Source organism: Shewanella sp. NKUCC05_KAH (assembly GCF_019345585.1).
Lineage (GTDB): Bacteria > Pseudomonadota > Gammaproteobacteria > Enterobacterales > Shewanellaceae > Shewanella > Shewanella oncorhynchi.
In genome coordinates this window covers 57672-115342 of record NZ_JAHKQZ010000005.1, presented here as the reverse complement: position 1 = coordinate 115342, position 57671 = coordinate 57672, and the positions used below count along the sequence as shown (strand labels likewise).

Annotated in this window: 51 protein-coding genes and 1 pseudogene (1 of these 52 only partly in view); 34 read left to right on the top strand and 18 right to left on the bottom strand. The window is 41.7% G+C overall.

Going from position 1 to position 57671, the window contains the following annotated elements:
- Positions 1–46 precede the first annotated feature (46 nt).
- From cheY to KO533_RS06665, 9 genes are all read left to right on the top strand, one after another.
- Positions 47–430 (top strand): chemotaxis response regulator CheY, encoded by a 384-nt coding sequence (gene cheY / locus KO533_RS06705; RefSeq protein WP_007649667.1) that lies wholly within the window; start codon positions 47–49, stop codon positions 428–430.
- Between the two features lie 13 nt (positions 431–443).
- Positions 444–1181: a protein phosphatase CheZ gene (locus tag KO533_RS06700; RefSeq protein ID WP_028761174.1), complete on the top strand. Its 738-nt coding sequence runs from the start codon at positions 444–446 to the stop codon at positions 1179–1181.
- Between the two features lie 15 nt (positions 1182–1196).
- Positions 1197–3446, top strand: coding sequence for a chemotaxis protein CheA (locus KO533_RS06695; protein WP_219253400.1), 2250 nt, complete (start codon positions 1197–1199; stop codon positions 3444–3446).
- A 20-nt stretch (positions 3447–3466) separates the two neighbouring features.
- Positions 3467–4594 (top strand): chemotaxis response regulator protein-glutamate methylesterase, encoded by a 1128-nt coding sequence (locus KO533_RS06690; RefSeq protein WP_219253397.1) that lies wholly within the window; start codon positions 3467–3469, stop codon positions 4592–4594.
- Positions 4595–4607: 13 nt separating this feature from the next.
- Complete coding sequence (locus KO533_RS06685) at positions 4608–5129, top strand: membrane anchored protein in chemotaxis locus (protein ID WP_219253481.1); 522 nt, start codon at positions 4608–4610, stop codon at positions 5127–5129.
- A 71-nt stretch (positions 5130–5200) separates the two neighbouring features.
- Entirely contained in the window at positions 5201–5992 is a 792-nt protein-coding gene (locus KO533_RS06680) for a ParA family protein (RefSeq protein ID WP_028761170.1), read from the top strand.
- On the top strand, positions 5976–6971 hold the full coding sequence (locus KO533_RS06675; RefSeq protein WP_168824448.1) for a chemotaxis protein CheW: 996 nt from the start codon (positions 5976–5978) through the stop codon (positions 6969–6971). The genes KO533_RS06680 and KO533_RS06675 overlap by 17 nt, the downstream gene beginning before the upstream one ends.
- 7 nt (positions 6972–6978) lie before the next feature.
- Positions 6979–7473: a chemotaxis protein CheW gene (locus KO533_RS06670; protein WP_006082380.1), complete on the top strand. Its 495-nt coding sequence runs from the start codon at positions 6979–6981 to the stop codon at positions 7471–7473.
- A 230-nt stretch (positions 7474–7703) separates the two neighbouring features.
- On the top strand, positions 7704–8102 hold the full coding sequence (locus KO533_RS06665; RefSeq protein WP_028761168.1) for a DUF2802 domain-containing protein: 399 nt from the start codon (positions 7704–7706) through the stop codon (positions 8100–8102).
- 53 nt (positions 8103–8155) lie between these two features.
- Here the strand turns inward: KO533_RS06665 and KO533_RS06660 are convergent, their stop codons facing one another.
- Positions 8156–8464 carry an EscU/YscU/HrcU family type III secretion system export apparatus switch protein gene (locus tag KO533_RS06660; protein WP_219253395.1) on the bottom strand — a complete coding sequence of 103 codons (309 nt, stop codon included), beginning with the start codon at positions 8462–8464 and terminating at the stop codon, positions 8156–8158.
- A 61-nt stretch (positions 8465–8525) separates the two neighbouring features.
- Positions 8526–10433: a hypothetical protein gene (locus KO533_RS06655; protein ID WP_219253394.1), complete on the bottom strand. Its 1908-nt coding sequence runs from the start codon at positions 10431–10433 to the stop codon at positions 8526–8528.
- A gap of 219 nt (positions 10434–10652) precedes the next feature.
- Between KO533_RS06655 and KO533_RS06650 the strand changes: the two genes are divergently transcribed.
- Entirely contained in the window at positions 10653–11438 is a 786-nt protein-coding gene (locus tag KO533_RS06650; protein ID WP_219233968.1) for a VacJ family lipoprotein, read from the top strand.
- 121 nt (positions 11439–11559) lie between these two features.
- Positions 11560–12663: a response regulator gene (locus tag KO533_RS06645; protein WP_219253393.1), complete on the top strand. Its 1104-nt coding sequence runs from the start codon at positions 11560–11562 to the stop codon at positions 12661–12663.
- 114 nt (positions 12664–12777) lie between these two features.
- Here KO533_RS06645 and KO533_RS06640 read toward each other — a convergent pair whose 3' ends face one another.
- Entirely contained in the window at positions 12778–14283 is a 1506-nt protein-coding gene (locus KO533_RS06640; RefSeq protein WP_219253392.1) for a peptide MFS transporter, read from the bottom strand.
- 472 nt (positions 14284–14755) lie between these two features.
- Between KO533_RS06640 and rfaH the strand changes: the two genes are divergently transcribed.
- From rfaH to KO533_RS06555, 17 genes are all read left to right on the top strand, one after another.
- On the top strand, positions 14756–15262 hold the full coding sequence (gene rfaH / locus KO533_RS06635; RefSeq protein WP_219253391.1) for a transcription/translation regulatory transformer protein RfaH: 507 nt from the start codon (positions 14756–14758) through the stop codon (positions 15260–15262).
- Between the two features lie 1068 nt (positions 15263–16330).
- Positions 16331–19069: an SLBB domain-containing protein gene (locus KO533_RS06630; protein ID WP_219253390.1), complete on the top strand. Its 2739-nt coding sequence runs from the start codon at positions 16331–16333 to the stop codon at positions 19067–19069.
- 168 nt (positions 19070–19237) lie between these two features.
- Positions 19238–20215 (top strand): Wzz/FepE/Etk N-terminal domain-containing protein, encoded by a 978-nt coding sequence (locus KO533_RS06625; protein ID WP_219253388.1) that lies wholly within the window; start codon positions 19238–19240, stop codon positions 20213–20215.
- 79 nt (positions 20216–20294) lie between these two features.
- The gene (locus tag KO533_RS06620) at positions 20295–21284 is read left to right on the top strand and encodes an exopolysaccharide biosynthesis polyprenyl glycosylphosphotransferase (RefSeq protein WP_219253386.1); all 990 of its coding nucleotides are present in this window, start codon (positions 20295–20297) and stop codon (positions 21282–21284) included.
- A 37-nt stretch (positions 21285–21321) separates the two neighbouring features.
- A complete protein-coding gene (rfbB, locus tag KO533_RS06615) occupies positions 21322–22410 on the top strand; it encodes a dTDP-glucose 4,6-dehydratase (protein ID WP_219253384.1) in 1089 nt (362 codons plus the stop codon).
- 76 nt (positions 22411–22486) lie between these two features.
- Positions 22487–23350, top strand: coding sequence for a glucose-1-phosphate thymidylyltransferase RfbA (gene rfbA, locus KO533_RS06610; protein WP_219253382.1), 864 nt, complete (start codon positions 22487–22489; stop codon positions 23348–23350).
- Between the two features lie 7 nt (positions 23351–23357).
- Positions 23358–24035, top strand: coding sequence for a hypothetical protein (locus tag KO533_RS06605; protein ID WP_219253380.1), 678 nt, complete (start codon positions 23358–23360; stop codon positions 24033–24035).
- Positions 24032–25180, top strand: a complete 1149-nt coding sequence (locus KO533_RS06600; RefSeq protein ID WP_219253379.1) for an ATP-grasp domain-containing protein — start codon at positions 24032–24034, stop codon at positions 25178–25180. Before KO533_RS06605 ends, KO533_RS06600 begins: the two co-directional genes overlap by 4 nt.
- A 3-nt stretch (positions 25181–25183) precedes the next feature.
- Positions 25184–26317 carry a dTDP-4-amino-4,6-dideoxygalactose transaminase gene (gene rffA / locus KO533_RS06595; RefSeq protein ID WP_219253378.1) on the top strand — a complete coding sequence of 378 codons (1134 nt, stop codon included), beginning with the start codon at positions 25184–25186 and terminating at the stop codon, positions 26315–26317.
- Positions 26310–27377, top strand: coding sequence for a TDP-N-acetylfucosamine:lipid II N-acetylfucosaminyltransferase (locus tag KO533_RS06590; protein ID WP_219253377.1), 1068 nt, complete (start codon positions 26310–26312; stop codon positions 27375–27377). The genes rffA and KO533_RS06590 overlap by 8 nt, the downstream gene beginning before the upstream one ends.
- Before the next feature lie 42 nt (positions 27378–27419).
- Positions 27420–28847, top strand: a complete 1428-nt coding sequence (locus KO533_RS06585; RefSeq protein ID WP_219253376.1) for a lipopolysaccharide biosynthesis protein — start codon at positions 27420–27422, stop codon at positions 28845–28847.
- Between the two features lie 431 nt (positions 28848–29278).
- Positions 29279–30478, top strand: a complete 1200-nt coding sequence (locus KO533_RS06580; RefSeq protein ID WP_219253375.1) for a hypothetical protein — start codon at positions 29279–29281, stop codon at positions 30476–30478.
- The gene (locus KO533_RS06575; protein WP_219253374.1) at positions 30456–31565 is read left to right on the top strand and encodes a glycosyltransferase family 4 protein; all 1110 of its coding nucleotides are present in this window, start codon (positions 30456–30458) and stop codon (positions 31563–31565) included. The genes KO533_RS06580 and KO533_RS06575 overlap by 23 nt, the downstream gene beginning before the upstream one ends.
- 1 nt (position 31566) lies before the next feature.
- Positions 31567–32349 carry a glycosyltransferase family A protein gene (locus tag KO533_RS06570; protein WP_219253373.1) on the top strand — a complete coding sequence of 261 codons (783 nt, stop codon included), beginning with the start codon at positions 31567–31569 and terminating at the stop codon, positions 32347–32349.
- A 15-nt stretch (positions 32350–32364) separates the two neighbouring features.
- Positions 32365–33120, top strand: a complete 756-nt coding sequence (locus KO533_RS06565) for a glycosyltransferase (RefSeq protein ID WP_168824397.1) — start codon at positions 32365–32367, stop codon at positions 33118–33120.
- A 19-nt stretch (positions 33121–33139) separates the two neighbouring features.
- A complete protein-coding gene (locus tag KO533_RS06560; RefSeq protein WP_168824395.1) occupies positions 33140–34306 on the top strand; it encodes a nucleotide sugar dehydrogenase in 1167 nt (388 codons plus the stop codon).
- Positions 34307–34342: 36 nt separating this feature from the next.
- Positions 34343–35353: an NAD-dependent epimerase gene (locus tag KO533_RS06555; RefSeq protein ID WP_219253372.1), complete on the top strand. Its 1011-nt coding sequence runs from the start codon at positions 34343–34345 to the stop codon at positions 35351–35353.
- Between the two features lie 343 nt (positions 35354–35696).
- Here KO533_RS06555 and KO533_RS06550 read toward each other — a convergent pair whose 3' ends face one another.
- Both KO533_RS06550 and KO533_RS06545 read right to left on the bottom strand, forming a co-directional pair.
- The gene (locus KO533_RS06550) at positions 35697–36404 is read right to left on the bottom strand and encodes a HutD family protein (protein WP_251073370.1); all 708 of its coding nucleotides are present in this window, start codon (positions 36402–36404) and stop codon (positions 35697–35699) included.
- A 196-nt stretch (positions 36405–36600) separates the two neighbouring features.
- Positions 36601–37053 carry a copper resistance protein NlpE gene (locus KO533_RS06545; RefSeq protein WP_219253370.1) on the bottom strand — a complete coding sequence of 151 codons (453 nt, stop codon included), beginning with the start codon at positions 37051–37053 and terminating at the stop codon, positions 36601–36603.
- 259 nt (positions 37054–37312) lie between these two features.
- On the opposite strand from KO533_RS06545, the gene KO533_RS06540 reads away from it, so the two are divergent.
- The 5 genes and pseudogenes from KO533_RS06540 (at position 37313) to KO533_RS06520 (ending at position 42318) form a co-directional block, all read left to right on the top strand.
- The gene (locus tag KO533_RS06540) at positions 37313–38854 is read left to right on the top strand and encodes a DUF3369 domain-containing protein (protein ID WP_219253367.1); all 1542 of its coding nucleotides are present in this window, start codon (positions 37313–37315) and stop codon (positions 38852–38854) included.
- On the top strand, positions 38851–40221 hold the full coding sequence (locus KO533_RS06535; RefSeq protein WP_113940967.1) for a GAF domain-containing sensor histidine kinase: 1371 nt from the start codon (positions 38851–38853) through the stop codon (positions 40219–40221). Before KO533_RS06540 ends, KO533_RS06535 begins: the two co-directional genes overlap by 4 nt.
- 217 nt (positions 40222–40438) lie before the next feature.
- Positions 40439–40597 (top strand): annotated as a pseudogene (locus KO533_RS06530) (sugar phosphate nucleotidyltransferase); the annotation flags it as partial.
- 53 nt (positions 40598–40650) lie between these two features.
- On the top strand, positions 40651–41190 hold the full coding sequence (gene rfbC, locus KO533_RS06525) for a dTDP-4-dehydrorhamnose 3,5-epimerase (protein WP_219253366.1): 540 nt from the start codon (positions 40651–40653) through the stop codon (positions 41188–41190).
- Positions 41191–41223: 33 nt separating this feature from the next.
- Positions 41224–42318, top strand: coding sequence for an NADH:flavin oxidoreductase/NADH oxidase (locus KO533_RS06520; RefSeq protein WP_219253364.1), 1095 nt, complete (start codon positions 41224–41226; stop codon positions 42316–42318).
- A gap of 108 nt (positions 42319–42426) precedes the next feature.
- Here KO533_RS06520 and KO533_RS06515 read toward each other — a convergent pair whose 3' ends face one another.
- The 6 genes from KO533_RS06515 to panB all read right to left on the bottom strand — a co-directional run bounded on the left by KO533_RS06515 (position 42427) and on the right by panB (position 48949).
- A complete protein-coding gene (locus KO533_RS06515) occupies positions 42427–44772 on the bottom strand; it encodes a YjbH domain-containing protein (protein ID WP_219253362.1) in 2346 nt (781 codons plus the stop codon).
- Positions 44772–45557: a capsule biosynthesis GfcC family protein gene (locus KO533_RS06510; RefSeq protein ID WP_219253360.1), complete on the bottom strand. Its 786-nt coding sequence runs from the start codon at positions 45555–45557 to the stop codon at positions 44772–44774. Before KO533_RS06510 ends, KO533_RS06515 begins: the two co-directional genes overlap by 1 nt.
- A gap of 10 nt (positions 45558–45567) precedes the next feature.
- Entirely contained in the window at positions 45568–46278 is a 711-nt protein-coding gene (locus tag KO533_RS06505) for a YjbF family lipoprotein (RefSeq protein ID WP_219253359.1), read from the bottom strand.
- A gap of 145 nt (positions 46279–46423) precedes the next feature.
- On the bottom strand, positions 46424–46663 hold the full coding sequence (locus tag KO533_RS06500; RefSeq protein WP_219253358.1) for a hypothetical protein: 240 nt from the start codon (positions 46661–46663) through the stop codon (positions 46424–46426).
- A 182-nt stretch (positions 46664–46845) separates the two neighbouring features.
- Positions 46846–47970 carry a patatin-like phospholipase family protein gene (locus KO533_RS06495; RefSeq protein WP_028761134.1) on the bottom strand — a complete coding sequence of 375 codons (1125 nt, stop codon included), beginning with the start codon at positions 47968–47970 and terminating at the stop codon, positions 46846–46848.
- Positions 47971–48106: 136 nt separating this feature from the next.
- On the bottom strand, positions 48107–48949 hold the full coding sequence (gene panB / locus KO533_RS06490; protein WP_219253357.1) for a 3-methyl-2-oxobutanoate hydroxymethyltransferase: 843 nt from the start codon (positions 48947–48949) through the stop codon (positions 48107–48109).
- 186 nt (positions 48950–49135) lie between these two features.
- Between panB and KO533_RS06485 the strand changes: the two genes are divergently transcribed.
- Complete coding sequence (locus tag KO533_RS06485) at positions 49136–50017, top strand: helix-turn-helix transcriptional regulator (RefSeq protein WP_113941013.1); 882 nt, start codon at positions 49136–49138, stop codon at positions 50015–50017.
- A 140-nt stretch (positions 50018–50157) separates the two neighbouring features.
- Here the strand turns inward: KO533_RS06485 and KO533_RS06480 are convergent, their stop codons facing one another.
- The 7 genes from KO533_RS06480 to KO533_RS06450 all read right to left on the bottom strand — a co-directional run.
- Positions 50158–51873, bottom strand: a complete 1716-nt coding sequence (locus KO533_RS06480) for a proline--tRNA ligase (protein ID WP_219253356.1) — start codon at positions 51871–51873, stop codon at positions 50158–50160.
- A gap of 61 nt (positions 51874–51934) precedes the next feature.
- On the bottom strand, positions 51935–52120 hold the full coding sequence (locus tag KO533_RS06475) for a hypothetical protein (RefSeq protein WP_219253355.1): 186 nt from the start codon (positions 52118–52120) through the stop codon (positions 51935–51937).
- Between the two features lie 15 nt (positions 52121–52135).
- Positions 52136–52765 carry an acyltransferase gene (locus KO533_RS06470; protein WP_219253354.1) on the bottom strand — a complete coding sequence of 210 codons (630 nt, stop codon included), beginning with the start codon at positions 52763–52765 and terminating at the stop codon, positions 52136–52138.
- Positions 52766–53500 (bottom strand): tRNA (N6-threonylcarbamoyladenosine(37)-N6)-methyltransferase TrmO, encoded by a 735-nt coding sequence (gene tsaA / locus KO533_RS06465; protein WP_219253353.1) that lies wholly within the window; start codon positions 53498–53500, stop codon positions 52766–52768. It lies immediately after the preceding gene.
- Positions 53501–53692: 192 nt separating this feature from the next.
- The gene (rcsF, locus tag KO533_RS06460) at positions 53693–54073 is read right to left on the bottom strand and encodes an Rcs stress response system protein RcsF (RefSeq protein ID WP_105252035.1); all 381 of its coding nucleotides are present in this window, start codon (positions 54071–54073) and stop codon (positions 53693–53695) included.
- 78 nt (positions 54074–54151) lie between these two features.
- Positions 54152–55498 (bottom strand): amidohydrolase family protein, encoded by a 1347-nt coding sequence (locus KO533_RS06455; protein ID WP_219253352.1) that lies wholly within the window; start codon positions 55496–55498, stop codon positions 54152–54154.
- On the bottom strand, positions 55498–57671 hold the 3' portion of the coding sequence (locus tag KO533_RS06450) for an amidohydrolase family protein (protein ID WP_219253351.1). Its footprint extends 916 nt past the window's final position; 2174 of the gene's 3090 nt are visible here — the last part of the coding sequence; its start codon lies off the right edge, out of view; the stop codon is at positions 55498–55500. The genes KO533_RS06455 and KO533_RS06450 overlap by 1 nt, the downstream gene beginning before the upstream one ends.

Sequence of the window (57671 nt, the reverse complement as noted above, 5' to 3'; positions counted from 1 at the left end):
TATAATTATTAATCGAGCACAGAATGTCAGCTCACCGGAGGAAACCTTGGACAAGAATATGAAGATTCTCATTGTTGACGATTTTTCGACAATGAGGCGTATCATCAAGAACTTGTTGCGAGACTTGGGGTTTAATAACACCCAAGAAGCAGACGATGGCTCAACAGCCCTGCCGATGTTGCAAAAGGGGGATTTTGATTTTGTTGTTACAGATTGGAATATGCCTGGTATGCAAGGAATCGATCTGTTAAAAGCAATTCGCGCTGATGATTCGCTAAAGCATTTACCCGTATTAATGGTAACTGCTGAAGCAAAACGTGAACAGATTATTGCTGCCGCTCAAGCGGGAGTGAATGGTTATGTGGTTAAGCCTTTTACCGCTGCAACGCTGAAAGAGAAGTTAGATAAAATATTCGAACGACTCGCTTGAGCAAGGATGAGCTATGAAGTCACAAACATCAGGGCTCATCACGCTCGAGCAAGCTCAGCATTTAGTTGAATTATTAAGTGCAGGTGAGCAAAGTCAGGCAGATGATTTATTTCGGGAGCTTGCTGCTCCACTGCAACGAGAATTATTCGAAGAAGTAGGTAAATTAACTCGGCAACTTCATAGTGCGCTGATGGATTTTCAAGTTGATAATCGTCTTGCTGAATTAGCCAATACAGAGATCCCCGATGCCAAGCAACGTTTAAATTACGTTATTGACATGACCGAACAAGCTGCAAATAAAACCATGGATGCGGTTGAAGAATGTTTACCTTTGGCTAATGCCGTGACTGTAAATATTCAAAATGTCATGCCATCTTGGGACAGATTAATGCGACGCGAGATAGCGCTGACTGAATTTAAGGGCCTTTGTCACGATGTACAAGACCTTATGTCTCGTAGTGCAAATGACTCGACTCGATTACGTGAATTGCTTAATCAAATTTTGATGGCGCAAGATTTTCAAGACTTAACAGGACAAATAATACGTCGTGTTATTGATCTAGTAATGGAAGTAGAAAGTAATCTGGTTTCTATGCTGACGGTATTTGGTGAGCAACCTATGATTGAAAGTCAGATTGCTCAGAAAAATAATATTGAAGCAGAAGGCCCGATAATGAATGCCGAGCTTCGTCAAGATGTGGTAACGGGTCAAGACGAAGTGGATGATCTTCTATCGAGTCTGGGTTTCTAACTGGGAGTCAATTTGATGGCCTTTGATGTAGATGAAGAGATACTCCAGGACTTTTTAATCGAAGCCGGTGAAATTTTAGAGCTTCTGCAAGAGCAACTCGTTGCGCTTGAAAATAATCCTGATGATACTAACTTGCTGAACGCCATTTTCCGAGGTTTTCATACCGTTAAAGGTGGTGCTGGCTTTCTTAGCTTAACTCCCATGGTTGATGTTTGTCATGAGGCTGAGAATACCTTCGATTTATTGCGGACAGGCAAGCGTAGCGTTAACGCAGAGTTGATGGATATTATTTTGCAGGCTGTTGATGCAATTAATACCATGTTTGCGCAAACCCAGCAGGGCGAGCAACAAGACCCCGCCGATTCAGGTTTGCTAGCGAGACTTAAAATGCTCAGTTCAGGTGCACCTTTGCCATCTGAAGTCGCTTCCGCCAAGGTTGCAGAGCCAGAACTTGTTGTTGAAGTCATTATTGATACTCCTACCCCTCAAGAAATCCCTGCTGGTATAAGTGATAACTCATCTTCCATTGAAAATACGTCTTCAAGTATCGATGATATCAATGATGCTGAATTTGAAGCTTTATTGGATGCGCTTCATGGTTCAGGAAAGGGACCTGCGGTCGCTGCTACCACATTTGTATCTGAACCAGTTGCTGCAAAGCCTGCTGCACCAATTAAAACACCTTCAACATCAGGTGATGACATCACTGATGATGAGTTCGAGGCGTTACTGGATGAACTTCATGGCTCAGGTAAATTTAAAGCTGAGGCTGAAGTGCCTGTTAAGCCTAAGGTTGTGGCAACACCTGCGCCTCAACCGATTGTAGATGCTGATGAAATTACCGATGATGAGTTTGAGCGATTACTCGATGAACTCCATGGGAAAGGCGGAGCACCTGCGAAAGCTGAAGTTAAAGCGCCTACGACACCCATTTCGACTGTAGCACCTACTGCTGCACCACATGCTCCTGCGCCAGTTAAAGCCACAGTACCAGCTCCTGCTCCAGTCGTTGCTGCAAAACCTAAGGTGGAAATTGCGGTTGTCGATAAAGCACCTGCTAAGGCTAGCTCTGCGAATGTGCCTCAGGGTGAAACAACAGTACGTGTAGATACCGCACGACTCGACCAGATCATGAATATGGTGGGTGAGTTAGTGTTAGTGCGTAATCGATTGGTGAGCTTAGGCATCAGCCGTGATGATGAGGAGATGTCGAAAGCTCTCGCGAACTTAGATCTCGTTACTGCCGATTTACAAGGCGCTGTGATGAAAACCCGTATGCAACCGATCAAGAAAGTGTTTGGTCGTTTCCCTCGGGTGGTACGTGATCTTGCTCGTACACTAAACAAAGAAATTGATTTGATCATGGTCGGTGAAGAAACTGACTTAGATAAAAACCTCGTTGAAGCGCTTGCCGATCCGCTCGTCCACTTAGTGCGTAACTCTGTTGACCATGGTATCGAGATGCCAAACGAGCGTGAAGCTAGTGGTAAGCCAAGAACGGGAACGATTACCTTATCTGCAAGTCAGGAAGGCGACCATATACTGCTGAAAATCGAAGACGATGGCGCAGGCATGGATCCTGAAAAACTCAAAAAAATCGCCATAAACCGTGGTGTGCTCGATGAAGATTCTGCTTCGCGGATGACAGACAGCGAAGCCTATAATTTGATTTTTGCACCAGGTTTTTCAACTAAAGTTGAGATTTCAGATATTTCAGGCCGTGGTGTTGGGATGGACGTGGTAAAAACTCGTATCACCCAGCTGAATGGCACTGTACATATTGATTCCATGAAAGGTAAGGGAACGATACTTGAGATTAAAGTACCGTTAACACTGGCGATTATGCCTACCTTAATGGTCGATGTCGCTAAACAAGTGTTTGCATTACCTCTATCTAGCGTGAATGAGATTTTCCATCTCGATCTCACAAAAACCAATATTGTTGATGGGCAACTGACTGTCATAGTGCGTAATAAGGCCGTACCTTTGTTCTATTTGGAACACTGGCTACATAGAAACAAAACCACCTTTAAACATGGCGATAAAAAGCATGGTCATGTGGTTATCGTGCAATTAGGCATGATGCAAATTGGTTTTGTAGTGGATGCCTTAATAGGACAAGAAGAGGTCGTTATTAAACCTCTTGGCGCTATGTTACATGGCACACCTGGGATGGCTGGTGCGACAATTACATCGGATGGTGGTATTGCACTGATCTTAGATGTTCCTGGATTGCTAAAGCATTATGCGAAAAGTAAGAATTAGTTTCCAAGCTAAGGAATGGAATGGCCATTAAAGTATTAGTCGTTGATGACTCAAGTTTTTTCAGACGACGTGTTAGTGAAATTGTCAATCAAGATCCTGAACTGGAAGTTATCGCGACGGCCTCAAATGGGGCCGAAGCGGTGAAGTTGGCTGCTGAGCTTAATCCCCAAGTTATCACTATGGATATTGAGATGCCTGTCATGGATGGTATTACTGCTGTTCGTGAAATCATGGCTAAGTGTCCGACTCCGATCTTGATGTTTTCTTCTTTAACCCATGATGGCGCTAAAGCAACGTTAGACGCTTTAGATGCTGGTGCATTAGATTTTCTACCTAAACGTTTTGAAGATATTGCGACCAACAAAGATGATGCCATTTTATTGTTGCAACAAAGAGTTAAGGCATTGGGACGACGCAGAATGTTTCGTCCGATTGCACGTCCTGTGGTCGCGCCAACACCTAGTGCGCGTCCAACAGGTAGCGTTTTAGGTACAACCAGTATATCGGCTCATACGCCTGTCGCAGCTCCTGTTAGAACCTCAACGGCAACGACGATTCGTGCAAGTGGTAAGCAGTATAAATTATTGCTGATCGGTACATCTACTGGTGGTCCGGTTGCGCTGCAAAAAATACTCACGCAGTTTCCAGCAAACTATCCGCATCCTATTTTATTAATCCAGCATATGCCTGCTGCCTTTACCCCTGCATTTGCGAGTCGTTTAAATGGCTTATGTAAGATTGAAGTGAAAGAGGCCGCTAATGGCGATCTTCTTAAACCGGGTTGCGCATATTTAGCGCCAGGTGGTATGCAAATGATGGTTGAACGTACTGGAGCAAGTGGCCGATTAAAAGTTATCGCAGGCAGTGCTGATATGAATTATAAGCCCTGTGTGGATATCACCTTTGCTTCTGCTTCTAAAGCCTTTAGTGGTGATGTGCTTGCTGTTGTATTAACTGGCATGGGGGCGGATGGCAGAGAAGGCGCACGTATGTTGAAAGCTGTAGGCGCAACCATTTGGGCGCAAGATGAAGCCAGTTGTGTGGTTTATGGTATGCCACAAGCCGTTGCGAGTGCAGGGATTGCCACCCAGTCGATAGCCTTAGATAACATGGCCGAATGTATTTTAAAAGAGTCTGTTCGTGTCTAAAAATCAATATCCGATGAGCACAAATAGTGTGCTCATCATCTTGTTGATGGGCATAGCCATTTTGGTTCTTGGTGCCTTAAGCCTAGATTACAAGCGTAAGAATAGTTTACTGCAGGCGGATGTAAAACGTTTGGAATCGACTCAGGTGCTGTTAATGGTACCTGACGAACAGGCTGAAGCCATTGCAACTTGGTTAGCGTCTCATCCCGATCAGACTAAAGCAATGTTGCAATTAGCGGCTCCTGGTGAGCAGAAGGCTGTAGCGATTGGTCCTGAGCCGGTACAAAATAGCATTCCGCCTTTGCTGGGCGAACCAGATACTGAAATAGATACGGCGAAGGAAAAAACTAATCTGGAATCCTCTATTCTTAAACAGCTTCAAGCGCCAGAAAAAGAGGTTAAAGCTGTTTCTCAGACAATTGCCCCCCAAAATGCAGAGATGCTGCCAGTGGTGATATCTGAGAATGCCGATGGTGTCAAAGTGATTAGTTTGCCCAATGGCGGCATTCGAGTCACGACCAGAAAAGAGCAGTAATTTTTAGAACTTGTGAACTCACAATTTTCTAGTTCATTAGCATATTAACCAGTATAGGTAGGGGTCACTTCTTGAAAGTCTGGACCATAGCGAATCAAAAAGGTGGCGTAGGTAAAACCACGACGGTAGCGAGTTTAGCGGGAACATTAGCTAAGCGTGGTAAGCGTGTTCTTATGATAGATACCGATCCACATGCTTCGTTAGGTTATTACTTAGGTATTGATTCTGAAGAGGTTCCAGGCTCGTTGTTTGATGTTTTTCTTGCCCATAAAAACCTTTCTAAGGAACTCGTTTTATCCCATGTAGTGCCAACCTTAGTCGATGGTTTGGATTTATTACCTGCAACTATGGCATTGGCTACCTTGGACAGAGCCTTAGGTCATCAAGAGGGAATGGGATTAGTACTACGTAATTTATTAGCACTGGTTGCTGATGATTATGATGTTGCTATCGTTGATTGCCCACCCGTACTCGGGGTATTAATGGTCAATGCGCTTGCGGCAAGTCAGCATATCATTATTCCTGTGCAGACGGAGTTTCTTGCCATTAAAGGGCTAGAGCGGATGATTAAAACGATGGAGTTAATGGGCCGATCTAAGAAGACGCGCTACAGTTACACTGTTGTGCCTACCATGTACGATAAACGCACCAAAGCATCACCTGCGGCTTTGCAAGTTCTTGGTGCCGAATACAGTGATACTTTGTGGAAAGACGTTATTCCAGTAGACACTAAGTTTAGAGATGCCAGTTTGGCACATTTACCAGCATCGCATTATGCGAGTGGTTGCCGCGGCGTTAAAGCCTATGAAAGATTATTAGATTTCTTATTAGTTGGGGAGTTTGGCCATGTCAAAATCGGTTGATGAAACTGTTTTTGATTTTTTCGCATTATTGCTGCAGGAAGACGACAGTCCAAACCAGATTGTTTCCCCTCAAAGCATTGTAAAAGCAGACTCAAATCAAAATGTTGCTGTTAATCAAACGGAGGCTGCATTGCTCGATGCGGCAATTTTGGCTGAAAATGGTCGCACTGCCGCACCGCAGAATGTAGAGAAGGCCATAACGCCTACTGCGCAGTTGCAGCCAAAAGCGGCGCCAAGACAACATGAGTTTGTTGCTCCGGTAAGCCAGGTTGTAGCTCAAGTGAATAAGCAAGCGTTAGAGAAATTACTCGCGCCAGTACTAAAGACTGCAAGGTTAGAACCTATACCACCTTCAGTAGAGATAGCGCCACCTATTGATGTTCAACCTGTTGTGGTAGAAGTACCACAAGCTCAGCCTGTTGTTAATGAAACCGTTGTTGATGAAATCGTTGAGCCAGTGGTTGTGCCAGAAACACAAGTCGGCATTACGCCTCCTAGTGTGACAAAAGATTTGCAAGAAGTGCTCGATGATGAGTTTCAGGTACTATTCTTTAAAGTAGCAGGGCTGACATTGGCTGTGCCTTTGGTGAGTTTAGGCGGAATAGTAAAAGTTGAGCGGATAAACCACATCTTTGGTCGACCCGCATGGTTTCTTGGTGTACAGACGCATAGGGAGGAGCAATTGAACATTGTTGATACTTGTGCGTGGGTTATGCCAGAAAAATACACAGATAAACTGGCGCAATCAGTAAATTATCAATATCTTGTATTATTAGAAGGCAGTAACTGGGGATTGACTTGTGAGTCCTTGGTCAATGCGGTAAAAATTAATAAGTCGCAAGTCAACTGGCGTAGTCAAGCGGGTAAACGCCCTTGGTTAGCGGGTGTAGTGAAAGAACAGATGTGTGGCATTTTGCACGTACAAGCCTTAGTTGAAATGCTTAATGCGGGTTTAGGTTGTCAGGACTCAATTGGTTGAGGTAAACATGAAAGATACAAGAAATGTAGCAGCAGTCGCTGCAAGTAAAGATGATGCAGTATTACAATGGGTTACCTTTAAGTTGGACCATGAAACTTACGGTATCAACGTAATGCAAGTGCAGGAAGTGCTGCGTTATACTGAAATTGCTCCTGTACCTGGTGCCCCCTATTATGTACTAGGGATCATTAACTTACGTGGTAATGTCGTCACTGTAATTGATACCCGCTCACGTTTTGGATTACAGTCTGCTGAAGTTGATGATTCAACCCGAATCGTTATCATCGAAGCTGAAAAACAGGTCATTGGTATCTTAGTTGATAGTGTTGCAGAAGTGGTTTATTTGCGCCGCTCTGAAATTGACAATGCGCCTAATGTTGGAACGGAAGAGAGTGCTAAGTTTATTCAAGGCGTGAGCAATCGCGACAATGAATTACTTATCTTAGTTGATCTCGACAAATTATTATCCGACGAAGAATGGGCCGAGTTGACTCAGATCTAATCAATGAGTGTGATAAGGCTGAATGATTAGAATTCATTCAGCCATTTTGTTTATTTGCGAATAAATCGATGATGTTGAGTATTTACGATTTATGGGTAGACGAAGTCTTTTTATCATAGCTTGAACAATGGCCAATTATATTGGTGACGTTAAGTGAGCACTTTGGAATAGATAACTCAATTGTAAGCCAGCTCCTAATCTATGGCTTTGAGTGTGTATAAGGATTTTTGATGGGCGATGAATTTTTGATCGCAGCGTTAGTCTATGTCATCGCATGCTTAGGGTTAGTACTCTTTTTACAAAAGCAATTGAGTAAATTAAGAAGCAAAGTTGAGGCATTGACTGTGTTGGTTAAAGAGGGCGATCGGCAGCGAGAGTCTTTTAAACGCGAATTGCAAGAATTACGCAGTGGCACAATCGGTGTAGGCCGTCGTGTTATTGAATTAGAAAAACGCATACTGCAACAGTCTGAACGGATTGAAGAGACGACTCAACAGGATCCACAGGCAAAACTTTATACTCGAGCCATGAAGATGGTCGCGCTTGGTGCTGGCGTCGACGAATTGATTAAGGAATGCGAATTACCTAAAGCTGAAGCCGAGCTGTTGATCCGTCTGCATCGTAAGTAATCGGTAGCCAATTGAACACTAAAAGCTAATTTTTCTGAATTAGCTTTTTTATTTTATGCCTTCTCGACAATTTTTTTATGCATATTATTCCATTGCTCAGGAAATTTACCGTCGAGCATATACACAAATGCAATCAGTTCGGCGATAAGCAGGTAAAGCTCCTTGGGAATTTCCTCTCCTAACTCTAGCAATTGCAAAAAATGGCTCAGATGGGGATCTTGATGGATATAAACGCCGTTAGCCTTAGCTAAGGCAATAATTTCTTCTGCGATAAGCCCTTCACCAGTCGCGACTATTTTAGGAGCGTTACGGCCATCGTAGCCCAGTGCGACAGCTTGTTTAGGTTCACTCTCTTCGCTCATATCGTTATTTCCAATGTTTTGTATAATGAACTCAATATTAGTGTTGGAACATTGTCACTCATTAAGCTTTTGTCTTTACGAGGAAATGATCACCAGGTAATAAGGTTGCTGGTACTTGCGCTATTTGAGTTGATAGTTCTCCAGGCGTAAAACCCAGTTGTGATAGTTTTTGGCTTAAGGGCGTTAAAAAGTTATTAACCTTATTAAGTAGTATCTGACTATTGCCTTTAAACTGGATATCTAATTGTTGATTGTGGTTTTGGGCTGAAATCAACAGAGGTCCTTGTGCTAGATTAAACTTCAGTTGTAAACGCCATCCAATTTTTTTATCTGGGTCATCAGGATCGGCTTCTTGCTCAAATTTCCCTTCCAGTTGCTCCTGTCGTTGGTTAATGCCATAGGGCAGGGCGAAGAACCACACCAAATTGCCAGTGCTCTCATTACTTGCCTGTTGGTATAAATGCAGGTTAGAGGCTAATAGTCCCATGCTATCAAGGCCTCCTGCTTTGCTCAGTTGCCCAAGAAGTTTAGTGGAGAAGCCCACTTTAGCTTGTAACTGTTCAAGGTAGTCGGCAAGCTTTTTGCTCACGGAATTCGAATTGTTATTGGCTTTAAAGCCAAGTAGCAGCTGAAAAAGTGAGGTTATTGCACTCCCATTCATGAGCATTGAGGCTTGATTTGATTGAGGCGTAGCAAGATTTAGACTCGCTAGACCGAGAATATTGGCTTTGAGTTCATCGATATCATTTAATTGGCTCAGTGGTGGCAGCCCTAAATGCGGTAGGTGTTTCAATAACTCAGATGCTAAATTCGAGCTGCTATTAGAACGAGATAACTCAATAGGAAGTGCCCCCGCTTTATTGAACGCTTTTTGTAAGACATCAGCCACTTTTATCGAAGTGTCAGTCTTAGCATCATTGTCTTGTTGTTCAGTCTTTTGGCTACTGGATCCTAAAATATTATTAAGTTTGTTTATGTCTGTAGGACTCACACTTAGGATTTCTTGTGATGTTTTTGAGCCTTGAGACAACCCGTTTTTGCTATTTACGTTTTCATCCATTTGTGATGCTGGTGATTGACCCACAAGCCGATTTTCAAGGGCTGAGTTTTGAGTGCTGATCTGACCTAAGTCTTTAGTTGTTGGCGTTATGACTTGCGCGTTAGAGATATTCTGTGAGCCAGTCGCAGTAAGCGCTGATGGAATATCTACTTTACTTTGAAGCTGCATTATATCGACTTTGGCCGTGACCATTTGTTTTGTGGGCTCAGGCAGAAAGTTGATATTTTCGAGTTTTTTTAGAAAGGAGGCAATGATCTGTGCTGGTTCAATTTTCGCGATCACAAGATCAGAAGATGGTTTATTTGTGGGAACCTGAGTTTCATTTACTGGCGCCCCAATTATGATTTCGAGTTTGCTCTGTATTGGGGTGAGTAATAAAATAGGGCGCCCTTGTTGAAAGGCTATTTTAGCGATGAATTCACCTTGATTCAGCTGAGGTCCAGGATCTTGTGCTACAACGGTACCATTAGCAAATTGAAGCTCCTTGTTAACTATAGTGACGTTGGGTAATGGATAGCCCTGTGTGCGAGCCGCGAGCGCTGAAAGCTGCGTCTGAGAGATGCCATTTTGTTGTGCCAGATTGATCACTGCCTCAGGAATTTTCAGTACGAGAGGTGTAGCTAACGCAAGTAGTTGGCTAGTGGAGTTTTGCACTATCGTAGTTGGAGTTGAGCTGTTTTGCGCATTGGGCGTGACTAAAAAGCTATTAGCAGTCAACAATATTTGCCGCTGTTGAGCATTAACTAGCTTTAAATTATATTCTGTACCGTTTAGAATAATACTATCTCCTTCAGGTGATGTTTGCACCTGAGCTGGAATGGGGCGTGGAGTAGCATAGAGGGCATCAGTGTTAGCTATCGCAGTGTGTAACTGCGAATTTTGACTGCTGACAAGTGGAATCGACTCCATTTAATGACCTTATATAGTTTATCCTGCGATACATTCGTTTAGTAAAATTAACAATTGACCAATTTTTTTTGCCAAGTATGCTTATGCGCCTTGTGACAAAGGAACTGTCATACTGGATAGTATGCCACTAAGACGAATTATCTTTATATCGTCATTTTTGTATTGTCACTTTAGCGAAAATTTGATGTCTAAACAGTACATTTATATTAAGAGAGCGATATGAAGTTAAAATGGATGGGATTATCTTTGGGGTTAATGCTGTTGCCTAAAGTGCAATCGGCTGAAGTATCCCTACCAGATACCATTCAGCAGGAAACACCTGCTAAGGTACAAATTACCTATGATGATCCCCGCGATCCGTTCGAAGGCTTTAACCGAGCTATGTGGGACTTCAACTATCTCTACCTAGATAGATATTTATATCGTCCTGTAGCCCATGGTTATAACGATTATATTCCTACGCCTGCTAAAACAGGTATCAATAACTTTGTGCAGAATTTAGAGGAACCTAGCAGCTTAGTAAACAATGTGCTGCAGGGTAAGTGGGGCTGGGCAGCTAATGCTGGTGGACGCTTTACAATCAATTCTACTGTCGGCTTATTAGGTGTCATTGATGTCGCTGACATGATGGGTATGAGCCGCAAGCAAGATGAGTTTAATGAAGTGCTGGGTTATTATGGGGTGCCTAATGGACCTTACTTCATGGCGCCATTTGCGGGTCCTTATGTTGTGCGAGAACTCGCGTCTGATTGGGTTGATGGTCTATACTTCCCATTGTCTGAGTTAACAATGTGGCAATCCATTGTTAAATGGGGACTTAAAAACCTTCATTCTAGAGCATCAGCAATCGATCAAGAGCGACTTGTTGATAATGCACTCGATCCTTATGCCTTTGTCAAAGATGCATATTTACAGCACATGGACTATAAAGTCTATGATGGTAATGTCCCTCAAAAGCAAGATGATGATGAGTTGCTCGATCAGTATATGCAGGAGCTTGAGTAACCCTATTGGCCGTACTTGACAGCATTTGTCTTTAGTCATCAAATGCTAGCCTTGTTAAATTTTGTTATTGGCATATTCACTTGAGTAATGGCTATGCGATGAACTTTATTCGGGAACCTTTATGGCGTTAAATGGTGTTGCGGTTCTTTTAGTTGAAGATGACCCCGTGTTTAGGCAGATTGTTGCAAGCTTTCTCGATAGTAGAGGTGCGCAAGTCACACAAGCCTGTGATGGTGAACAAGGATTGTCAGTTTTTAAATCGCAGCGCTTCGATATTGTTCTTGCAGACTTGAGTATGCCTAAGCTCGGTGGGCTCGATATGCTTAAGGAGATGACAAGGTTAGCGCCTTTAGTGCCTTCTATCGTGATCTCGGGTAATAATGTCATGGCTGACGTTGTAGAAGCCTTACGCATTGGCGCAAGTGATTATCTCGTTAAGCCAGTATCTGATTTATTTATTATTGAACAAGCCATTAAACAAAGCCTTCATAGTTCCTACATTGATGATACTCAAGCCGCAGATTTTGACGCGCTATCCCACCAAGAATTAAGTGATAATCTAGCATTGCTTGAGCAAAGTGTTGCAGCGGCAAAACAAGTTCAGCAACAACTCTTTCCCGCTTCAAATATTAGTTATCCGGCAGCCAAGGTTGACTATAGCCTTTATAAAAATAGCGATATAAGCAGTTATTTCATTGATTCAACAATGGTTGGTAGTGATCACCTGATTATGTACATGGCCCATTTGTATCCTGAGGATAATCGAGCCGCGTTTGCCTGCGTTCTGCTGAGAAGTTTTGTTAATCAGAAGCTTAAAGATTTTAGAAATGGTCAGAGTCAAAGCATTATTGAACCCTTTAACATGATGAGCTATTTGAACGAGCGTTTAGTGAAATCTGGTCTCGATATCAAAGCCGATATGATTTATGTTGCCATTGAGCTAACTAAGTACCGTGCTGCTATTGCACAGGCGGGTAAGGGGTTGCGTTGTTATCTGCGTAATGATGAAGGATTAAGCCCGTTAGCACTGTCTGAGAGTCTGCAGCTTGGCGTGTTAGACTGGGGTAAACCGAGCATTCAGTTCCGCAGTATTTTACCGCAAGAACAGTTATGTATTGCGACAAGTGAGCCTGAGCATAAACAAGCTTTACTTGATAACAAGTTTAAGGGCTTAGTCTATGATGCAACGCTACCCGCTGGTGGTTTTCTACAGTTAAGCCTTTAGTTTTTAGACGCTTTGGCAAAATTGAGTATACCGAATAGCTGACTTAACAAAAACGCCTTACTCTTGCGAGTAAGGCGTTTTGTTTTAACAGTCAAAAACAGTTGAACAGGATAATTAACGTTTTATCGCTTCATGTTCAGCCGTCACTGCAATTTCACTTTCTAAGGCTTCGGCTTCAGTATGATGCTTGGTTTCTGCGCCATGCATCCAATCGACTAATTTGTCAGCCATAAAATACAGGATCACGCCAGACAGAGCCGCTGTAATCGCGATACCGGCAAAAATTGACATAGCATTAGCAAGTTGTTCCTCTTTGCCACCACCGTGACCAATCAAAGAGCCTACGACCCCAGCAACCTTGTTCGCCATCGCAATAAACAAGAACCAAGCGCCCATCATCAAAGAGGCTATGCGCAGTGGAGCAAGCTTAGTCACCATAGACAAGCCAATAGGTGACAAACATAATTCCCCCATAGTATGGAAGAAATAAGCACCCACTAACCACCACATGCTTGATTTAGCTGTAGGATCGCTACCCATCTCAACCACAGCGCCAATCATGAACAAGAAGCCAATCGCCAATAAGAACAAACCTAAGGCAAATTTCACTGGCGAGTTAGGTTCATTTTTACCTAAACGGATCCAGATAGAAGCAATTACAGGGGCAAATAACACAATAAAAATAGCGTTTAGCGATTGGAAATAAGTCGTGGGCACTTCCCAAGTACCTATGTAACGGTCAGTAAACTCATTGGTAAATAAGTTCATTAACCCGCCCGCTTGTTCAAACCCCGCCCAGAAAATAATAGTGAACAAACCCAGCACCATAATCACCTTGAGACGATCACGCTCAATTTTAGTAAGTGGTTCTTTACGGGTATTGCCTAGCTTAGCCTGGCGTTCACGTTCTAGCTTGGCCGCTGGCACGGTACCAATGTTACCTAACAGTTTTTGAGCAAATAAAAATTGAATCACCAGCGACAGCAGCATCCCAATACCAGCACAGAAAAAACCTGCCTGCCAGTTATTAACAAAAACCTCTTGGCCATTAACCATTTCAGTGTGGCCAAAGCTAGTATAAGCCCAAGCAACAATAAAGCCGGATAATGCCGCACCTAAATTGATTCCCATATAGAAAATAGTAAATGCACCATCGCGACGGTGATCACCTTCCTCGTAGAGATCGCCCACCATAGTGGAAATGTTCGGCTTAAACAATCCATTACCCAGAATGAGTGTACCTAGACCGATATAAAAAATAGTCGTTTCAATACCAGGAAACCAAGCATGAGGCGCAGCTAGCATAAATTGGCCAGCCGCCATTAACGCACCACCAAAATAAATGGCTTTGCGCTGACCCAGAAAATTATCAGCTAACCAACCACCAATCAGCGGTGTTAAATACACTAACGCAGTAAAAGTACCATACAAGGATAAAGCGTCAGCTTGGCTAAATCCTAAGCCGCCACCGCCTTGTTTACCCACCTGATCAACTAAATACAGTACCAAAATGGCACGCATTGCATAATAACTAAATCGTTCCCAAAGTTCTGTTGTAAACAGCAGGAACAATCCCTTGGGATGCCCAAGCATCGTTCCATGTGGTTTTGCTACGCTCATGAAGTCTTCCACCTTAAGCTCGTGATTGCCTGTGGGCCCCTGAAACAGGATGATGTCACCACAGAAAAATGGTTGTTGCTCGTCCCAATATCGCCTGCAGGTTTAATCAACCACTAATTCCCGCTATAGCATTCATTAATTGTTGAATAACCGCTAGTTACGTATGGGTTATTGTTACGTTCTTATAATAAAAGTAATGCATTTAGCAGTAAAATGAGTATTTTCGCTAAAATCCCACCTTATATACCCCTTAAAAGCAACCAAAGTCAATTTTGGTAAGCTAAGTGGTGACATTATCAGCAGTATAGTGTTGTGATTTTAATTATGAATTAGTTAATGTGAGCGTCATTGTATGCATACCGAGCGAGAGACTGGAATAGTCGAAAAATTACTTCCACCGACTTGAGCATCTTTGCTATGATTGCGACCCGTGAATGGACGTCACTTATTTATAGGGTAGTGAGATTAGCTTATGAAGGCATGGTACCTTTTGTATTGTAAACCTCGTAGTGAAGCGAGAGCACAACAAAACTTAGCACTTCAAAATTTAGAGACATATTTGCCTATGGTCTCTGAAGAGAAATCTCAGCGCGGGCGCAAACAAGTCTGTCGTGTACCACTCTTTCCTAATTATTTATTCATCAATTTTGACCCAAGTCAGACAAGTGTCAGGCAGGTCCATTCTACTCGTGGTGTGAATCGAATCGTTAATTGTCAAGAGAAAATGACGCCCATTGACGACAGAATTATCCATGCCATTCGCATGAAAGAACTAACGCCTTCCCAAACAGTATTAGCCGAAGAATTAGAGCTAAAAACGGGGGAAAAAATTCGTTTTACAGATGGGCCCTTTGTTGATCTCGAAGGCATTTTTCAAGAGAAATGCCCAAATAAACGTTGCCATGTTCTTTTTAACATTATGGGGCAGGTAAAGACAGTGACTGTACCACAGCAAAGTGTGGAACGAATTTGTATTTAAGTGCAGTAAGTACAAATCCGTTTGTAAGAGTAATGCTCAGTATTCTGTAAGATATTAGCTATCCTTGAAGTTGATAAAGTATTTGCCAAACTAACAAGGTGTTTAATATTTACTTAAAAATCAATTGGTTGATTTTGTTTGAGGTTTGAAGTTACATTTTTGAAATGCAACCTGTTAAGGTGTAATCTTAAAAATGGCCGTTTGAACATTAAATGTTCTATCGGTAGTGAATCTTTGAAGTAAGATTCTGTAATCATAAAGTTAGAATATAAGCTCTTATTTTAAGTGTTTGCATCCTATGGTTAAGGTATTTTACTAGCGAAACTGAATGAGTGTAGAGCTTAACTATTTCTTGTGATGCTGTTTTATCTTAATGAAAAATATGAATTTTCGCATCGCGAAGGGCAATATGGAAGCCGTAATCTATGGGCGGTAGCGTGTCTGAAAGGTGAGAAACCGCAGGTTAAGCTCTCGAACGAGAGGCATGGATGCCGAACTGGCATTTATAGAGGGATATAGTTGAAGAATGAATAGTTTCATTCGTTAAGCGGACGCCGAAGGCCTCTGGCCGCCACGCGGATCGGTAGCGTGTCTGAAAGGTGAGGAACCGCAGGTTAAGCTCTCGAACAAGAGGCATGGATGCCGAACTGGCATTTATAGAGGGATATAGTTGAAGAATGAATAGTTTCATTTGTTAAATTAACGCCGAATGCCTCTGACCCGCAACGATGCGCGCACCAGTTGAATACCTCAACATTAAAAAATTATGTAGGTCGCTCGCAGGTTCATTGCTAGAAATTAGGACGGCCTGTTGTGATGCAATAAAAACTGCTGCTCTCAGATTAGTCGCGTAATGACGCTTTAACTGAGTAGCGCTCAGCCTCTTAGCTTCACCTTTAGTGTTAAGTGAGCTTGCGAACGTCCGTTACCCGTAAATGTTTCAGTTTTTGGCTTTGTCGGCTTTCGCTGCGAAGCGTTCTAGATCCTAGCAGCCATAGTATTATGGTGCCTTTAGAATCTAAAAGTCGCTCTGCGACACCCTGTTTTCAACCCAATCGGAGATATCTGGTGTTACAACAAATCAAAAAATTCATCATAGTAGGCCTTGGCGCCACAATATTGATGGGCGCTCAGGTTCATGCCGTTACGCCATCTCCACAAATGATTGAACAGTTCAAGCAATTACCGAAATCTGAACAGGCAAGGCTTGCTAAGCAATACGGTATTGATCCTAATATGCTTTCAGGCTCTCAGGCCCAGACTCAGGTTACAAATCCTGAAGTCGTAGGGGCAAGAGACACCAATACTCGTGTGTCAGATGCCGATAAAAAAGCAGCTAAAGCTGAATTAGATTTTTCTGAAGATCCCAGCAAAACAAAATTGCGTCGTTTCGGTTATGAGATGTTTGCTGGCGAACCTAGCACATTTGCACCTGTGTCAGATGTACCGGTTCCGGGAGAGTATCTCGTCGGTCCAGGCGATAACATTAAAGTTCAGCTTTATGGTAAAGAAAATAAAGAGTATGACCTAGTTATTAACCGTGAGGGGGTTATTCAGTTCCCTGAGCTGGGTCCAATACCTGTCATGGGGCTTAGTTTCTCTGAGCTTAGAGACTCTTTATCCCAGCGTATTAGTGAGCAAATGATAGGTATTGAGTCCAACATCACTATGGGTGAGTTGCGCTCGATACGCATTTTTGTGGCAGGTGATGCCTATAAACCTGGTTCGTATACGGTTTCAAGTTTATCAACTATCACTCAGGCTCTGTTTGTCGCTGGTGGTGTTAATGAGATCGGTTCATTACGTAATGTACAGCTGAAACGTAATGGCAAGCTAGTTGGTACTTTAGATCTTTATGACCTGTTAATGCGAGGTGATGCGTCGGGGGATTTAAGACTCCATTCTGGTGATGTGGTGTTTATTCCTTCTATCGGCGGCCTTGTAAGTGTAACCGGAGAAGTAAGACGCCCAGCCATTTACGAGCTAAAACACAATGAGAGCATGGCTGACGTTATCGCAATGGCCGCCGGGTTAAATACAGGAGCATATCCTAAAAGCAGTTCAATAGAGCGTTATAATAGTAAATCTTTGAAAACCATAATTAACGTAGACTTAACCTCTGAGCAAGGTCGAAATACACCAGCCAAAGCAGGTGACATTGTTCGTGTAAAAAGTGCGTCGGAGCAATACGAAAGTGCCATCACTATAGCCGGGGCTGTTGTTCGTCCGGGTAAATATCAATGGTTTGCTGGTCAAAAAGTGAGTGACGTATTACCTTCTCTGTGGGGAGACTTAGCGGCTTCTGCTGATCTCGATTACGCAATCGTGATCCGTGAAGTGAATCAATACGGTGATATTGAAGTGCATCAATTCTCACCAGGGAAAGCGATTAGTGCCAAAGAAAGTCACCAAGATCTTAGCTTAAATGCGCGTGATAAAATCATCCTGTTTAATTTTTCAGATGATATACAGAATCGCTATGAGTTAAATAAATTAGTAAAAGAGCGTGTTGAAAAAGTCACTTCTTTAAATACAAGTAATCTTTTAGGTTCAGATTTATTTAAAGCGGGCTTTGTGCAACTCGATAAAACTAAGTTATCGCAACGTACCGATCTTGCTGGTGTAGTACTAACAGATAAGAAAGAGTCTGAAGAAGCTGAGGTTGTTAAAGGCGTTGTCAATAAAATGCTGGCTAATTTATTTGACGATACAGAACTGCTTAAACTCAGTAATCAGATGGGCCGTCAAGAATTACTGTACCCTGTAATGGTTAAATTAAATAGCCAAGGGCGAGCAGGCTCGGGTATTCAAATTGTTGCTATTGATGGACAGGTCAGAGAGCCAGGAGTATATCCGTTGACTGTGGGTGCTCGTGTTAATGATTTAGTGATCGCTGCGGGTGGCTTAAAAGAAGGTGCTTATACCGCAAGAGCTGAATTAACCACCACCTCAACCGATATCAATGGCTCAAAAGTTGAGCATAATAATCTTGACTTGACTCAAGCCTTACAAGGAGTTGAAAGCGCGAATATCCGTTTAACTGGGCGTGACATGCTAACAGTGATGACGACCCCTGATTGGCAAGAATCTAAAGTTGTTGAAATTCGAGGCGAAGTAAAATTCCCTGGGCGCTACAATATCCGCCGCGGTGAAACACTAAATGATTTAATCGCTCGTGTCGGTGGGTTTACTGAATATGCTTATTTACCTTCTGCAGTATTTGTTCGGGATTCGGTGCGTCAACAAGAACAGATTGAGATTAAGAAGTTAGCCGATCAATTACGTCGTGATATCGCGACGCGTGGAGTATCTAAAGACGGTGCGGTTGTTAATTATGCGGATGCGCAATTAATGTTAACCGATTTAGAAAATATAAAGGCTGTAGGGCGCCTCGTTGTCGACTTACCTGCAATTTCATTAGGGATTGAGCAAGCTAATATACAGCTTGAAGATGCCGATATCCTCTATGTTCCATCGACTAAACAAACCATTGCAGTGATGGGAGAGGTTCAGCACCCCGCAACTCACAGATTTAAAGATGGCTTAACTTTAGACCAGTATTTAGCTATGTCAGGTGGTGCGCGTAAACGTGCAGATGAAGATCGCACTTATGTTATTCAAGCAAATGGCTCAGTACTCATGCCTGGTCGTTCGAGTTGGTTTAGTAGTGAAGACCAGTTACAACCAGGTGATACCATTATTGTGCCATTAGATACGGAATATAAAGATAACCTAAGTCTCTGGACACAGATCACGGGTATTATCTATAACACCGCCGTCGCTGTATCAGTTATCGCAGGGCTGTAGAAAGAAGAATCTAGGATGGGCCTTCGGCCTCTAGAACGCCGCTGCGTGGCTCTAGAATCTAGAACCTCGCAGGGCGTCGCCCGCTCTGTTTTTAGCTTTCAGCTTTTGTCCTTATATTATAGAAGCGCAGCGCTCTCGCAGCGCAGCGTACTAGAATCTGAAGAACCAATGAACACACAAATTACTAAAAATCCACTTACATATAAAACAGATGCGCAATTTCCTCAAACCACAAGCGATGACGAAATTGATCTTCGTGAATTATTTGCAGTTATTTGGCAAGGCAAATGGTTAATCATTGCCATTACGGCAGTATTCGCCATTGGTTCTGTGGTGTTTGCGATAATGCAACCCAATGTCTATAAATCTGAAGCATTACTGGCCCCAGCAGCAGAAGAGCAAGGTGGTGGGTTAAGTGCATTAGCCTCTCAATTTGGCGGTTTAGCCAGCTTAGCTGGAGTGAATTTAGGCAGCAAAGGCGGTACAGATAAAACTCAGCTTTCAATTGAAGTATTAAAATCCCGTCAATTTACCAGTGATTTCATTCAAAAACATAATATTCTTGCTGATTTAATGGCTGCAAAAAAGTGGGATCGAGATTTAGATATAATCGTATACGATGCGGATCTTTATGATGTTAAATCAAATCATTGGGTACGCAAAGTTGACCCTCCACTTAAACCTGAACCTTCAATGCAAGAAGCCTATAAAGTTTTCAGCAAAATATTAGCTATTAATACGGATAAAGAAACTGGAATGGTGACGCTTTCCATAGATCATGTATCTCCAAGCATCGCAAAACAATGGGTTACTTGGTTAGTCGAAGATATCAATAAGGTTATGAAAGAGCGTGATGTTGCCGAGGCTAATCGTAGCAGTGAGTTTTTAAATAGGCAAATTGCCCTAACTAATGTCGCTGATATTAAAGCGATTCTTTACAAGTTGGTGGAAGAACAAGCTAAAACCATTATGTTCGCTGAAGTACGGGATGAATATGTCTTTAAAACCATAGATCCAGCATTAGTGCCTGAAGAAAAGGCAAAACCAAAACGTGCATTAATTTGTGTATTAGGCACTATGCTGGGTGGTATTTTAGGCGTGATGTTAGTGCTGATTAGGCATTTTTTTCGTAAACAACAAGTATAGTGGTGGAACAATATTACCTATTAAAGGTTAAGTTGTTTATCTTGGATACTCCCTTGTCATTAATAATTTTGGTTTTTGTATGAACTTACGAATCAATGAAACAGCTGATACTGAAGAGTTTCAAACTATTAAAATAGTTACTAAGCGATTCAAATCAAAGCAGCAGGTACTAACTCAGCAACTTATTTATGTCTATTGTCCTAAAGATAGAGAGTTTGAAATTGGAGAGATTATTGATGATTATTCTTTCGATATGATCGTTAATGATTACACCATTACTGATTTAAGCTGCAAGGTTATTTGTCATTTTGAGAGCTCCAGTTTAACGAATGAACAAAGACAGTTTTTAGTTAAAGCGACTGAACTTGGCGCATGGGTAGAACCTTTGGTCAGTTATCTGGATGAACGATTAGGTTATACTGAAGTACGTTTACTCCATAGTGGTTATTTTTTGCATCAAAAAGCTTTTTCCATTCTATCGACTAAACGTACTCAATTAGCTAAACGTGTAATAGACTTATTTGCAGCCTTTTTGCTCTGCTCTATCGCTATACCGATTGGCTTGATTACTGCTTTAGCAATTAAATTAGAAAGTCCAGGGCCTGTGTTTTATAAGCAACGGCGTACAGGGCAATATAATGATGAATTTGAGGTGGTTAAATTCCGCTCTATGCGCAGTGATGCTGAAAAAGCTGGAGCACAATGGGCAACGCAAAATGATGTTCGAGTAACTAAAGTGGGTAACTTTATTCGCAAAACCCGTATCGATGAATTACCTCAGATAATCAATATTCTTAGGGGTGAAATGTCAATAGTAGGGCCAAGACCAGAGCGGGAAGTATTTATTGATGAGCTTGAAAAGGAAATACCTTATTATCGTTTTCGCCATGCGGTTAAGCCAGGAGTTACAGGGTTAGCCCAAGTCAGTTATCCTTATGGTGCATCCGTTGAGGATGCTGTTTGGAAACATAAATATGATATTTATTATATTAAGCACCATAGCTCACTGTTGGATGTTAAAATTTTACTAAAAACGGTGAAAGTAGTGTTATTTGGTATGGGTAGATAGCTCTAGCTCTTATTTATAATTATGTAGGTCAGATTTAATGAATATTTTAGTTACTGGTGGTGCAGGTTTTATTGGCTCTGCAGTAGTTCGCCATATTATTGGCAACACCCAAGATTATGTGATTAACGTAGATAAACTGACGTATGCAGGCAATCTTGAGTCACTTGTAAGCGTAGACAAAAATGAAAGATACGCGTTCGAGCAAGTTGATATTTGTGACAGAGCAGAACTAGATAGAGTATTTGCACAGTATCAACCTGATGCAGTTATGCATTTAGCGGCAGAGTCTCATGTCGACCGTTCAATTACAGGTCCATCAGATTTTATTCAAACCAACATCGTTGGTACTTATACTCTGCTTGAAGCTACACGTGCTTATTGGAGTAGTTTATCTGACCAAGCAAAAAATGCCTTTCGCTTCCATCATATTTCCACTGATGAGGTTTATGGCGATTTACCGCATCCTGATGATATAGAAGATGGTACGGAGCCTTCAGCGAATAAAGAGTTACCATTATTCATTGAAACAACACCTTATGCTCCTAGCAGTCCGTATTCAGCTTCTAAAGCATCAAGCGATCACTTAGTTCGTGCATGGTTACGTACCTATGGTTTACCTACCATAGTGACTAATTGCTCTAACAATTATGGTCCTTATCACTTCCCTGAAAAGCTGATCCCGCTAGTGATCCTTAATGCACTAGAAGGCAAGCCATTGCCTATTTACGGTAAAGGTGATCAGATCCGTGATTGGCTATATGTAGAAGACCATGCTCGTGCACTCTATAAAGTTGTTACAAGTGGCAAAGTTGGTGAAACCTATAATATTGGCGGTCATAACGAAAAGCAGAATTTTGAAGTGGTACAGGCCATCTGCAGTATTTTAGATGTTCTAATGCCTAAAGATACTCCTTACGCTGAGCAAATAACTTATGTCACAGACAGACCCGGCCATGATCGACGCTATGCCATAGATGCAACAAAAATGAGTAATGAGCTTAACTGGCAACCAGAAGAGACATTCGAAACAGGCCTTCGTAAAACCATTGAATGGTATTTAGCTAATCAAGAGTGGTGTCAGCATGTCCAAGATGGTAGCTATCAGCGGGAGCGTTTAGGCATTTAATCTCTTTTATTATTTTGTTTTATGTCCTAGTTTTTCTTTAAACCTAGGATCTATTTATCTAGGAACTGATTTTACTATGAAAGGAATTATTCTCGCTGGCGGTTCTGGTACTCGTTTGTACCCGATTACTAAAGGGGTTTCGAAACAGTTATTACCTGTATACGATAAACCCATGATTTATTATCCTATTTCTGTACTAATGCTGGCAGGGATACGGGATATTTTAATTATCACCACGCCTGAGGACCAATCTTCATTTCAACGTCTACTTGGCGATGGCAGTGACTTTGGCATAAATCTGCAATATGCCGTACAGCAAAGCCCTGATGGTTTAGCGCAAGCATTTATTATTGGTGAAGAGTTTATTGGCAGCGATAGTGTGTGTTTAGCCCTTGGGGATAATATTTTTTGGGGACAAGGTTTTTCACCCATACTTAAAAAAGCTGCTGCTAGACCAATGGGAGCAACAGTATTTGGCTATCAAGTGAAAGATCCTGAGCGTTTTGGTGTGGTTGAATTCGATCAAAATCAAAAGGCCATCAGTATTGAAGAAAAACCCATAAAACCCAAATCTAATTTTGCAGTGACAGGCTTATATTTTTACGATAATCGAGTTGTGAATATTGCAAGGAATGTTAAGCCATCATCGCGCGGCGAATTAGAAATTACTAGTATTAATCAAGCTTATCTGGATATGGGCGAATTAAACGTAGAGCTTTTAGGACGTGGTTTTGCTTGGTTAGATACAGGCACTTATGAAAGTCTATTAGAGGCCGCTTCATTTGTTGAAACTATTGAAAAGAGGCAAGGTTATAAAATTGCTTGTTTGGAAGAGATAGCTTGGCGGATTGGCTGGCTAACAGACAAAAATATAACTGAAACTGCTATTCATATGTCTAAAAATAGTTATGGAACGTACCTGAAATCCTTAATTAGATAGGTAAAAAATGAAAATTGTTACTAAGAAAAAGTTAGTAATTTTTGGGTGTTCTTCATTTACGAATAGCATAATATCCCTTTGCAATAAAATTGATGAAATAGAGGTTGTAGCCATATGTGTTGATGAGGAATATCTTTCTAGTTTGCCAAAGACATTTTGCGAGCTAAAAGTTGTTGGTTTCAACGATGCCATACAAATGTATCCAGATGCATCTTACGTATTGGCTATTGGTTACAAATGCATGCGAAAAAGAGAGGCTGCATATGAAAAGTTGCGAGCATGCAATAGAGAAGTCGCAACAATAATTTCTCCTAATGCAAGCGTGTCTAGTGATATTATTGGACATGGAACTATTGTATTTGATGGTGTTGTTATTGAGCAGGGCGCTATTATTCATGATAATGTGACAATATGGTCTAATGTAACTATATGTCATGATGTAGAAGTGGATAGTCATTGTTTCATTGCTGCCAATGCTACTTTGGGTGGATTTGCAAAAATTGGTAGGCTTACTTTTATAGGTTTTAGTGCCACGTTGGTTGATTCTATTACCGTTGGTAGTGAATGTTTAGTGGGGGCAAGTAGTTTGATTAATTCAAATATTGTAGACTTCTCAAAATGCTATGGTGTACCTGCAAGGCTTATTGGTAGTATAGATCCCCAACTTGGAGTCTACGTAGCATGAAAAAAATTGCAATTATTGGTTCTGGTGAGTTCCAACTCCCATTGATTAGATTAGCCAAAATGCAGGGCATTGAAACCCATGTTTTTTCTTGGGGAGGCAACGAGTTAATCGGTGATTATTTTTATAAAATAAGTATTACTGAAAAAAAAACTATATTAGATAAATGCAAAATAATTGGGATTGATGGTATTTGTTCGATAGGCTCAGATCTAGCTAATATAACTGTTAACTATATTGCAGATCATCTCGGGTTAGTAGGTAACAGTTTAGAATGTACCGAGTACACAACAAATAAATATAGAATGCGTCAGCGCCTTGTAAAGAATAAAATACCTGTTCCTCATTTTACTTTTTTGAATAATATTGAGAGTGTGAGCATACCTGTTTATCCTGTCATAGTGAAGCCTGTAGATCGTTCTGGCAGTAGAGGGATCTCGTTAGTTGATTCAGTAAACGATCTTAGTACAGCTATAAAGCTAGCTTTCGAAGAATCCTTTTCAAAGGAAATTCTGATTGAAGAGTTTGTCACGGGAAGAGAATTCAGTGTTGAATCCATTAGCTTCAATGGGGTTCACGAAATACTTCAAATTACGGAGAAGTTCACAACGGGCTCTCCTGATTTTATAGAAAGAGGACATACTTGCCCTGCTAGAATTACTGCTGGAGAGCAAAGTTTAATAAATGACTTGGTTTATAGAACGCTTGTTGCTGTAAATATGTCTAATGGTGCTGCGCATACTGAATTGAAAATCAATGAAAATGGTGATGCATATATCATTGAAATTGGCTCTCGGATGGGAGGAGATTATATAGGTTCTGATTTGGTTTTACACAGCACTGGATTTGATTTTACTAAAGCAGTTTTGGCAATCTCTATGGGAGAATCTTTTAACTTAAATGATTATTATTTAGAAAAGTTAAACTCTAGGGTTTCAATTGTGAAGTTTATTTTTAATGAAAATGATTTAAATAGGTCGCGTAGATTATTTGATGATAATTTTATTAATGTAGTTCATTCTAATTTAATGAGTAGTTCTTTTGACAGTGAAATAAAAATTGCATCTAGTGCAGATAGGCTTGGTCATATACTAATTACAGCAAATTTAAATAGGCAAAATGAAATATTGCAAGCATTAGGATTTTAATAAATGATTCCATTTAATAAACCCTACCTACATGGTAAGGAATTAGTTTATATAGCCCAAGCTGTTGCGTCAGGAAAAATCTCTGGTGACGGTTTATTTACCAAAAAATGTCATGAGTTTTTTGAACAACGCTATGGTTTTAAAAAAGTGCTGATGACAACTTCATGTACTGATGCATTGGAAATGGCCGCGCTTCTGCTTGATATTCAACCAGGTGATGAGGTAATTGCACCTTCTTATACTTTTGTTTCTACTGTTAATGCTTTCGCTTTACGTGGTGCTAAGATTATTTTTGCCGATAGTTACAAAGATAACCCCAATATTGATCCAGAGCAAATCGCGCAACTCATTACCAAAAATACCAAAGCAATCGTAGTGGTGCATTATGCAGGCCTTGCATGTGATATGGATGCCATCATGGCGATTTCCAAGCAACATAACATCCCTGTGGTAGAAGATGCAGCCCAAGCTATTGACAGCTATTACAAGGGTAAACCGCTTGGTAGTATCGGCACGTTTGGGACTTTCTCCTTTCATGAAACTAAAAATATTATTGCAGGTGAAGGTGGTTTACTAGTTATCAATGATGAGCAATATATTCATCGTGCTGAAATTATCCGTGAAAAAGGTACTAATCGATCTTCATTTTTTCGCGGTGAAGTGGCTAAATATGGTTGGGTAGATATTGGCTCATCCTTTTTACCGTCAGATATTATTGCTGCTTATCTTTATGCTCAGCTTGAGAATATTGATACCATTCAAGCTAGACGCAAAGCTATTTGGCAACGTTATTATGAAATATTGAATGTTGAATTAGCCAACAAAGATATCCAGTTACCCAAATTAGCAGAATATTCCACTAATAATGCTCATATGTTTTATCTGGTATGTAAAAACCTGGAACAACGTACCGCTTTGATTCAACACCTGAAAGAGAACGGTGTGCATGCGGTGTTTCACTATCTATCACTACACACAAGTGAATATTATCAATCAAAGTACATTGGATATGCTTTACCTTATTCGGATTTTTTCACAGATACATTAGTCAGATTGCCACTGTATTATGAATTAACCGATGAACAAGTAGATTATATTTGTAAAATAATAAGTGAATTCTCAAACAGTAATGAATAAAAAAATCTTACACATAGCCAGTTTGGATAAGTTTATCCCTGACTTTATTGGTATTGTACGACAGCACTTCTCAGAACAACCGCATACAATATTAACATTTGGGGATATTGAAAAATACCCTTACACGCAAACCAATAATACATTTCACTTTGTAACTTTTAAAAAGTTTAATGTATTATATAAACTCGTATTAACCTTACACTCTCATGATAAAATTATATTGCATGGGTTATTTATGCAACAACTCATAATATTATTATGTTTAATGCCTTGGTTACATAAAAAATGTGTATGGGCTATTTGGGGCGGCGATCTTTATTGCCATAAGCTAGCTGTTAAAAATAACCGTTTTCGGATATTCGAGTTTTTTCGAAGAATGTTAATTAGTCGATTGGGCGGTTTTATCACTTATGTAGATGGTGATTATCAGAATGCTCAGCAGTGGTATGGCGCTAAGGGGGTGTTATACGAGGCTATAACCTACAAAAGTAATGTTTATAGTGGTGAGGAATTGTTTTCTTCATTAGAAAATATCACTACTATTAGAGATAAAATCTGCAAAATTAATTTGTTAGTAGGGAACTCTGCAGATCCTAGCAATAATCATCAGCATGTCTTTGAAGAACTCGTTAAACTAGAACTTGATAATATCGATAGAATCTATTGTCCATTATCCTATGGTAACTCAGAGTATGCTGAAAAGATTAAGCTTTTAGGTCATTCGATGTTCGGTGACAAATTCTATCCATTAATGGATTTTATGCCATTAACAGATTATAACAAAATATTAGATACAGTAGTTATTGCCTTTTTTGCACATAATCGCCAGCAGGCAATGGGTAATATTATTAATTTAGTGGGACGTGGTAAAACTGTTTTTATGCGTTCGGATACTAGCTCTTTTGCATTATTTACTAAATTGGGGATTAAGGTATTTGCGCTAGATGATTTAAGTCTTACTCCCCAGTCTGTTGAGGTTGCTATCGGTAATAATAAATTAGTACGTGATTATTTTAGTGAGACAAATCTGGTGCAACAACTTAAAAAAGTTTTTTCATGATACTTTATTACAGAAAGAAAAATACAAAGAGTTGTGTTCATTATGACACCTAAAAAAATACTTCAGTTTGCCATAGGGCCTGTTGGTGCCGCATTGTTGGGGATTATTTCGTTACCTATTATTGCTTGGGTATTTAGCCAAGAAGATGTTGGTAAAATGGCTTTGCTACAGGTAGTATTAAGCTTTGCGACCTTATTTTTTACCCTTGGGCTTGATCAGGGCTATGTTCGTGAATTCCATGATTCAGCGAATAAGCCATTGCTATTGAAAACTGCTGTATTGCCTGGTTTGATATTGTTGTTGATTAGTCTAACAATATGTTTATTATTAGGATCATTTTTAGCTGAATTAGTTTTCTCGATAAAATCAAATTATATCAGTTGGTTACTCTGCATTGCCTTGCTATGTAGTTTTCTGTCGCGCTTTTTATCGCTTGTGTTACGGATGAATGAGCGCGGTCTTGCTTTTTCAATGAGCCAATTATTGCCTAAAGCATTTGTTCTCATTATCATACTCATCTACTTGCTATTTGATACCTCTAAATCTTTTGATAATTTATTATTAGCTAATACTTTAGCGATAGTATTAGCCTGTTTCATTTTTGCTTGGAATACTCGTGCCGAATGGCGTTTAAGTTTATCTGAAACTATAAATTTACGACAGTTACTGCAAATGCTGAAATTTGGTTTACCGCTGATTATTGGAGGCGTTGCATTTTGGGGGTTAACTTCAGTCGATAGGATTCTTTTAAGCCGTTGGAGTACGTTTAGTGAGCTAGGTGTATATTCTATATCAGTAAGCTTTGCGGCGGCGGCGACTATTTTTCAATCAGTATTTTCTACAGTGTGGGCACCGACTGTATATAAATGGGCTACTAATGATGAAGGCTACGATAAAGTCATTATGGTAAGCCGTTATGTGTTGCTACTGGTTGTTTTGCTATTTTGCTTTGCTGGTTTATTTTCTTGGATCGTGCCTTTTATTTTGCCAAGTGAATATAAGGCAGTGCAATGGATCTTAGTCGCTTGTCTAGCTTATCCACTTCTTTATACACTCTCTGAAACCACTGTTGTTGGAATAGGTGTTGCTCGAAAATCAATTTATTCGATGCTAGCTTGTATTATTGCTTTAATGGTGAATCTTATTTGTAACTTTTTTTTGATCCCACGGTTTGGTGCTGCAGGTGCAGCTAGCAGCACTGCATTCGCGTTTTGGGTATTTCTTATTCTTAGAACTGAGTTTGCTATCAGAGTTTGGAAACCTTTACCGAGAGTTGCATTATACAGTTTTACTTTTTTAGCCGTAGTAGGTGCAGTAATTGGTGCGCTTAAAAAAGACCTTCTTGGTTGTTTAATGTATCTGTATTGGGGAGGACTATTCTGCTATTGTAGTTATTTTTTTAGACGTGAGTTTATGGTAATTGCTCAAAAAAGTAAAAGTTTGATTAATGCTAATAAGCATTCATTGTAATGAGAGGAATAATATTTTTTGTGGGAAAGGTAAAAAACATTTAATAGTTTTCTTCACTAGTGTTGTGTTGTTAATTATCTTTGACTAAGGAACTACTGTGTTGAATTTTACGATTAAGTCCAACTGATAATAAGTGAAAGAGCGTTAACCTAATTGGAATTGTTAGTTAGTGATATGTGTTGACAAATGTTGCGGGATAGATTTATTTATAAGGCTATAATTTCATATATATTGCTGGGGTTTTAGGTGGGTTTTTTATTATAGGTGATTTTCTAAATATTAAATTCTATGAAAATTATATTGTGAAATTTACATTTTGAGTGGAAATAATGTTTTTTAATTCAATTAATTCTAGATTTTTTTATTTTAAATTTTTTATGATATCTTCAGTGTTAATGCCATTGTTTCCATCTTTGCTTAACAGAAGTCAAATGCATATAAATATTTATATGGCCGCCTTATCTGTTATTTCATTGTTTTTGTTCCGATTTAATTTTAGGAATCTTAATTTTTTTAAGATTCTTGTTTTTTATTTTTCTCTACAAGTTTTGTTGATTCTGAGCTATTTGTTTGGGATTGAAACTCCAGCAGGCTTGAGTGATGTAATGAGTCTTGTCAGACCATTTTTACTTTTTTTACTGACTAGCGCTTTTTACGTCCTCTCTGTTAATGAACCTGGAGGATTTTATATAAGGGCATCAAAAATACTTTCATTTTTGGTTGTCTCGTCTTTCGTTGTTGGTGTTATTGAAATAGTACGGCCTCCTTTTTTAATTGACCTTGTCTTTTTTATTTTTAAAATATCGGATAAGGTTGATATACTGAATTCTTCAGTAGGATTTTTTGCATTGCCTTACTATAATTCATTTTTTTATATTTCGTCATTGATTATTATTTTATTTGTCTCCCTCCATACTAAATTTACCTTTTATAGTGTTGTTAGTTTATTTTGTGGTGTATTGGGTGTGGTTTTTACACAGTCTAAAACAGGTGTTTTAGCTCTTTTAGTTATTTTGTTTTTTTCGTTATACCTTAAATTCAATAAATTTTATAGAAACGTATTTTTTATTTTTTTCACATTATCATTTTTAATTTTACTGCAATTTTTAGGCGATATACTGATATATTTGAATGATAATTATTCGGGGAATTTAATCAGGACATCTTTTAATATTTATCATAATCAGCAGGATACTAATACTCTAGGTGTCAGGGTTTTGCAGATATTTGATAGCTTAGGTTTGATTTTGGGAAATAATATCTTTTGGGGGCTGGGCTTGGGAAAGGAAGTGTTGCTCGAGTCTTGGTTATCAACTTCGTTATATAGATATGGAATTTTTGGGACTTTATTACTTTTTACTTTACCATTTTGCATAATATTAAAGCATTTTTTAAAAGTGAACTATAAGGTTAATAAATTAAATGGTGCAAAAAAAGATTTTTTGATCTATATTTTTCCTGTTTGGTTAATCAGCTGTTTTATTACTCAGTTAAGTGCTTTAATGGTTGAAGTCTCAAAAGGTGCATTAATTGGGAGTGTGATGATTGGGCTGGGAATGGCGTATTCATCATATTATTTTAGTTCTACTAATACTAATAGGGTTTATAATGAAAAAAGTATTATTTGCTAATACTTCCTTTTTACCTGCAATTGGAGGTGTTGAAAATTCAATCCGAAGTTTGATTAAAGTTTTTTCTGAAGCTGGTTGGGAATGCCATCTAACCACTAAAGAATTGGACTCTAAGTATACGAAGAGTAACGTAAAAATAAGTTATTATAATAATAATAACGTGATATCCAATAAAGGTGTTTTTCGGGTTTTGTTGCGAATTTTTGATTTATATAAGTTCGATGTGGTTATTGTTAGGCATCATTTGTTAGCATTTCTGATTGCATTTCTTTATAAAGACTATATTTATGTGATTCCTGGTATTTATGAGTTTCAAAACATACAAGAAAATAAAGGTATTATTTCAAGATTAAAATTTTGGATTCATGTATGGATCCAACGTCACGTTATCAAAAATTGTAAGAATAATGTTGTTTTTAGTTCGGAAATGCATGATCAAGTTAGAAGTTTTAATAAAATATGCCCTTTACTAAAGTTTAAACCTGGTGCAGATGAGCAGCGTTTTTATAGATTAGCTGATACAAAGCGACAAATGATTAGGCAGGAATGTGGCTATAATGATTCTGATATTGTTATCTTTGGTATTGGTAGACTTGTTGATGTTAAAAACTTTAAATTGGTTATAGAGTCGCTTGTGCATCTACCTAATCATTTTAAACTTTTACTCGCTGGTGAAGGACCCGATAAAGTTTTGTTAGAGGCACATGCTTCAGCATTAGGTTTATCTGAACGAATTAATTTTTATGGTAAAGCAAATCAACCTGAACAACTATACGGTTCTGTCAATATTTTTTGTCTTCCTTCAACTTATGAGCCGTTCGGGCAAGTTCTATTAGAGGCGGCTTTTTCGTCTCTTCCCATTATCGCCATTGACTCAGATCTTTCAGGTATCAATACTGCAACAAAAGAGGTGTTTAGTGGGTATAATGATCTTGTTTTTTTCGCTGATAATGACCCTTGTTCTTATGCTTTGCAGATAATTGAAGCCTCTAAAAAATTACCAGATGCTGATATTGTTGATAAATTCAAATCTGATTATTCTTGGTCAACTCTGAGAGATAATTTAATTTTACTTGGCAATAAATAATATGATTTTAGAGATGCTTTATGCCACTTGTGGTGAACGTATTTTTGAACTGTTAGACAATATTCCGGAACCTAATCCTCGATTGAAAATTTTAATTGTTCATCAAATTAACTCTCAAAATGAGAGTGTTGAACATTTTTTTAGTGAAAGAGATGATGTTCGATATTTTTCAATGTTTGAAAAGGGCGTTACTAAAAGTAGAAATTTTGCTCTAACACATGCAATTGGTGACATTGTTTTATTTTGTGATGATGATGTTGTATACACAAATTTTGTTGAGCAGTTAATCCAAATCTATGAAGTTAATCCATCTGTTAGTGGTGTAACTCTGAGTTATTCAACTCCTGCATTTGGTGTCTTGCCTAAATTTAAAAAAGTATCTTTTATTCATACTTTAAGCACTATATTGAGTATCGGGACTATTGAGGTTTCTGTGAGACTTTCTAGTGTTAGGAGTGCTGGAGCAACTTTTCCAGAGGATCTCGGTGCTGGAACTAAGTTTTTTTGTTGTGATGAACCAGTGTTTTTAAGTAAATTGATTAAATTTGGTTCCAAAATCATCTATTTTCCTTTAACTATTGGTCTACATCCCGATGTCTCTAGTGGTCTTGGCTTGAATAGCTATCCTGCTCTATTCTCTAGGTTAATAGCATTTAGATATATTTATGGTTACCTGTTTGGTACATTAGTTTTTTATGCTTTCTGCTTAAAAAACTTCCATAAGTTATCCCCTAGGTTATTATTTTTCTCCTTGTTTTCAATCTTTATATTTAACCCTCAATAGTGCAAGCGAGGTTTTATGTTATTTGACAGACCTTCAGATGAGCCCTTAGTTTCCATCATAATGCCTGGTTATAATAGTTCATCCTTTATTGAAGACTCGATTAGATCTGTTTTGAATCAAAGTTATTTGAATTGGGAGTTACTATTTGTTGATGATGGTTCTACAGACGGTACTTTAGAATTTGTTAAATCTTTTAATGATAAGAGGATCAAAGTATTTAGTCTAGGGTATAATTCAGGATCTCCTACCGAACCTAGAAATTTTGCTATTGCAGAAGCAAAAGGTAAATATATTGCTTTCCTTGATGCTGATGATACCTGGGAGCCCAATAAGCTGGATTTACAATTACATGCAATGACTACAAGCAATGTTTTAGCCTCACATGGTTATTACTATAGAGTACGTAATAGTACTATTATTGGTGTTGTTGAATCCCCTTCGTTAGTTACTTATAATATGATGTTGAAATCTAATAGAATAGGTAATTTAACAGGTATATATAATTGTCATGTTTTAGGTAAGTTTTATCAAAAAAATATTGGGCATGAAGATTTTGCTATGTGGCTTTCAATTTTATCTAAAACTAACTCCATCGGTGTTATGACTCCTATTGCAAAATATCAAGTTTCTGAATCTAGTATTTCATCCAATAAGTTTAAGGCTAGTATGTGGCACTACGAAATTCTTAGGAATGAAGCTGGGTTGTCATTTTTTAAAGCTTCCTTTTTTTATGTTTTTTACCTTTTTTATGCTGTTGCAAAACGGTTTTGATTTCAGGGTTATAAGTTAAATGAAAATAGCTATAGCGGGAACAGGGTATGTTGGTTTATCAAATGCAATGCTGTTAGCGCAGCATAATGAAATTATTGCTGTTGATATTATTGAAGAGAAAGTAGCTTTACTTAATAAAGGTGTATCACCCATTGTAGATACTGAGATAAGTAGTTTTTTAGCCAATAAATTACTAAATTTTACTGCTACATTGGATAAAGTCTTAGCTTATCAAGATGCTGAGTTTGTAATCATTGCTACGCCAACCGATTACGATCCTAAAACCAATTACTTTAATACATCTTCTGTTGAATCAGTGATTCAGGATGTATTGACGATAAACCCCAATGCTGTAATGGTGATAAAATCAACTGTGCCAGTGGGTTTTACCGTGAAGATTAAACAAAAGTATCATTGCGATAATATCTTTTTTTCGCCAGAGTTTTTGAGAGAGGGGAAAGCGCTCCATGATAATTTGCATCCATCACGGATTATTGTGGGGGAGCGTAGCGAACGTGCAGAAGTCTTTGCTAATTTATTAGTGCAAGGAGCGATAAAAAAAGATATTCAGGTATTATTTACCGATTCGACTGAAGCTGAAGCGGTAAAATTATTCTCAAATACCTACCTTGCTATGCGAGTTGCCTATTTTAATGAACTTGATACTTATGCAGAGACTCATGGCTTAAATTCAAAGCAAATTATTGAGGGAGTGTGTTTGGATCCGCGTATCGGTGACCATTACAATAACCCCTCTTTTGGTTATGGTGGCTATTGTTTACCTAAAGATACAAAACAATTACGGGCTAATTATGCCGATGTACCTAACAGCATTATTGGTGCGATTGTGGATTCTAATACGACGCGTAAAGACTTTATCGCTGAGTCCATTTTAAGTCGCGATCCTAAAGTAGTGGGTATTTATCGTCTTATCATGAAGTCGGGTTCTGATAATTTTCGTGCTTCGAGTATTCAAGGGATTATGAAGCGCTTAAAGGCTAAGGGCATAGAAGTCATTGTTTATGAACCTGTATTAAAAGAGGCTGAATTTTACCACTCCCGTGTGGTGACAGATCTAGCTGAATTTAAAGTTATGGCTGATGTTATTGTGTCGAATCGCATGGCTAAAGAGCTTGCGGATGTTGTTGGCAAAGTTTACACCCGTGATTTATTCGGTAGCGATTAATTTTGTTGAGTTAAGTGCTGAATTTAGGATGTAAAAATGAAATATTTAGTGACAGGTGCGGCAGGTTTTATTGGAGCGAAGGTTTGTGAAAGGTTGCTGAGTTGCGGCCACTCTGTTACTGGTATTGATAACTTAAATGACTATTATGATGTTTCTCTGAAATTAGCTCGGTTAGCACTTATCGTGAGTGATACTTCATTTACATTCATTAAGTTGGATATAGCGGACCGTGACCTTGTTTCGCGTTTATTTATTAATGAGCGTTTTGATCGGGTTATACATTTAGCGGCGCAGGCTGGTGTTCGTTATTCAATTGAAAATCCAATGGCCTATGCAGATAGTAACTTAGTGGGTCATCTTAGTATTTTAGAAGGGTGCCGACATACAAAAGTACAGCATTTAATTTATGCTTCATCCAGCTCAGTTTACGGCCTAAATGAAAAAACACCATTTTCAACCGCTGATTCTGTTGATCATCCTGTATCCCTATATGCGGCGACCAAAAAGTCTAATGAGCTAATGGCACATAGTTATTCGCACTTATACAATATGCCTACCACTGGCTTGCGATTTTTTACTGTGTATGGCCCTTGGGGGCGACCTGATATGGCGCCCTTTATTTTCACTAAGAAAATACTAGAAGGTCAACCAATTGATATTAATAATAACGGTGATATGTGGCGTGATTTTACCCATGTTGACGATATTGTTGAAGGGGTTATGCGTATCGCGGATGTGATACCTAGGCGTAATGACCATTGGAAGGTTGAAACTGGTACGCCCGCTGGCAGCTCTGCTCCTTATAAAGTGTATAATATCGGCCATGGAAGCCCGATTAATTTGATGGATTTTATTCAAGAGATTGAAAGGGCGTTAGGTAGGGAGGCCATTAAAAATTATAGAGAAATGCAGGCTGGTGATGTTTATAAAACCTATGCCGATACAGCGGACCTGTTCACTGCAACTGGCTATAAAGCTAAAGTTAGCGTTCGAGAAGGTGTTCAGAGTGTCGTTGATTGGTATCGTACTTACTACAAAGTGAGTTAACTTTGTTAGAGCTAATATAGATGTACACGCTTTTATGATGGCCGAATTTTTTAGATTCGGCTTTTTGTTTTTCTAACCTTTTACTTTTTGGGTTAGCGATATGTGAATACGCATTACCAGTGGAGCCTGCTTTATCGGTTCTGCCTTGGTCCTTATGCTGATTGGTCAAACGACGTTACAGACAGACCTGGGCATGATGTGCGTTATGCCATTGATGCGAGCAAGATCCATGGCAACCATTAGAGTCCTTCGATTCTGGGCTCCGAAAAACCGTCGAGTGGATAGTGGCTCGGTATTTTAACGCGCAAATTGAGTAATATTGGAGATTAACCTGTAAATATTGCTATAGGGGACTGGCAGTAATAGATACTTTAAGTAGTCTACTTGGTCTTGTTGTTTTTAACCTTATACCATCAGCTTGTTGGAAAACGAGAATATCATAGGGCATGATCTTGATAAGCTTGCTATTGTGCTCCCATGTCATGGTATCTAAACAGCAAAGTATTTGGATGATAGGGACGTAAGCTTTAGTTTTTTGCAGTTCATTTTTGGGGTTGTTTGAGGTTGCAATCTGTTCTTCGATAAATATGTCATCAAAGCTAAGCCTTTGCGTATGCGCTTTAAATGCGCCGCGTTTGGTCATGACATTGAAATCAATAACATTACTGCCTAATAATTGACTTGTTATTGAGGTTTCACCAGCAAAGCCGAATGGGCTATCTGTGGGTGTGAGTCGCTTATACTCAGTTGTATCTGTATTTCCTGATATCTTTTCTCCAGCTCCAAGGCTATTTATCTGTTTTGTCCCTTCATGACTCTTGATGCTGAGTTCAACACCATCGCCTTCCAGAATGACCAGTTGCCTGTCTATGCCAATAAATGAGGAAAAGGGGCCGTTGCTGCTAATACTTGCAATGCTGATCCGATAATCAAATTCAGTAAGTTCGGCATTGATGGGGGAAATGAGCAGCTGTTTTGTGCTTCCACCACCATTTTTCCATGGCGTTGATGGGCAATCTTGATAGCGGATCAGTTGTATGCTGTTATTCAAAATAACCTCTTTATTGGTTAAGAAGGTTTGTTTCGCCTTTTTTAGCTTCGCAACTTCTAAAGCATGGCTTTGCGATTGCAGAACATTTCAGCGTGACTTACGGATAACGGTACGGGTGCTTTGCTCTTACGGTCAGTGCAGCGTTCCGTTATCCATAATCTAAAACTGCAGCTGAGTGCTAGCTGCCAGATCTGCTTTATAGACCTTTCTTTTTCAACACATAATTTGCAGCAAGTTCGCCGGTGATCCGTTTGCCTTCAGTGTCTAACATGATCAACTGATTTTCACCGACCAAATATTGTGTACCATCTTCTAGGGTGATTTTCTGGCCCAGTTCGTCCCATGTTATTTTACCTATTAGTTTTAAAATCTTTTCATCTTTACCTAAATAAACTGTTTCTTGAACAAAGCTATTATCAGCTTGCAAAGTGATTAGGGTTTGCATTCCTTCACAACTGGCGCAAGGCAATACGCCTTCATAACTACCTGCCCAATCGAGAGAGTTCTGGCTGGTATCACCTACTGGGACGGATTTTGCCGCTTCTGTTTGAGCTTGGGCTGTATTGACTGCCGTTTCTTCTTTTGGGGCTTCTGAGCAAGCCGTGGTGAATAAAGCCAGTAGTGCGATGTAACATAGTGTTTTTTTCATAGTAGCTCCAATAGAAATTTGGGGAATTATGCATTAAGTGCACTCATCATACCCGCCAATACTAGGTTAGGCTAATTTTTGCCATTTCTATTTTTATAACAATAACTTAAGTTGTTTTTGTGTGGGTTTTAAGTGGCCAGTATGTTAGTTGTTAGTCCTAAGCGGTAATCAACGGGACGATAATTTATCCTTTGAAACTAGTCACTTTCAAGATTGAATCTATACTAAAACGTAACTATTCATCGTAAACGGTGGTTTTGTGGCGTTATTTAAGAAAAGTGCTGATGTTATCGAAGATACATCCCATAAGCCTAAACAAGGCATTTGGAAGGTGGCCATTATTGATGATGAACCTGGGATCCATGATGTCACTCGATTTGCGTTAAAAAATCTGACCTTAGATAATCGAGTCTTGCAGTTCTACTCCTGTTACAGCGCTGCTGAAGGTTTAACATTATTTCAAACTGAATCAGATATTGCCTTGGCCTTTATTGATGTCGTCATGGAAACCGATCATGCAGGCTTAGAGCTAGTACAAAAAATTCGCACTGAATTAAATAACCACAGTACCCGCATCATTTTACGTACGGGTCAGCCGGGGCAAGCACCTGAAGAGCAAGTTATTCGGGATTTTGACATTAACGATTATAAAGCTAAAACAGAGCTCACCGCGGCTCGGCTTAAGTCTTGTGTGTACACCTCATTGCGCTCCTATCGCGATATAAAAATTATCGAGCAAAGCCAAAAGGGGATGGAGAAAGTGATTGCTGCTTCCACCTCTGTACTTAAGAGCCATACATTGCATAACTTTGGTAGTGCAGTGCTCGAACAGACCTTGCAACTGCTCAATCTTGAAAGCTCGGCTCTTTATCTCACGAGTTATCATCAAGACCTTTACCTCGATACTCAAATGAATCTGCTGGCCGCCACGGGAGATATGATCAGTTACTTTGAAGGTGGAAGCGTTGAGACTCTGCCTGGGGATGTGCGGGAACATATTATTGAAGCGATAGCGCTAAAAACCTCGCTGATCCGTGACAATATTTATGTTGGATTTTATGAGCTTAGTGGCCATGTCACCAGTATTCTCTATTTACAACACAACACTAAGTTAACGGATTTTCAAGTCAGCATTCTTGAGCTATTTGCAGCAAATGTAAGCTTAACCTTTGAGAACTTGTCGGGCCGCGAAAATGTGCAGCAGACACAAAGGGAGCTAATTTTAATCATAGGAGATGCCATTGAGCAGCGCAGTAAGGAGACTGGAGCCCATGTGCGCCGCGTAGCGCGCATGACAGAAATGCTCGCGATTGCCATTGGTATGAAGGCAGACTTTATCGAAACTATTCGTTATGCGGCGCCTCTTCATGATGTAGGCAAAATCGGTATCCCTGAGAGTATTTTACATAAGCCCGGCAAACTCGACGCCGAGGAATGGGCGATTATGCAAACCCACGCAGAGAAGGGTTATAACCTGTTGGTTGGTTCAAATCGTATCATTGCCAAAATGGGCGCTAGAATTGCTTATACTCACCATGAACGTTGGGATGGGCAAGGTTATCCCCGTGGGCTATCGCAGGAAGACATTCCTATTGAAGGTCGCCTGATGGCGATTATTGATGTGATTGATGCTTTGCTTTCCAAGCGAAGTTACAAAGAGGCATGGTCTGTTGAGGCGGTGCGCGAGTACATCTTAGCACAATCGGGTAAACAGTTTGATCCCATGTTATGTGAAGCTAGCCTTGATTTGTTAGATGTGTTTGCCTCCCTACATATTCATATTCCGGACGAGCCGCTATGACCCGAATGCTTGATCGAATTTTATTTGATGTCAGTAAGTCTCAGGTTATTGATGAGGGTGATCTCATTCAAGCATCACAACTTATCGTGAGCTCAATTTGTAAGGGATTACTGATCTCTCGGGCGGGCATTTGGTTGTTGAGTCCGGATAATCAGAGCATCACTTGTTATTATTCACTCGACAATCAGCAACCACAAGAAGCGTTAGTGCTCACTCGCGCGCAGTTTCCCCATTACTTTAGCCTGCTCGACAATGAGCGCACAATTGTCGCCAATAAGGCGCAAACGGATCCCGCCACTAAAGAATTTGTCGAAACCTATCTTAAACCGAATCAGATCAGCTCTTTGTTGGATAGTCCTATTCGTCACCACGGCAAAATGGTGGGGATTATTTGTTCTGAACATCAGGGCGAGGCTAGGGAATGGACTCGGGATGAGAAGGCTTTTGCCTCGGCACTCGCCGACCTTTTTGGTCGAGCCATGAGTGCTAAAGAGATTATTGAATATCAACAACAGCTCAAGCTCATTAATACCGATCTTGAGCATCAAGTTGAGCTGCGTACCGCAGAGCTTGAAACGGCATTATCGACTTTAAAATCAACCCAAAAGCACTTAATTGAAAATGAAAAAATGGCGGCCTTAGGCAGCTTAGTTGCTGGTGTTGCCCATGAAGTGAACACCCCCCTTGGCATAGCTGTCACATCCGTGACCCATTGTTTGGATGAGTTATCCCTATTGAAAGGACTCTTTGAGAAAAACGAGCTCGATGAGGATAAATTTGTCAGCTTTATCAATACTATGCAGGATGGTTTATGCTTAATTGAGCGTAATCTTTCCCGTGCTGCAGAACTGGTGCATAACTTCAAGCGCACTGCTGCAGACCAATCGATACTGGAACGCGAGCGCTTTAATCTGAAGAATTATATTTTTCAGATATTTAGTTCATTAAAACCCTTGATGCGTAAGAAAAATATTACTTTAAAAGTTGAACTTGACGATAATATTTTTATTGATTCTTATCCTGGTGCGATCGCACAAATTTTCACTAACTTAGTCGCTAACAGTTTTCGCCATGCTTTTCCCGATGATTTTGTCGGTGATAAGCAAATTGTGATAGTAGTTGAAAAAATGGCTTCGCAGATCAAGATGATTTATGAAGATAATGGCGTAGGCATGTCCGATGAAGTGAAAGCCAAAGCATTTGAGCCTTTTTTCACCACCGCAAGGCAGAGTGGCGGAACAGGTTTGGGAATGTCGATTATTTATAATCTGATCACCCAAAAACTGAATGGTAATGTGTCACTCTTCTCTGCGCCTAATCAGGGGTTACGTATTGAGATGCTGATCCCTGAAAGTAGTAAGGGTTGAGATAGGTTAGTGTCTTCTTATATGTTACATAAAGTAAAAGACGAATTTAAATCTTACTGAACCAAAATGGTATTTAGCTTTTGCGGTTTAATATTCTGTAGCGTTGTTTTTCTTGCATTAACAGCCAACAGCCCTGTTATCCATTCTTCCTGCTCGCGACATTTTGTATGCTACAATCTTGGCACTTCAACATGGCTTATCAATCCTAAATATTTCAATGAGAAAAGGCATTTTACTGGCGGGCGGTACTGGCTCGCGTCTTTATCCTATGACACAGGTTGTCTGTAAGCAATTACTGCCCATTTATGATAAACCAATGATTTATTACCCTTTGGTCACTCTTATGCAAGCTGAGATTCGGGATATATTGATCCTTTTTATACCCTACTATTTCGCTGTTTCGCGAATGACTCTATAAGCAGGTATTGGATGAAATATAGCGAAACAGAATTAGCCGAAGTATTGGTGTTTGAACCCCAAGTATTTGGTGATAAGCGTGGTTTTTTTAAGGAAACGTTCAGGCAATCCTATTTTGATGCTTGTTTTACTGCAAGAGGACTTGAGCCTCCCGTATTTGTGCAGGAAAACCAGAGTCGTTCGCAATACAATGTACTACGTGGATTGCATTTTCAACAGCGTAAGCCACAAGGTAAATTGGTGCGGGTCTGTGCTGGGAGCATTTTTGATGTTGCTGTTGATATACGGGCCGACTCGGCCACCTATGGAAAATGGGTTGGGCGAGTGCTATCGGCAGAGAATCATCTGCAAATGTGGATCCCACCAGGCTTTGCGCACGGTTTTTATGTCCTCAGTGATTATGCTGATGTTATTTATCAATGTACCCAATATTATGATCCTGAAGATGAAAGCGTTTTAGCTTGGAACAGTGCTGAGTTTGCCATTGATTGGCCATTAATTGCCGCACCGATTTTATCCACCAGAGATAGCATCGCCAGTACACCCTCATAAAGCCAATCACTGCTTGTATTAAAAGGAACGACAATGAGTTTATTATTTTCGCCTTTAACCTTAGGTCTACTCGAGTTAGCCAACCGCATTATCATCGCGCCTATGTGTCAGTATTCAGCAGAAAACGGCCAAGCAACCGATTGGCATACGATTCATTTAGGGAGCATGGCGTTATCGGGTGCGGGAATGCTCATTTTAGAGGCTACCGCTGTTCTGCCCAATGGCCGAATTTCCTATGCAGATTTAGGCCTATGGGATGACAAAACGGAGGCTGCTTTAGATAAAACCCTCAAATCTATTCGCAAGTATTCAAGTATGCCAATGGCGATACAACTCGCCCATGCGGGGCGTAAAGCATCAACTCGAAAACCTTGGGAAGGTGGCGGCACTATTGCACCCGATGAACATAATGGTTGGCAGACGATAGCGCCTTCCGCGCAGGCTTTTAGCGAAGGCACAGCATTACCGAGTGCAATGACATTGGATGAAATTGATGAGCTTATATTGGCATTTGTCAGTTCGGCGCAACGTGCCGAACGATTAGGGCTTGATGCGATTGAACTCCATGCTGCTCACGGTTATTTACTTCATCAATTTTTATCCCCATTATCGAATCAACGCATTGACCAATATGGTGGCAGTTTAGAAAATCGTTTGAGTTTATTGTTGGCCGTGTTCGATGCAATTAAAACAGTGATATCGCCTAAGATGGCACTCGGTGTGCGGATTTCGGCAACCGATTGGGTTGATGGCGGTTGGGATTTAACCCAAAGCCTAGTATTGGCAAAAGCATTAGAGGCCCGAGGCTGTGATTTTATCCATGTGAGTACAGGTGGATTAAGTCCATTACAACAAATTCCTGTTGCAGAACACTTTCAAGTGCCTTTTGCCGAAGCCATTAAAGCTGAGGTAAACACACCTGTGATTGCCGTGGGATTAATTACGGATGCCAATAAAGCAGAAACGATTCTGGCACACGGGCAGGCTGATGCTATTGCACTTGCTCGCACTATGCTCTATGACCCACATTGGCCTTGGCATGCGGCAGCAATATTAGGTGCAACTGTGAAAGCGCCGCCACAGTACTTACGTTCATCGCCACATGGGATTAAATCGCCAATAAAGTAGTGAGCTAATTTTGCAGTGCAAATTTTACTATTGTAAGTTAGTCCTAATGGCAGAAAACAAAACGGGCAAGAATTATCTTGCCCGTTTTGAGGTTTTACTGCGTACTAATTATTTAATGGGATCAACACTGGGTCTGGTATACCAAGGCGCACGTGCATCAGTCACATCGAACAAGTTATACTTACGGCCAAGCATTTGACCGCCGTCGCGGGTCAACGGCATCCATGATAGGAAAGCACGACTATGGGTAGACTTAACCGTCATTAGATCGAATGGGATTGAAATATAGAATCCCTTGGTAAAGCTTCCCTCACCGTATTCATCTGCCGATAGATTAGTTTTAGTCGCAAATGCGCCGACGATAACACCACTATCAAACTGTTTAGAGAAATCAACCGTCACGCCTTTATCTTCGGTGAGATATTGTCCAGCACTGACTCTGAGTAAGGTATTAGGAAACCACTCAGGTTGGTAATAAGCCGTTGCATGTCCAGTCACTACGCCAGTCTGAACTCGATAGGCACGATTGGTCAGCGGGTCAAATTGATTTTCATCCTTAAAGAACCCAAACATGCTATCGGGATCTCGCTGTTTAGCATAGTTAACATCGAACCCAAAGGCCCACTGACTATTAAGTGGGCGATATAGAAACTCAGTACCAACACCGCCATACATCATCTCTAAATAGCCACCATAGGCTTGATAGGAAATATTATCGCTAAGATTGTCCATCCAAGTGAGTTGCAGGTTATTAACTCTCACTGGGTTATCGTGAACATATTGACGGATTAAGGTTCTTACGCGTTTTAAGTCGGTGCCGTCTGGTGGCACGTCATATAAAAACTTATCGTAGTTATCGTATAAATTAAGGTAGAGAGAACCGCCAAATTCGAAGTTATCGGTAAATCGATAGTTGGCACTACCTGTAACACCGATATTAAACATGTAGAAGCTTTCTGAACCACCGAAGGATTGCACCATAGTCGGTGAAATATCAAAGCCAAGCTTGTCTAACCAATTTTTGTCTGAGTGTGTGACTAGTTGGCCTTGAGGTAATGAAGGGACACTGACTTGACTTGCGTCTGTAATCTTCGCATTCAGATAGCCAAAACTTGCTACTTGCGCAAATTTTTCCGCATCAATACGAGTTTCGGTAATTGGCTGGCTATAGTGAGTTTCAATCAAGCGATACTCTTTGATTCGAGTTAGATCGCTACTGTTGGCGAGTATGGTTGCCGCCCTTTGATGGGCTTCATTTCTATCTCGAAACTTAGTTTGCTCACCAACGACAGTGATGCTGTCAGAGTCGAGGTAAATTTTAGGATTGTTATAGCCTGCAATGGATTGTAGATCCTGTGCTACTTTCGACCAGTTAATTGCTGTTTCTAACATGCCCTCTTGTGGCTGCATTAAATGAACGTCAGCGATTTCTGTTGCGGTATCTAAGGTGGCGCTGGCTATTGCAGGCGTTTGTTCAGAAGAATTAACACTATCTAATGGCGTATTGGTTGTTTGCACATGTGTTAACGGTGCCGCAGGAATTGGCTTATATTTCGCTGCAGCAGGATCGCGTTTAATCTGTGTTAACTCATTAAAATTCGTTTGTAGGCTAAAACCAAGCGTCCAAGTGTTTCCGCGCTCATAGCTTAAATGCAGATCTCCCCAATCTCCGAACCGATATAATAGGCCATAGTTAAATTTGCTGTCCTGTGGCATAGCAATACCGCCGCGAACAACAGGAAAATCGGATTGGTAGTCGTTACCATCGTACTCGACTTTGACGCGTAGTGGGTCCCAAGGCGTTTGATATTCGACACCGCCGAAGAGGGCCGCGCAACCTTTAAACCAACGTTGATAATCAACTGTGCCGCCTGTACCACCTACGGAAGTATCTCGATCACAGTTATAGTTGAGATCTTTTTTATCCGATGTCAGGTTGCCGCTATTACCGATATATCCCCAGCCAATACCTAAGGTGAAATCTAACGGCCCAACTCGTTTAGTCGCCGCAATAAACTCAGCATCGAATAATCCGGTGCCACCAAAGTCGCGGACACCAATCGAGGTTTCTGGTAGCCAGTTGCTTTCTTCAAGTAGACGGACTTTAAAGTCTATGCCCTTATCCGTGTATTTTGTGTTTCCACTAAAACTGGGGTCGCTACTATAGAGTAAGTCTTGTACTTGGGTATAACGAACTGTGGTTTCAAACCAAGGGAAAAGTTGTACAGAGGCCGTAAAGTGTTGGTATTCGTCGTTATAGTTAGTGGCAAAATTAAACTCGCCTTCAGGTGCCATACGCCCCGTTGGCATCTGCATTAAACCAACACCGCCAAAATCTGATTGCGAGGCTAAGAGTGTGGGATAGCTAAATTCATCGGCAGTCGCATGTAATAGTGGCAAAAGTGCCAAAGATAGTGCGGATAGACGACCTAAAGAATGGAGAGAGTTTTTCATTACAGAGCCCGATTCCTGAGTAATTCAATCATGTTTTCATTCAAACTCGTGTCGTCACCAAAGCCGCTTGAAAACTCAACGTAAAGTGTTGACCCAGGTGCAATATCCTGAGTCTGATGGTTCCAATAGGCGATAGGTTGTTTTATTGCCTGTCCATCGGGTTGAATTATCCATATAAAACTAGTCTCAGCATTATCTAGTATGCCTGCTTGCTTAAGGTAATCTTTGCTACTTAGTTTATTCTGCCATGTAAAACTCCCCGTTTGAGCCACTGCACCAAGTACGGTGATGGTTGTTGGGCGAGGCGGTAAAACTAATAGAAAACGACCATTAATCAGCGCATTATACGAATCATTAATTCGAATAACATCAACATCCAGTGGTTGTATTACACGTTGTCCAAGTTTTAAGTTGCGAATGAATTGTGCAAGTTTAGCTAGCTTGGCGATGTAAGCACTGTCGTCTTTAGCTTCGCCCATTTTGGATAGTAGGGTTAAGACTTGCTGGCGTTTAGTCTCTAATACGGCGGCATTCTCAATATCGAGTAATGCTGCACCTAACCAATAAATAGGCACGACTTCATTTTGATTGGTTTTATTATATTTTGGAAGTTGGACTAATCCATCTTGTACTATTTGCTCAATTCGCACAGCTGTAGGATAGTTCAGTTGAACCTGAGCATCTTGATTTGTTGATGTGCTGATGAATAGCTGAGTTTCAGCCTGAACAGTTGTCGTTAATACTGAACTAAGTACAAGTGCCAATGGCGCTATGTAATATCTCATAATGGTTCCACTAGGATGCAAATGGCTTAAGTAAAGTGATATCAATAAAAGGTAGATTTGGTGCTATCTTCTGGCGACTTTTAATGACGTGTCCATTATCCGGCTTTAACCAAAATTCATTTTGATACTGGATATTCAGGCCTTCCACTGATACTCGCTCACTGTAATGCAGTGCTTGAGTTGGCGTATCGTTGATGAGTATCTCTTCCTCGGCAATAAAAGCAAACTGCGAGTTAATCTTATATCCATAATGGTATCCTGGCTGCCAATCAATAGTTCGAGTCCAAGTTTTAGGGGTACTGCTTAAATGCAAACCTAAGAGAATAGGATCGGGTTCAGAGCTTTCTATTGCGGCTAAATTGCCAGTAAGTAGACTTTGAGTTTTTACTAAACGTCCGTTCACTGTCACTAACATAGCGTTATCCGCGGAGAGCCATTTTAGCTCAATTACTTCTGGTACGGGTCTGACTGGAGTGAGAGTTTGTTTCGGTTCCGCAAAGGCTAAAACAACAAATGCTTGGGGTGTGTCATCAATCTTGACATAAATGCTGGCATAGGGATTGGCTTTCACTTGCTCGGTTGTGAGCTTAATATCGCTATCTCCAATGAAAGCCAATTTTATCGTATCGTTGAGGGCGCTAATTCGTTGACTACAGCCAGAAATTCCCATTAATGCAATGGAGGCTGTGAGTAGTGATAGTAGTTTTTTATTTATACGCATCCGAGTTGCTTATTCTCAATAGTCATAAATATCAAATGTAGAGAGAGGTGAGTCTTATTTCAAGAAATGGAGCAATTCCTACTCTCTAGAGAAACAAAAAAAACAACCGCCAGTAGGCGGTTGTTTGATAGCTATATCAGACTGATTAGTTGCCAGTACCAGTGGTAGTGTTAGTACCTGTACTCGTGATTGGGTTGCCATCAGAGCTGTTAGAGATTGCAATAGCACCGGCAATAGCCGCACCAGCAGCAACAGAACCAGCAACGATTAAACCAGTGCTGTTAGCCGCTGCGTTAGTGCCTGCTGCTTCGCCTTCTACTGCATTTGCAGCCATAGAGCTGAATGCTGTGATTGCAACGATAAGTGCTAGTGAAGTTTTTTTCATCGTGATTCCCTTTTTGAAAAAATGTGCATGATTTTTTGATAATCTAGTACAGCATAGTAAGCGATGCAAACAAAATTATCAATGTTAAATCCATCTTCTTCCTCATGCGAAAGTTTGAATTTCGGCACTAATATTATCCATTTTGCATGATTTTTAGTGAAGAAACTGATTAAGTCGTTAGCTTATTTTAAGCAAAAGAAATCTTTAAGTTCATCGATTTTTTCCATGGCATCTTTATAGCCTAAGTCGATTAAAGCGCTGGTATACGTTTTTTCGAAGAGTAGGTAGGACACAATACTTGAGTCTGATTGCCTGTCTATACCGATGAAGCCGAGTAAGGTTTTAACGGCCCATGGCATGTCATCATAGAAGCGGGCAGCAATTTTGCTGAGATCTTCGCTAGGTTTGATGACTAGGGCCTTAATCGGATGCAAGGCGAGTTTGTTACGGCTTGACTCAGGAATCAGGCTTAAAGTGTTATTGATCCTTTCTAGTCTCTCAAGGTCGCTATTTAAGGTATCTGAAAAGATGGTATCGAGCAGATGACCCGCTATGGTTGCTGTTTTTGGGTGATATTCTAGTTCCATCGGAAAGTGCTTGTGCGGGCTCTCTAAGTTAATGACTAAGAGTTTTTCTGCGCCTAAATGAATAGGGCTTGAGAGCGGTGCTAGCTGATGGACTGAACCATCACCATAATAGGCTTGGTTGAGTTTTATGGATGGAAATACCATAGGGATTGCTGAACTGGCGAGTAGGTGCTCGGTATTGAGCATGATACGTTCGCCACTGCGACGGGCACGGGTCCAGTTTTCGATTTCTTTCGCGGCTTGGAAAAAGGTCACTGAGCGAGAGTTATTATAACAAGAGGCATCCACACTCAGTGCCGTCAGTGAGCCATTACGGATATTACGGTCGATACGTTTAAAGTCGATAAGCTCATTGAGTAAGCCTCTTAGCGGATCATTATCGAGCAGACTGCCTGCATCGGTATTGACCTTATCATCTTGCATGCCTTTGAGGGCCATTTTCGTTAGATGGCTGAGAACGCCTGTGATCGAAGCTCGGTAGACTTTTCGAGTTTCAAAATGACGCCAAACCCATTCGAGTTTTCTGACGCCAAGGTGAAAGCAAGAGGCATGGGTCGCGATAGCGGTGCCATTGATGGCACCCGCAGAGGTTCCGCAAATAATTTTAAAGGGAATACCATGATTGCGTGGATAAAGCTGGACCAGTGCTTTTAACACGCCGACTTGGTAGGCCGCCCTAGCGCCGCCACCGCCTAAGACTAATGCAGTTGATGTAGGCAATCTTCAGACTCAATTTATTGTTTTAATAGTTTTATTAAAGCAACGCCCCCCTATAAAAAGCAAGTCGGTAGACTCAATTAGTTGTAAATTTCGATTTATCGTTTATTCGATTGTTGGAACATTTCGCTTTAGACAATTACTCCGCAGTAACCTTAGTCGTTTTGCTGAGGCCAAAGCAATGCTCCGATGTTGGAAACTCACCCGTCCTCACTTCTTGGGCATATTGGGCGCAGGCCTTAGTGATCAATGGTCCTAAGTCGATATAGCGTTTAGCAAATTTAGGCGTGTAGTCAGAAAATAAGCCTAAGATATCCTCAGTCACGAGCACTTGACCATCGCAGGCGGGTGAGGCGCCAATGCCTATGACTGGGATTGAGACTCCTGCCGTCACTGTGCGCGCCGCGAGCTCGGATGTGCCTTCAATCAGTATGCTAAAAGCGCCTGCTTGCTCAAAGTCTTTCGCTAAACTAACGAGGGCTTCGATGGCGGCAGCATCTCTTGCTTGGGTTTTAAATCCACCCAATTGATTCACGTGTTGCGGCATTAATCCTATGTGTGGCATTACAGGGATCCCTCGCTGGGTTAAAAAACGAGTGGTGTCGAGCATCTCTGCGCCACCCTCGAGTTTTACCGCCTGCGCGCCTGTGCGTATTAATACTTGGCTGGCATGTTTGAAGGCTTGCTGAGGCGATTCTTGATAACTCCCAAAGGGCATATCGATAATAACGCAGGCATGTGCTGCGCCGCGAGTGACAGCAAGACCATGATTAATCATCATTTCCAAGGTGACCCCGAGTGTAGAGTCTTGCCCATAAACCACCATGCCGACGGAGTCGCCGACGATAATCATATCCACATGGGGATCGATAAGTTCCGCCATCGGTTTTTCATAGGCGGTGAGAGCAACTATGGGGGTTTTACCTTTCATTTTTTGTAATGTAACGGGCGTTACGCGATTTTTATCCATGTGGATACTCATGTCATCTCCAATTTATTCAGTCTGATATGACATGTTAGCGTTTGCTGCTTTGGCTTGAGCTCGATAGATTGACTTAATGTCTAGATAAAAAGACACTTATTTACAAAAGGTGCTTCTAAACAAAGAGGCGCTTCTATACGGAAGAGGCTCGATAATACGAAAAGAAGCTTCGATATAAAAATCACCTTGGGCGATAACACCTTGAATCAAGTCACTGACACGCATTTATCCCAGCAGCATATTACTCAGCACACGCAGGTCGCGCCTTCACGTTTAGCCGCCGCAGGGCTAAGTGCCTCCATCATGTTGCTTAAGCGAACACTCAAGCCGTTTGAACATGTGCAGCGCCATAGTCATTCTTGGGGACAGGTCATTTATGCCAGTCAAGGTGTGTTGAGTGTGATCACGCCTGCTGGGCGTTACATTGTGCCGCCTGAGCAAGCGGTGTGGGTGCCTCCCTTTGTCGATCATGAGGTTATCGCGCTAGGTCAGGTGCAATTGAGTAGTCTGTATTTGGATGAAACCCGGATAGGCGGGTTTCCACCCGACTGTACTTGTTTGAGTGTGAAGCCTGTTTTGCAGTTATTACTGCAAGAGGCTAATGCCTTAGTGAAGAGTGAGGCTGGGCTAATTGATCCCGATTTTAAGGATAGCGTCATGCGGCTCTTGCTGGTGATCCGTGACTTTATGGTACTCGCCCCTAAGGTCGCCTTGGATTTACCTTATCCTAGGGATAAAAAATTACTGCGCATTACCGAGGCTTTGCTTGCCAATCCAAGTGAGCAACGTACTTTGGTGGATTGGCAGCGGGAGGTCGGTGCCTCGGCCCGCACGTTAGCGAGATTATTTAAACAGCAAACAGGGCTGAGTTATAGCCAATGGTTGCAAAGGCTTAGATTGCAGGTGGCGATTCAAATGCTCAGCCGAGGTGAATCTGTGCTCACTACAGCGTTATCCTTAGGTTATGCCTCGGGTTCAGCCTTTGGTTATATGTTTAGGCAGTTGATGGGCGTCGCTCCGAGTCAGTACCTGTTAGCGCAAAATACCTTGCCCAAAATACAGCGGTAAACAGCCGCATATAAAAAGTCATGTTGCGAGCCAATGTGAACGATGAAGGTCAATAAAAAGTCCAATAAAAAACGCACTTAAGCTGGGCTCAAGTGCGTTTCGTTTTTGATCTTCAGCTTGTCTACATTTCGCGTTGAGGCTTAGCCTTTAACTGCGTTTTTCAGGAAGTCGAGCAGTTGATCGAATGGAATATCTTGTTTTTCACCGGTACGGCGGTTTTTGTATTCAAATACGCCAGCATCGATATTGCGATCGCCAATCACCACAGTGTGTGGGATACCAATCAGTTCCATATCGGCGAACATCACGCCTGGACGCTCTTTACGATCATCCAATAACACTTCGATACCCGCTTCGTTTAAGTCTTTGTATAACTGCTCGGCGATATCGGTTACGCGGTGCGACTTGTGCATGTTCATAGGCAGAATGCCTACGCTAAATGGCGCAATCGCTTCTGGCCAAATGATGCCACGGTCATCGAAGTTTTGTTCGATGGCTGCTGCCACAATACGGCTCACGCCGACACCGTAACAACCCATCAGTAGCACCTGTGACTTGCCATTTTCGTCAAGTACAGTCGCGTTCATCGATTTAGAATAGTTAGTGCCCAGTTGGAAAATATGGCCCACTTCGATACCGCGTGCCATAGCATAAGTGCCTGAACCATCAGGTGTTGGCTCGCCTTCGACTACGTTACGGATGTCGGCAACTTGCGCTGTCGGCAGATCGCGTTCCCAGTTGATACCAAAATAATGTTTATCATCAACGTTAGCACCGGCGGCAAAATCGCTCATTACGCTAACACTGTGATCGATAACGATAGGGATTTTAAGGCCGATAGGGCCAAGTGAACCTGGACCTGCGCCAATGGCGTCACGGATCAGCGCTTCTGGCGCCATTTCCAATGGTGATGCGACTAAGTCTAACTTGTCAGCCTTGACTTCGTTGAGTTCATGGTCGCCACGAACAATCAGTGCCACTAAAGGCGTCGCTTCTGTCGCACCCATTACGATCAAGGTTTTGACCGTTTTGGTGATATCCAAACCAAACTGCTCAACTAATTCCGCAATGGTCTTCGCATTTGGGGTATCGACTAAACGCAATGCTTCAGTGGCTGCGCCGCGTGGTTCGGTTGGCATAGGTGATTCGGCTTTCTCAATGTTAGCCGCATAATCGCTGCCCGTTGAGTAAGCAATTAAATCTTCACCGCTTTGTGCTAGAACATGGAACTCGTGTGACATGCTGCCACCGATTGAACCCGTATCAGCTAAAACTGGGCGGAAAGCTAAGCCCATGCGCGATAGAATGTTGCTATAGGCTGTGTACATAGCCTCATAGGTTTCATTCATGGTATCGACGTCAAGGTGGAAAGAGTAGGCGTCTTTCATCAAGAATTCGCGTGAGCGCATCATGCCAAAACGTGGACGAACTTCGTCACGGAATTTGGTTTGAATTTGGTAAAGGTTCAGCGGTAATTGCTTATATGAGCTGACTTCTTTACGAATGAGATCTGTGATCACTTCTTCGTGGGTTGGCCCCAGTACGAAGTCGCGATTGTGACGATCTTTAAAGCGTAACAGCTCGGGACCAAACTTTTCCCAACGACCCGTTTCTACCCACAAGTCTGCCGGTTGCACCATAGGCATTAGAATTTCAATTGCACCGGCTTTGTTCATTTCTTCACGAACAATGGCTTCGACTTTGCGCAGTACACGTAAGCCCGTGGGGAGGTAGCTATAAAGGCCCGACGCATTACGACGGATCATGCCCGCACGTAACATTAATTGATGACTAATGACCTCTGCGTTGGCAGGAGTTTCTTTCTGTGTTGATAGCAGGTACTTGCTGACGCGCATTACCGATGTCCAAATTTGAGTTGAATGGTCGCCATTTTATCACCTGCTTTGGTGATGTCACCTAGGGATTTAGGTTAAATTCAACTAGCTGGGAGATAAATAGCATTTTTTGATGCTGGATAACGGATAACGGATAACGGATAACGGATAACGGATAACGGATAACGGATAACGGATAACGGATAACGGATAACGCAAGGAAGAGCGCTGCGCTATTATAGAGTGACTTCGTCACTGCTAGTATCAAGATAATCCTTACTGCTTACTTATCCCGTCTATCACCAATCACTTTGGCGGGGTTGCCTGCCACTATCGCCCAGTCGGGCACATCTTTCGTCACTATGCTGCCCATACCCACCACAGCGTGATCGCCAATGGTCACACCATCGACTATGCCTGCCTGAGCGCCAATCCACACATCTTGGCCAATAACAATGCCTTTGGAGTTGGCGGCTTGTTGATATATGGGCGTATCTGGCGCCATGCCATGGTTAAAGGCGTAAAGGGTGACATTATTGGCGATGCGGGTTTGATTGCCTATCTGAATCCCGACCCTGCCGCCATCGAAGGAGCAGCCATGATTAATCGCCACTTCGTCCCCTAGTCTGATAGGCCCATGTAAGAAACAGTCGGCGGCGATCATGCAGCGATTACCCATGCGGATATCACGATTGGGTTCGGCGAATAACTGCGCCTCGGGGGCGATAAAACAGTGCTCGCCGATAGTTACCGTTTCGAGGGCACAAAGTTTTGCTTGAATATCGTCTTGCCAAGGTTTGGCCCAGATTAAATGTTTCTCTTTTAAAGAAAAATACAGCCACGGCATCCAAGAGAGCCGCTTTTTATGCTGGCTTTGATAATCAGGTTTTGATGTAGGCGTTGGCGCGGACATTTAGCCACATTTCCCCGGTTTGAGTTCCAATACCAAGATGTATTCTTGGTCATTGTCATCGACCGCCATTTGCCAGAACACATCTAAATCATAGAGGGCGACTTGATATAACTTAGGATCGTCCTTGGCTTTTTTGTAGGCGGGGCGCGGATCTTGCCCCAGCACACCGCGGATAAGCAGAGCTAAATCTGTGTAGGTTTCCTGCAGGGCGTAACGCTCAATCTGTGTCTTGGCATGGTCAGAATACACCACTGAAATCAGTTTAGGCGCGTCTTGGGCAATGCCACCCACAGCATCGGTAATAGAATCTGAGAAAGGAATGTATGGCTTAATATCAATAATCGGCGTGCCATCAAGCAGATCCATACCGGAAATTTCGAGGCACACTTTGCCCTTGCGCTGTACTACGCCGTGCAGTTTCACCACAGATTGGCCTATACCATTGGGGCGAAAAGTGGAGCGAGTGGCGAACACGCCGAGTTTTTCATTGCCGCCTAAACGCGGCGGGCGCACTGTGGTTTTCCAACCTTGGGCAAGATTCTCATGGAAGCAAAACAGTAACCAGAGATGTGAATATTGCTCTATGCCACGCACCGCATCGATATGATTCACATGGGGTTCGAGTTCGACATAACCGCGCGCTTCAACAAGTCCGGGTTGTCTTGGAATGCCAAATTTTTGTTTATAGGGCGTGCGGCATGTTGCCACTGCGATAATTTGGTTGGTAAATGTCATGCAAAAAATTACCTAAAGGGTAAGTATAACAACCGCCTAAGCTCATTATTCTAAGCTAATCATTAAGGCCCATCTTTGTGTGCTAATAATGCAGCATTGGTCATGAAGCGTTAGCCATTAAGCGGTTTATAGGGGCAATCTTAGAACACTATAGGATCACGCCGCGAGCAGTATGCTTAATATGCGTGAGGCTTACTCTGTTGTAGCCGTTTTTACTGCTTGACCAACGCATAGTGCGCGGCTGATACAACCTTGGGCAGCTTCTTCAAATATGACACATTGCTTGATGATAATGCCGTTAGCTCCTTTATCTGCCGCATTGCGACGGGCTTCGGTTCTGGCATCGGCAAGTGACGCGGGCGCGCCGTTGGTATCGGCCTGACAGGACTCACCTTCGACCAATCCTTTTAACTCATAATGACCTTTAGGCAAGGTATCACCTTCATAAAGGATGACATCGGATGCCTTGAAATAGTCATTAATCGCCTCACTGTCCAAATTACTGTTAAAACTGTAGTCGCTTGCACAGGCACTGAGCAGGAGCACTAATGCACTTGAGAGGATAATTTTCATGGTTTGACCTGAGGTTGAGGAGAAAACTGCGCAGCCTTGGTAGGCTGCGCTGATGCGATATTATTATCTGAGTAAATTCTACCGCTTAAGGTACTTTTGATAAAGCTGCTGATGGCGATTATTCAGATCTATCTGCCGCCCTTCAATCCAGATAGCCTCAATTTTATTGGTCATAGGGTCGAGAATGTCGCCCTCGGACAGCACGACACTGCCTTGGTATCCCACCGCTATCGCACCTAAATCTTCCACACCTAACAGTTTTGCGGCATCTAAGGTGATAGACTTCAGTGCTTGTTCAGGCGTTAAACCATAAGCGGCGCTGTAACCTGCGGCGTAGGGGAGGTTACGGCTATTCCAGTCCGATGAGAACCCAAGGGCGAAGGGAATACCTGCATTGGCGAGTAAAGATGGGATCTTAAAGGGTAAATCGACTGGCTCATCTTTACGTTTAGGCAGACTCAAGGTATGAGGGTAAATGACTCCAGCCTTAACTTCCCTTAGGCTTGAGTCCAAACGCCATGCATCGTATCCGCCGACAATTACCAGTTTGAATTGGTATTTTTTCGTCAAAGCGATCACTTGCTCAATTTGGCCAACACTGTCGGCATGGGCAAACAGTGTCGCTTTGCCTTGGTATAGCGGCAACATGGCCTGCCAGCGCAGGTTGTTGGTCGCGGACAGGGGATCTTCATCCTGGTTTTTGTCTTTACCGTTGGCCTTATCACTTAAGAAATAGCGATAGCCATCTTCAAAGGCGATATTGAGCTTGTGGATCGCCAACTGATTTTTCTCGATGGCCTTGGCTTTCTCTTTTTCATCTTCTGGCATGCGTTTGATTTGCGGCCAGTAGACATGGAACTGTCCAGCACTTGGTGTCATCGCATCTTCAATCGTCCATGCATCGAGATCCACCAGTACCGATTGTCCAGCTAACCCATCACCGCTCGGAACGATTTGTGCGTGGGTAATGCCGTTGTAACGTATGGTCGGGATGAGCTCCGAATCCGGATTATAGGCTGTGGCCGTGCTGATCTGTGGGTTGATGTAGCCCACCTCGGCGTTATCGACCGTTGGGCGGCTCATTTCAATTTCGACTAAGCCTAAACTGGTGTCTAGGGCGATTAAGCCCGGATACAAGTGTTTACCGCTAGCATCGATGATTTGAGTGTCACTGCTTTCTGTGGTTGCATTGTTGATTTGGCTAGTCAGTTTAGGCCCAACGGCCGTGATTTTGCCATTTTCAATTAAGACGTCTGTGTTGCTGAGCACGCCTTGAGTGACTGTGTGCACTGTGGCGTTTTTTATCAGTACGCTGCGGCTTTGTTTAGGCGTAGGTACGATATCATTGGCCATAACTGGGGCCTGCGTGGTGCAAATTGCGCCGAGTAGCGCCACAAACAAAACGGTTTTAGATAAATGTTGCATTATTTGGCTCCCTCATGAGCGTGGCCCCATGCCTGATAGTGAGTGTCGCAGTGCCACTGTGGCTCGTTGAGTGGCGTGACTTTTTCACCCGCTTTAGTTTGGTCATCACTGCTGAGAATTTTTTGGATCAGTGCGGCGCGCTCGTTGACTACAGCGAGCTGGGCAACTTGGTCTTGGTCGCGGTCAAAATAGCGTTTTCCTTCAACCCATGCCTGTGTCACTTTGGCGTAAATCGACAGTGGCTCTGCGTTCCAGAGTACGATATCGGCCATTTTGCCTGGGGTGAGTGAACCCACAAACTCATCGACTCTTAATTGTTTGGCTGGATTGATAGTAACCATGTTCCAAGCGTCTTCCTTCGACATATTGCAATACATCATAGACTTAGCCGCTTCTTGGTTGAGTCTGCGCTGCATTTCATAATCGTCTGAGTTAATGCTGGTGGTCACCCCCTTGTTTTGCATCAGACAAGCGTTTTGCGGAATCGCATCATACACCTCAAACTTATAGGCCCACCAATCGGCAAAGGTCGATGCGCCAGCACCATGGGCAGCCAGTTCACTCGCCACTTTGTAACCTTCGAGCACATGGGTAAAGGTTTGTACTTTAAAGTGATAGGCCTCGGCCAAGCGGATAAACATCAGGATTTCTGACTGTACATAGGAATGAATATGTACGTCGCGTTGCTGGTTTAATACTTCGGCGACCGCCTGCAGACGATAACTTGGACGCGGGGCGATGGTTTTCTTTTTATCGCTGGAGCGCAGATTATCATAGGTTTTTAACGCCTTTTCATAGGCGATAGCAGCGTCGAAGGTTTCTTCAAATAAGGCTTTTACTCCCATGCGAGTCTGGGGGAAGCGCTGAACAAATTTCTCACCCCAGTTACTCTGTTTGACGTTTTCACCTAAAGCAAATTTGATACTGGCGGGCGCGTTAACAAATTTGAGTTGTTCAGCTGGCTCGCCCCATTTCATTTTGATCAGTTGTGATTGGCCACCGATAGGGTTGGCGCTACCGTGGAGTAATTGCGCGCTGGTGACGCCGCCCGCTAAGGCGCGATAGATTGAAATATCGTCGGGATTAATAATATCGCCAATGCGTACTTCAGAGGTAACTGCGTCTGTTCCTTCGTTAGTACCGCCATTAATGGCGATATGCGAGTGTTCATCGACTATGCCGGCGGTGAGGTGTTTACCTGTTGCATCGAGGACTTGATAACCTGATGGCGTACTTAATTGTTGGCCAATTTTTTCGATGCGGCCATTGGCCATCAAGAGATCAGCATGTTCGAGAATACCTTGTTTATCCGATGTCCACAGGGTGGCATTCTTGATATGTAGCTTCTCCACCTTAGGTGCTTCGCTCAGTCCGTAAGCGACGTTAGGGAAGGTGAGGTGACTCACTAGGCTCGTGCTGGCTTCATTCTTGGGAGCATTATTGCTTGTTTGGTCTGCTTTTTTGAGCTTTGCAGTTTGAGTTAAAGCGACACCGGCAACATTTGTAGTGCGACTTTTTGCATCGACCATACGACCTTGAATGCCGTCATCGGCCATCCACAGCGTAAAGCGGCTAAGGCCGTTAATGCCTGCGGCGCTCAAATCGGCAGTAAAGCTCAATCTTCCGTTATCATCTAACTTAAGTTGAGTGAGTGAGATACTTTGTTCGCCACTGCTTAAATTGCCTTGGATGTTGGGTTTATCACTTTTACTTTCATCATGTAGCGATAAATCTAGCGTGAGGTTATTGAGGCTTAATTGGTAATCTCCCAGTAATCGTGCTTGGGGAAGTGAGCGCAGACTTTGCTCCTGACCTTGCAACCAAACACTGTAGATCTGGCCATCTTTAAAGATATTGCCTTTAGTGATAACAAAGTCAGCCATATAACCGGGCGCGAGTTTACCGGTAAAGTCGGCGGTGCCTGTCATCTCTGCGGCTTGGGTGGTGAGTGCCGCGAGAGCGTTTTCTTCACTTAAACCTTGGGCAATGGCTTGGCGTAGGCGCGGCCAGAAGGCATCGGTCTTAATCCCAAACTGCGTTAACGCAAAGGGGATACCTGCGTTAGCTACCGCCGCAGGGTTGGTTGGTGCACGTTCCCACTGTCTTAAATCCGCCAGTGACACTTCACGATCAGCGTCATCTGTCCCTACATCGGGCGCCTGCGGATAGTTTA

Excerpts from the sequence above, each read along its gene's own strand:
- KO533_RS06700 (WP_028761174.1), top strand. The coding sequence starts at position 444 with ATGAAGTCACAAACATCAGGGCTCATCACGCTCGAGCAAGCTCAGCAT.
- KO533_RS06695 (WP_219253400.1), top strand. The coding sequence starts at position 1,197 with ATGGCCTTTGATGTAGATGAAGAGATACTCCAGGACTTTTTAATCGAA.
- KO533_RS06690 (WP_219253397.1), top strand. The coding sequence starts at position 3,467 with ATGGCCATTAAAGTATTAGTCGTTGATGACTCAAGTTTTTTCAGACGA.
- KO533_RS06685 (WP_219253481.1), top strand. The coding sequence starts at position 4,608 with ATGAGCACAAATAGTGTGCTCATCATCTTGTTGATGGGCATAGCCATT.
- KO533_RS06675 (WP_168824448.1), top strand. The coding sequence starts at position 5,976 with ATGTCAAAATCGGTTGATGAAACTGTTTTTGATTTTTTCGCATTATTG.
- KO533_RS06670 (WP_006082380.1), top strand. The coding sequence starts at position 6,979 with ATGAAAGATACAAGAAATGTAGCAGCAGTCGCTGCAAGTAAAGATGAT.
- KO533_RS06665 (WP_028761168.1), top strand. The coding sequence starts at position 7,704 with ATGGGCGATGAATTTTTGATCGCAGCGTTAGTCTATGTCATCGCATGC.
- KO533_RS06660 (WP_219253395.1), bottom strand. The coding sequence starts at position 8,464 with ATGAGCGAAGAGAGTGAACCTAAACAAGCTGTCGCACTGGGCTACGAT.
- KO533_RS06655 (WP_219253394.1), bottom strand. The coding sequence starts at position 10,433 with ATGGAGTCGATTCCACTTGTCAGCAGTCAAAATTCGCAGTTACACACT.
- KO533_RS06650 (WP_219233968.1), top strand. The coding sequence starts at position 10,653 with ATGAAGTTAAAATGGATGGGATTATCTTTGGGGTTAATGCTGTTGCCT.
- KO533_RS06645 (WP_219253393.1), top strand. The coding sequence starts at position 11,560 with ATGGCGTTAAATGGTGTTGCGGTTCTTTTAGTTGAAGATGACCCCGTG.
- KO533_RS06640 (WP_219253392.1), bottom strand. The coding sequence starts at position 14,283 with ATGAGCGTAGCAAAACCACATGGAACGATGCTTGGGCATCCCAAGGGA.
- rfaH (WP_219253391.1), top strand. The coding sequence starts at position 14,756 with ATGAAGGCATGGTACCTTTTGTATTGTAAACCTCGTAGTGAAGCGAGA.
- KO533_RS06625 (WP_219253388.1), top strand. The coding sequence starts at position 19,238 with ATGAACACACAAATTACTAAAAATCCACTTACATATAAAACAGATGCG.
- KO533_RS06620 (WP_219253386.1), top strand. The coding sequence starts at position 20,295 with ATGAACTTACGAATCAATGAAACAGCTGATACTGAAGAGTTTCAAACT.
- rfbB (WP_219253384.1), top strand. The coding sequence starts at position 21,322 with ATGAATATTTTAGTTACTGGTGGTGCAGGTTTTATTGGCTCTGCAGTA.
- rfbA (WP_219253382.1), top strand. The coding sequence starts at position 22,487 with ATGAAAGGAATTATTCTCGCTGGCGGTTCTGGTACTCGTTTGTACCCG.
- KO533_RS06605 (WP_219253380.1), top strand. The coding sequence starts at position 23,358 with ATGAAAATTGTTACTAAGAAAAAGTTAGTAATTTTTGGGTGTTCTTCA.
- KO533_RS06600 (WP_219253379.1), top strand. The coding sequence starts at position 24,032 with ATGAAAAAAATTGCAATTATTGGTTCTGGTGAGTTCCAACTCCCATTG.
- rffA (WP_219253378.1), top strand. The coding sequence starts at position 25,184 with ATGATTCCATTTAATAAACCCTACCTACATGGTAAGGAATTAGTTTAT.
- KO533_RS06590 (WP_219253377.1), top strand. The coding sequence starts at position 26,310 with ATGAATAAAAAAATCTTACACATAGCCAGTTTGGATAAGTTTATCCCT.
- KO533_RS06585 (WP_219253376.1), top strand. The coding sequence starts at position 27,420 with ATGACACCTAAAAAAATACTTCAGTTTGCCATAGGGCCTGTTGGTGCC.
- KO533_RS06580 (WP_219253375.1), top strand. The coding sequence starts at position 29,279 with ATGCATATAAATATTTATATGGCCGCCTTATCTGTTATTTCATTGTTT.
- KO533_RS06575 (WP_219253374.1), top strand. The coding sequence starts at position 30,456 with ATGAAAAAAGTATTATTTGCTAATACTTCCTTTTTACCTGCAATTGGA.
- KO533_RS06570 (WP_219253373.1), top strand. The coding sequence starts at position 31,567 with ATGATTTTAGAGATGCTTTATGCCACTTGTGGTGAACGTATTTTTGAA.
- KO533_RS06565 (WP_168824397.1), top strand. The coding sequence starts at position 32,365 with ATGTTATTTGACAGACCTTCAGATGAGCCCTTAGTTTCCATCATAATG.
- KO533_RS06560 (WP_168824395.1), top strand. The coding sequence starts at position 33,140 with ATGAAAATAGCTATAGCGGGAACAGGGTATGTTGGTTTATCAAATGCA.
- KO533_RS06555 (WP_219253372.1), top strand. The coding sequence starts at position 34,343 with ATGAAATATTTAGTGACAGGTGCGGCAGGTTTTATTGGAGCGAAGGTT.
- KO533_RS06545 (WP_219253370.1), bottom strand. The coding sequence starts at position 37,053 with ATGAAAAAAACACTATGTTACATCGCACTACTGGCTTTATTCACCACG.
- KO533_RS06535 (WP_113940967.1), top strand. The coding sequence starts at position 38,851 with ATGACCCGAATGCTTGATCGAATTTTATTTGATGTCAGTAAGTCTCAG.
- rfbC (WP_219253366.1), top strand. The coding sequence starts at position 40,651 with ATGAAATATAGCGAAACAGAATTAGCCGAAGTATTGGTGTTTGAACCC.
- KO533_RS06520 (WP_219253364.1), top strand. The coding sequence starts at position 41,224 with ATGAGTTTATTATTTTCGCCTTTAACCTTAGGTCTACTCGAGTTAGCC.
- KO533_RS06515 (WP_219253362.1), bottom strand. The coding sequence starts at position 44,772 with ATGAAAAACTCTCTCCATTCTTTAGGTCGTCTATCCGCACTATCTTTG.
- KO533_RS06510 (WP_219253360.1), bottom strand. The coding sequence starts at position 45,557 with ATGAGATATTACATAGCGCCATTGGCACTTGTACTTAGTTCAGTATTA.
- KO533_RS06505 (WP_219253359.1), bottom strand. The coding sequence starts at position 46,278 with ATGCGTATAAATAAAAAACTACTATCACTACTCACAGCCTCCATTGCA.
- KO533_RS06500 (WP_219253358.1), bottom strand. The coding sequence starts at position 46,663 with ATGAAAAAAACTTCACTAGCACTTATCGTTGCAATCACAGCATTCAGC.
- panB (WP_219253357.1), bottom strand. The coding sequence starts at position 48,949 with ATGAGTATCCACATGGATAAAAATCGCGTAACGCCCGTTACATTACAA.
- KO533_RS06480 (WP_219253356.1), bottom strand. The coding sequence starts at position 51,873 with ATGCGCGTCAGCAAGTACCTGCTATCAACACAGAAAGAAACTCCTGCC.
- KO533_RS06470 (WP_219253354.1), bottom strand. The coding sequence starts at position 52,765 with ATGTCCGCGCCAACGCCTACATCAAAACCTGATTATCAAAGCCAGCAT.
- tsaA (WP_219253353.1), bottom strand. The coding sequence starts at position 53,500 with ATGACATTTACCAACCAAATTATCGCAGTGGCAACATGCCGCACGCCC.
- rcsF (WP_105252035.1), bottom strand. The coding sequence starts at position 54,073 with ATGAAAATTATCCTCTCAAGTGCATTAGTGCTCCTGCTCAGTGCCTGT.
- KO533_RS06455 (WP_219253352.1), bottom strand. The coding sequence starts at position 55,498 with ATGCAACATTTATCTAAAACCGTTTTGTTTGTGGCGCTACTCGGCGCA.